The 57,671-nt window shown below is 58.7% G+C and carries 36 protein-coding genes and 1 pseudogene (2 of these 37 running past the window's edge); 23 read left to right on the top strand and 14 right to left on the bottom strand.

The features are described 5' to 3' along the window. Nucleotides 1-158: the end of a DUF3616 domain-containing protein gene (locus I6F09_RS25570; RefSeq protein WP_225130002.1), read on the top strand. It extends 688 nt beyond the left edge of the window; 158 of the gene's 846 nt are visible here — the last part of the coding sequence; its start codon lies beyond the left edge, outside the window; it ends in the stop codon at nucleotides 156-158. Between the two features lie 340 nt (nucleotides 159-498). Here I6F09_RS25570 and I6F09_RS25565 read toward each other — a convergent pair whose 3' ends face one another. The 7 genes from I6F09_RS25565 to I6F09_RS25535 form a co-directional block, all read right to left on the bottom strand. After that, on the bottom strand, nucleotides 499-981 hold the full coding sequence (locus I6F09_RS25565) for a hypothetical protein (RefSeq protein ID WP_225130004.1): 483 nt from the start codon (nucleotides 979-981) through the stop codon (nucleotides 499-501). 31 nt (nucleotides 982-1,012) lie between these two features. Then, nucleotides 1,013-1,726, bottom strand: a complete 714-nt coding sequence (locus I6F09_RS25560) for a hypothetical protein (RefSeq protein WP_225130006.1) — start codon at nucleotides 1,724-1,726, stop codon at nucleotides 1,013-1,015. Nucleotides 1,727-1,807: 81 nt separating this feature from the next. Then, nucleotides 1,808-3,091: a hypothetical protein gene (locus I6F09_RS25555; RefSeq protein ID WP_225130008.1), complete on the bottom strand. Its 1,284-nt coding sequence runs from the start codon at nucleotides 3,089-3,091 to the stop codon at nucleotides 1,808-1,810. An 804-nt stretch (nucleotides 3,092-3,895) separates the two neighbouring features. Further along, nucleotides 3,896-4,708, bottom strand: a complete 813-nt coding sequence (locus tag I6F09_RS25550) for a S1/P1 nuclease (RefSeq protein WP_225130010.1) — start codon at nucleotides 4,706-4,708, stop codon at nucleotides 3,896-3,898. Nucleotides 4,709-4,710: 2 nt separating this feature from the next. Next, nucleotides 4,711-5,718 carry a DUF3616 domain-containing protein gene (locus I6F09_RS25545; protein WP_225141986.1) on the bottom strand — a complete coding sequence of 336 codons (1,008 nt, stop codon included), beginning with the start codon at nucleotides 5,716-5,718 and terminating at the stop codon, nucleotides 4,711-4,713. 43 nt (nucleotides 5,719-5,761) lie between these two features. Next, the gene (locus tag I6F09_RS25540; protein ID WP_225130013.1) at nucleotides 5,762-5,950 is read right to left on the bottom strand and encodes a hypothetical protein; all 189 of its coding nucleotides are present in this window, start codon (nucleotides 5,948-5,950) and stop codon (nucleotides 5,762-5,764) included. Nucleotides 5,951-6,021: 71 nt separating this feature from the next. After that, nucleotides 6,022-7,839, bottom strand: coding sequence for a phospholipase D-like domain-containing protein (locus I6F09_RS25535; RefSeq protein ID WP_225141984.1), 1,818 nt, complete (start codon nucleotides 7,837-7,839; stop codon nucleotides 6,022-6,024). Nucleotides 7,840-8,362: 523 nt separating this feature from the next. Between I6F09_RS25535 and I6F09_RS25530 the strand changes: the two genes are divergently transcribed. The 4 genes from I6F09_RS25530 (at nucleotide 8,363) to I6F09_RS25510 (ending at nucleotide 13,186) form a co-directional block, all read left to right on the top strand. Continuing rightward, the gene (locus I6F09_RS25530) at nucleotides 8,363-9,685 is read left to right on the top strand and encodes a hypothetical protein (protein ID WP_225130017.1); all 1,323 of its coding nucleotides are present in this window, start codon (nucleotides 8,363-8,365) and stop codon (nucleotides 9,683-9,685) included. Nucleotides 9,686-9,698: 13 nt separating this feature from the next. Further along, complete coding sequence (locus I6F09_RS25525) at nucleotides 9,699-11,084, top strand: caspase family protein (RefSeq protein WP_225130019.1); 1,386 nt, start codon at nucleotides 9,699-9,701, stop codon at nucleotides 11,082-11,084. Beyond that, nucleotides 11,081-12,457, top strand: a complete 1,377-nt coding sequence (locus I6F09_RS25520) for a hypothetical protein (RefSeq protein WP_225141980.1) — start codon at nucleotides 11,081-11,083, stop codon at nucleotides 12,455-12,457. The genes I6F09_RS25525 and I6F09_RS25520 overlap by 4 nt, the downstream gene beginning before the upstream one ends. Nucleotides 12,458-12,823: 366 nt before the next feature. Then, on the top strand, nucleotides 12,824-13,186 hold the full coding sequence (locus I6F09_RS25510) for a hypothetical protein (RefSeq protein ID WP_225142084.1): 363 nt from the start codon (nucleotides 12,824-12,826) through the stop codon (nucleotides 13,184-13,186). A 365-nt stretch (nucleotides 13,187-13,551) separates the two neighbouring features. Here I6F09_RS25510 and I6F09_RS25505 read toward each other — a convergent pair whose 3' ends face one another. The 4 genes from I6F09_RS25505 to I6F09_RS25485 form a co-directional block, all read right to left on the bottom strand. Continuing rightward, a complete protein-coding gene (locus I6F09_RS25505; protein ID WP_225130023.1) occupies nucleotides 13,552-15,792 on the bottom strand; it encodes a DEAD/DEAH box helicase in 2,241 nt (746 codons plus the stop codon). Next, nucleotides 15,761-17,083, bottom strand: a complete 1,323-nt coding sequence (locus tag I6F09_RS25500; RefSeq protein ID WP_225130025.1) for an ATP-binding protein — start codon at nucleotides 17,081-17,083, stop codon at nucleotides 15,761-15,763. Before I6F09_RS25500 ends, I6F09_RS25505 begins: the two co-directional genes overlap by 32 nt. Continuing rightward, nucleotides 17,080-19,428 carry a TerB N-terminal domain-containing protein gene (locus I6F09_RS25495; RefSeq protein WP_276573870.1) on the bottom strand — a complete coding sequence of 783 codons (2,349 nt, stop codon included), beginning with the start codon at nucleotides 19,426-19,428 and terminating at the stop codon, nucleotides 17,080-17,082. The genes I6F09_RS25500 and I6F09_RS25495 overlap by 4 nt, the downstream gene beginning before the upstream one ends. 776 nt (nucleotides 19,429-20,204) lie before the next feature. Then, the gene (locus I6F09_RS25485; protein ID WP_225130029.1) at nucleotides 20,205-20,495 is read right to left on the bottom strand and encodes a hypothetical protein; all 291 of its coding nucleotides are present in this window, start codon (nucleotides 20,493-20,495) and stop codon (nucleotides 20,205-20,207) included. 749 nt (nucleotides 20,496-21,244) lie between these two features. Between I6F09_RS25485 and I6F09_RS25480 the strand changes: the two genes are divergently transcribed. From I6F09_RS25480 to I6F09_RS25455, 6 genes are all read left to right on the top strand, one after another. Then, on the top strand, nucleotides 21,245-23,206 hold the full coding sequence (locus I6F09_RS25480) for a hypothetical protein (RefSeq protein WP_225189330.1): 1,962 nt from the start codon (nucleotides 21,245-21,247) through the stop codon (nucleotides 23,204-23,206). Continuing rightward, nucleotides 23,196-24,203 carry a M12 family metallopeptidase gene (locus I6F09_RS25475; protein WP_225145521.1) on the top strand — a complete coding sequence of 336 codons (1,008 nt, stop codon included), beginning with the start codon at nucleotides 23,196-23,198 and terminating at the stop codon, nucleotides 24,201-24,203. The genes I6F09_RS25480 and I6F09_RS25475 overlap by 11 nt, the downstream gene beginning before the upstream one ends. 79 nt (nucleotides 24,204-24,282) lie before the next feature. Further along, a complete protein-coding gene (locus I6F09_RS25470) occupies nucleotides 24,283-24,516 on the top strand; it encodes a hypothetical protein (RefSeq protein WP_225189329.1) in 234 nt (77 codons plus the stop codon). 228 nt (nucleotides 24,517-24,744) lie between these two features. Beyond that, entirely contained in the window at nucleotides 24,745-25,743 is a 999-nt protein-coding gene (locus I6F09_RS25465) for a hypothetical protein (protein ID WP_225189328.1), read from the top strand. 631 nt (nucleotides 25,744-26,374) lie between these two features. Then, complete coding sequence (locus I6F09_RS25460; RefSeq protein ID WP_225189327.1) at nucleotides 26,375-27,463, top strand: ABC transporter substrate-binding protein; 1,089 nt, start codon at nucleotides 26,375-26,377, stop codon at nucleotides 27,461-27,463. Nucleotides 27,464-27,468: 5 nt separating this feature from the next. Then, nucleotides 27,469-28,260: a hypothetical protein gene (locus I6F09_RS25455; protein ID WP_225189326.1), complete on the top strand. Its 792-nt coding sequence runs from the start codon at nucleotides 27,469-27,471 to the stop codon at nucleotides 28,258-28,260. 1,449 nt (nucleotides 28,261-29,709) lie between these two features. Here the strand turns inward: I6F09_RS25455 and I6F09_RS25450 are convergent. Then, nucleotides 29,710-30,186, bottom strand: a complete 477-nt coding sequence (locus tag I6F09_RS25450) for a DUF3833 family protein (protein WP_225189325.1) — start codon at nucleotides 30,184-30,186, stop codon at nucleotides 29,710-29,712. 496 nt (nucleotides 30,187-30,682) lie between these two features. Here I6F09_RS25450 and I6F09_RS25445 point away from each other — a divergent pair, with 496 nt between their 5' ends. The 8 genes and pseudogenes from I6F09_RS25445 to I6F09_RS25410 form a co-directional block, all read left to right on the top strand. After that, nucleotides 30,683-30,928 (top strand): hypothetical protein, encoded by a 246-nt coding sequence (locus I6F09_RS25445; protein WP_225189324.1) that lies wholly within the window; start codon nucleotides 30,683-30,685, stop codon nucleotides 30,926-30,928. A 63-nt stretch (nucleotides 30,929-30,991) separates the two neighbouring features. Then, complete coding sequence (locus I6F09_RS25440; RefSeq protein WP_225189323.1) at nucleotides 30,992-31,213, top strand: hypothetical protein; 222 nt, start codon at nucleotides 30,992-30,994, stop codon at nucleotides 31,211-31,213. Nucleotides 31,214-31,250: 37 nt separating this feature from the next. Further along, a complete protein-coding gene (locus I6F09_RS25435; RefSeq protein ID WP_225189322.1) occupies nucleotides 31,251-31,649 on the top strand; it encodes a hypothetical protein in 399 nt (132 codons plus the stop codon). Between the two features lie 2,022 nt (nucleotides 31,650-33,671). After that, complete coding sequence (locus I6F09_RS25430) at nucleotides 33,672-33,872, top strand: hypothetical protein (RefSeq protein ID WP_225141958.1); 201 nt, start codon at nucleotides 33,672-33,674, stop codon at nucleotides 33,870-33,872. A 298-nt stretch (nucleotides 33,873-34,170) separates the two neighbouring features. Continuing rightward, a complete protein-coding gene (locus tag I6F09_RS25425) occupies nucleotides 34,171-34,566 on the top strand; it encodes a hypothetical protein (protein WP_225141956.1) in 396 nt (131 codons plus the stop codon). A 115-nt stretch (nucleotides 34,567-34,681) separates the two neighbouring features. After that, nucleotides 34,682-36,802: a hypothetical protein gene (locus I6F09_RS25420; RefSeq protein ID WP_225189321.1), complete on the top strand. Its 2,121-nt coding sequence runs from the start codon at nucleotides 34,682-34,684 to the stop codon at nucleotides 36,800-36,802. 855 nt (nucleotides 36,803-37,657) lie between these two features. Continuing rightward, a complete protein-coding gene (locus I6F09_RS25415; protein WP_225189320.1) occupies nucleotides 37,658-38,038 on the top strand; it encodes a hypothetical protein in 381 nt (126 codons plus the stop codon). A gap of 613 nt (nucleotides 38,039-38,651) precedes the next feature. Beyond that, nucleotides 38,652-38,942 (top strand): annotated as a pseudogene (locus tag I6F09_RS25410) (transposase); the annotation flags it as partial. 14 nt (nucleotides 38,943-38,956) lie between these two features. Here I6F09_RS25410 and I6F09_RS25405 read toward each other — a convergent pair. Next, nucleotides 38,957-39,538 carry a hypothetical protein gene (locus tag I6F09_RS25405; RefSeq protein WP_225189319.1) on the bottom strand — a complete coding sequence of 194 codons (582 nt, stop codon included), beginning with the start codon at nucleotides 39,536-39,538 and terminating at the stop codon, nucleotides 38,957-38,959. Nucleotides 39,539-40,791: 1,253 nt separating this feature from the next. Between I6F09_RS25405 and I6F09_RS25400 the strand changes: the two genes are divergently transcribed. Beyond that, on the top strand, nucleotides 40,792-41,022 hold the full coding sequence (locus I6F09_RS25400; RefSeq protein WP_225141947.1) for a DUF2235 domain-containing protein: 231 nt from the start codon (nucleotides 40,792-40,794) through the stop codon (nucleotides 41,020-41,022). 455 nt (nucleotides 41,023-41,477) lie between these two features. Here the strand turns inward: I6F09_RS25400 and I6F09_RS25395 are convergent, their stop codons facing one another. Beyond that, nucleotides 41,478-43,283, bottom strand: a complete 1,806-nt coding sequence (locus tag I6F09_RS25395) for a S8 family serine peptidase (RefSeq protein WP_225189318.1) — start codon at nucleotides 43,281-43,283, stop codon at nucleotides 41,478-41,480. Between the two features lie 156 nt (nucleotides 43,284-43,439). Between I6F09_RS25395 and I6F09_RS25390 the strand changes: the two genes are divergently transcribed. From I6F09_RS25390 to I6F09_RS25380, 3 genes are all read left to right on the top strand, one after another. Next, complete coding sequence (locus I6F09_RS25390) at nucleotides 43,440-50,552, top strand: methyl-accepting chemotaxis protein (protein ID WP_225189317.1); 7,113 nt, start codon at nucleotides 43,440-43,442, stop codon at nucleotides 50,550-50,552. 27 nt (nucleotides 50,553-50,579) lie between these two features. Further along, on the top strand, nucleotides 50,580-57,242 hold the full coding sequence (locus I6F09_RS25385; RefSeq protein WP_225189316.1) for a hypothetical protein: 6,663 nt from the start codon (nucleotides 50,580-50,582) through the stop codon (nucleotides 57,240-57,242). An 89-nt stretch (nucleotides 57,243-57,331) separates the two neighbouring features. Next, a protein-coding gene (locus tag I6F09_RS25380) for a hypothetical protein (RefSeq protein WP_225189315.1) crosses the window boundary here: on the top strand, nucleotides 57,332-57,671 show its 5' end (the start). The gene runs 1,496 nt beyond the window's last position; the window shows 340 of its 1,836 coding nt (coding positions 1-340); the start codon lies at nucleotides 57,332-57,334; the stop codon falls past the right edge of the window.

Genomic DNA, 57,671 nt, shown 5'->3' with positions numbered 1-57,671 from the left:
TCGATGATGTCAAGCTCCGCAAGTGCGACGATGAGCTCAAGCCGGAGGCGTTGGCGGTGTTGCGAGACGTCAGCGACGAATATGAGCTGGTAATCTTGGCGGATGGTATGTGCGACGGCGGACCTTTGAAATTCGTGATCCCACGAAAGCCGCACTAAACTCCGTTCTCGACTGTAAGGGAAATGCCAAGAGCTGGGATCGACGCCAAGATTCCGACGCTTTGATCACGTTGTCCTATCGAGAGGACGCCGCGGGGTCGCGGCATCAGATTTGGCAATCCGTCCAAGGCCGACGCGACGAAAATGCCAGTTAGCATCACCTGGAGGACGCGGCTGTGACTGGCGTGGCACAATTTATTCCAGTCACCCGCGTTTCAGTGCAGAAAGTGCCTATCGCATGTTTGCCGAACGGCAAGCTGAAATAGTTAGCCATTCAGGCGCTGTCGCGAGCCGTTAAGCTTGGCATGTTCAAGAGCCCTCAACCCATTATAGGCTCATCCTAACCGACCGACTCTATGCGGTCCGAAATCTTTTCCAGATACTGAAATGCGCGGCCAGCGTGTTCACGGGCCCGCTTCATCCATTCTGCGGATTGTTCAATGCGCCGGGCCTCGGGCGGCACTCCTCCGTTCGAGACAGTCAAAAGCTGTTGGCAGACCACCTCAAAGTCCTGCGCGAGATCGTAGATCAGATAGGCGACGTTATCCAGGGTAAGCACATTGGCGAAATACGGCTCTTGCTCGCCCTCCAGCTTCATCTCGACGAACGGCACGAGTACTGTCCGACCCGGCGCAGTTTCCTCACCGGAAGCGACTTTGCTCTCGTCTCCTGCGGCCTCGATATCACCGACCGAAAGGAGCAAGGACATAAGCGAATTTTTCACGACGCTCACATTGTCGAGGAAATCCCCGTACATGCGGATTGCGTCAGGAGTCCGCTCTTCGCTTTCCGAAGCGGCGTCTACGGCCCGGCTACTCGCCATCTGAAATTCTCCGATCCGAACTTACATCCCCTCAAACAGCCACGGCCTTGCTGAATGCAGCGGGTTCGTATTGGTTTGCGCTTCTGGTTGGATGAAGCAGCTCCTTGGCGTTTTGGACCTGCTTCGCTCCCCCGTGTTTGATTGGATGCGAGGTCACTGTCGTCGGCACTCCGACTCGCTTGTGATTGTGTGCTGGTGTTTCTCTTTCGGCGATTAGCTTGGCGGCTCGCAAGCCGACCGAGGTTAGACTGAAAGCCGCGTGCTTACCGAAACTGGTACGCCGGATAAGACCGGCAACCGTCATCATATTCAGCACTCGTGAGAGATTTGCCTGTCCAAGACCAAAATGGCGCAGCAGTGCTGCCCTGTAGATTCGACGATGCGGCTCACGGAAAATCTCCATGAGGATGTCGCGGACATGCTCACGCTGTAACACATCCGCGGATGACAGACGCTCGCCCGCAGTAATGGATTCAGAGACCAACTCCTTCAGCACACTGATCTTGTCTGCAAAGGTCTTGTGATCGACCTCCAGATAAGCCCCAGTTCGCGCCATAATCTCGTGCCAGCGCCGCAATTCTTCGTCTCGCCGGCCGTCGGACAAGCACTTCCAAGTCCAGGCGCGGAGGGCTCGGTAGATGCTTTCAGCCGCACGGGCGCCGCCGTCGGTTAGGGCAGCACGAATGATGTGCCGCGCTTCCTCGGGAGAGGCATCGCCTAAAGCGATATCGTCGAAAGCCAACATGGAACCGTTATCCCATCTAAGGTTTAAGAGATCGTTTTACAACGTTTTACACCCGATTTGGTCCCGAAGTAACCCCATGTTTCATTCTGAAACAAACTGCCATTTCGTAAGTGATTTCAAGGAATTGACGGAAATGGAGGCGGGAGACGGCGGCAGGGGCAGGACGTAGCCAAGCTCCTTCTGTGACGCCAAGCGGGCGTCCGTTTGCTGCACCACGAGAGCGCGGGCACCCGTTTTTGCCTGCACCTCCGCCGCGACGTTGAGGTGAGCGACCATAGTGGACTCCTCCCCCATAGATGGCACAGCGAAAAAATCTACGGGCAAGGTAAGGTAAGGCGATGTCATCGAGGCCCGATCGCAGAAATCTCGGCAGATGGCCAAGCCGATCAGTTGGCTGTCGGTAATAAGGACGGGGATACATTCCCCCGATCTGATATCCTCCAGACGGCCCTTTTCATCCCGAGCCGGAACAATTTTATCGAATGAGCGGATCACACGTCCGTATCCGTCCAAGACCGTCGCTCGGTTGAAATAGCCTACATCAGTCTCTTCATGCCAGCTTCCGGCGAGCAGCCAGTGAAGAGGGAATTCATCATCACTGGCAATGGTGCGCTTCCGTAAGAGGTCGCAGATCTTAAGTCGCGTGGATTGATCGATTGTCAATTCCGGCCAGACGATGCCTGCACACCCATTCGACATCGATTGGTCGATCTGATTGTCCAGGGTTTCATCGATATCGTCGAACGTGACGTTTTCGGCGATGAAGTTGCCTTCGCGAGTTTCGCGAGTGAAAAGCTGAAGGTTGGAGAACAGCGAGGCCGCAACTCCCGACTTCTCGCCAGCTTCCCGTAGGTCTATGCGGATGGGGACGACTTCGAGACCACCTACCTCGGAGGGAAGTAGGCGATGCCTCAGTATTCCGCGTTTGAGATAAGGTCGCCCAGCGAGCCGAGAGTCCTGCAAGTTTCGCGGGCGAGGCACGACGAGCATGTTGGTCGAAGGACAACGCCACTCATCTAGCTCCGAATCAGGGTCCCCAAAATCCGTCCCGGAGGTCGTGTACAGGTATTCATCGACTGCTCTAATCTGGCTCCCCAGAGAAAGCATCCAGTCCTCTGGGGATAGCGAGCGCGGCGTCCAGCGATGAGTGCCGCGCGTCATCGTCTCGATCCGCCGGCCAGTCAAATGTTTTAGGGTCGCTTCTGAAAGTCGCTCGTAGGCCGCGAGAACAGGGATTGGCGCCTCACACGCAAGCAAATGCAGTCGGCACAATACCGTGGTAAGCGGCTTCTTTTCTATCGAAGGTGCAGCAGCAATTTCCGCCTCGAGATTGCGTGCCTTATCAATCCATTCCTGAAAATTCATGCGCCGACTGGTCACCCCCCCTTGCGACAATGCTAGGGCTTTTCGCTTCGCGCAAGCTCCGCCGCCCTAGTAATTTCCCTAGGCGGTGGACAACCTGAACGTGACGGGGGCTCGCTTCGGAGGCTAAGTTCGAGTCGAGCGTTAGGCCGAAGACGGTCAACGCTGCCCCGATATGACTGCAAGCCGTTATCGGAGCCAGAGCTTAGCCAATCGCGACCGCGCCCAATCGGTCGTCGACTTCGCGAATCCGCACTCCTAGCCTCCCTGCCAGGGGCTCAAGCACACCCAAAACCACCTCCCTGAGGTCCCGATGCGCGGCATTTTCATAGATGAGCAGTAGCGAATCTAGGGCCGGTTGAGACCCGTGAGCCGCGATCATGCGCAACCGAACCGGACGCCCCATTATAGGAGCAGCGAGAGACGACCAATTGCAGGAACGAAAGGTCGAGCAAATGTTGCCGGTCCTGCAAGGTGTAGCGCTTAATTCCTGGACCTCCATTTCATCGGCCGTGTCGATCAAGCTGGACATTGCATCACGATCGCCGTATCGCGCAGCAAATATCAATAAGCGCCTGCGGAGAAGCTCCTCTACATCTCGATCGTCAGACAGCGAGCGGAGAATCTCCACCTTTCGCGCGCCTGGAAGCGTTTGGGGATCGTTGACCGCGACTTGGAGTTCTTCGGCATGAAAAGGGTACCCGATTCATTGCAGGCTGTGCAGCACTTGGAAGCCCGATCACCCGCCCGAGCGAGGCCTGGGCCACGTCGGCCCTAGGGAAATCCCGAGGTACGGGGACGGGTGCCCTACCGGTCAGCAAAAACGCTGTCGAGGAGCCGACTAAGTCTGAATCCCGCCTTCTGAAGCTGTTGCTTTACAATAGGAACATTGACGGCAAGGTAATCCTCACTGACGGCGACCGTACCCTCCGGAAGGTCGCAAGACGAGCTATGCATAACGCAATAACCAGTCTTGACTGACTCAGAGATGGCAAATGACTCGTTCGCCCAGTCGCGAGGTTCGGACGAGCTCCACTTCAGTTTCATCTCCGGGGTGATTTCGTCGATGAGCTCCGATGCAGCGTCGAACACATCGGATCCAACTGCCTGCACGACTAGACAATTATCCCACGCGCTGTGCAAATTACCCGAACATTCTCCTCGCACACGAATGTTGTTTCCGCCGCGATCGTCCTCGAATGACACATGCAATGGCTGATGAATGTCTCCCACCCAGTGACCGAGTGACTTCAGCGCAATGAGCCTATCCACCGTTTTCTCGTGTCTCGAGTTGACTAATTTCGAATCGTTCAGGATGGCTTTCAGTACGCAGCTTGGCGCCAACGGGCAGTCATCCGACGTGAGCCCACGCGAGTCTCGTGGAAGGTTGACGAAGTGGTCTTGAGTACGAATGCGCGGATGGTCGGGAAATACACAAGACTCGGAAAAGGTGTCGAACTCCGTGTCTGCTCGGATGAGCTTGCGAACCGCGGCACGCGTATCGGGCAGCGCCAGTCGATAGGCGATCTCGCAGACGATTTTGTGTCCCTCGTCGCCCCACGCCGAAGCGCTGGTGCAAAACGCAAGAAGAGCGATAATTGCTAAAGGTATGCGGCGCATCACTAAATCTCCCAACGCTCACGGTAAGGAACTTCAACAGGAGTTGGCGAGCCTTCCTTCTCGCTGTCGAAGAGGACGAGGGCTCTCAATTTGGACTTCGTTACATCTAGGGGAAGCACGGCTTCCGGTTTGCGCTTACCTTTGAACGGCAATTCGGCGAGGAGGCGAACCTTTTCGCTTCTTCCGTTCCAGAGATAGAGCGCATAAGACCCAGGCTCGTCCGCGGCCGGGCCTGCCAAGATCAGCAAGCTGCCAGCGAAGCTCGTCAGGTCGCGAACACCGCGGCCGGGCCCCAATCGAAGCCGAAACGTTTCATGCCGATCGTCTCCCCCTTCAAATAAAGCTTTCGCCCCCACCGACAGCACGACCGCCCGATTCCCGCTTAGGACGGGCCCTCGAAAGCCGACGAACAACTTGCCACCTGGCCCAAACGCTAGGCCCTCGATGGTGAGGCCGTTCTTCTCCAGACGCTTATCCATGAATGGCCGAAGTGTCCGATCGGCCGCGATAATATCCCGCAACCTTGCGGACCTATCGACGCCCGCGCCATCCTCCCGAAATCTGACGATTTGGCTGCTCGCAGCGATCCTCGCTCGGATCTCCGCAGCATTTGCCTTGGATTTCAGCTTTCCCTTCTTATCGCGCGGATGGCCGTGCGAACCGATCACATAGTAGAAACCATCTGCGAATGCGACGGCCTCGCCGTCTAGCTCGAGCGCTTTCCCCTCAAAACTGTTAGCAATTAAGTCGACCGGTTTGCCAACAATGATCTCTCCATCGTGAACCTCCACGAACTGCGCATGCTGTACGTTGTCGTCGATGACGACGCATAAACGAGGAAAGCCCTGGTCAGTGGCGCAGGCCATCCCACTTACATCCTCGGCTTTCTCACCGTCCTTCCCGAGCAATCTGCCGTCAACGTGCCAAGCGTCGCGCTTCTCCGCCAGCGCAGGCCCGGTAGAAGCGGCAAGAAGTAGCGCGAGCAATCCCGCTCTTCCAATGAAACTCATTGGACTTCTCCGACGTACGGCGTTCATACCCTCCGAGAATCCCTCAATCTAACACGATCGAGTAGGACGTCCCAAATCCGTCAAAGAGCTTCCATGGCTCTCCGTCCTTGAAGATTAGGGTCTGGTGTCCAGTGGCATTGGCGATGGCTTCCGCCTCATCATGGATCACAACGCCGAAATGCTTGAAGGCGCTGTCCCTGTCATCCTGAACGTAGAGAACATAGCTCGCCACGACCCTAATCCTTGTCCGGGGCTTCTGTTTGCGTGTCTTAGCTCGCTTCGATTTCGACGCTTTGGTCTTCTTCACGCGCCCCGTCTTGCTGCTTTCTTCTTTTTACCCGCTTTTGCCTTAGCCGTTTTAGTGGGCTTCTTTTTTGCAGCCGCCGCAGACTTTTGTCCGGCAGCCGCTTTCGCTTCCCTTGCTTCTTTTGCCTTAGTTCGTTTGGCTTTGGCCCGCTCGACTTCGTCAGCAAATATGTCTTTCGTATCCTCCGCCGCTTCCGTCGACCAATTCGCCCGCGGGTCAGCGAAAAACATAATTCGACGACTGCACTTGTAGTCGCCATCCTCAAAATACGGCGTCATCCAAGTCGGCGTTGTATCCAGCAACACCGCCTTTTTGGCAGCTTCGTCCTCTTCTTCATCAGCCATGGCCGCACGGTTGGCGCTCATTCGAAAGAAGAAGTGACGGAAAATACGATCGAACTCTGTGAGGTAGATGTCAGCGACACGGGTGTTGCCCCGGATGAAAAGCATGTTCTCGTCATTGGCCGTAAGGGAATTACCCGAGAAGTTCGCTGAACCGGTGCAAACGAATGGGTCGTCCGAAAGCGGGTCAATTAAGAGAAATTTTGTGTGCACGAAAAAGACGAAGCCTTTTCCGTCCTTTCGAGCCAATTCTTCGTCAACGAACCACTTCTCGAGCGGGAAATTGGGGATTGGCACCAGCTTTGTACCGCCCTCCCCTTCCTGCTTTTCGAAGGACTGCTTCGTCACCTTTCCGAGCACTGAGCCATTCGACATGACCAAGCGGCCGCGGCTACTGCGTTCCGCCTTGCGGGCATCCGCAGTAGCGGGCTTCTCGAGGAGAACGAAGCGCATTGAGTTCTGTTGTTTGCCCAAGGACCTCAGCAGTATTGGGTCGACGGTGAAGGCGGCCGTAAACATGCAAGACGTTTGCGCGTTCTCGATCCTCTTTCCGTACCAGTCGAGCAGGTTATCCGCGATCCTGGGCGAAAAGAATGCTGTGATTGGTTGCTCCGGGATGAGATTCGGCGGGTTCGGCGAGAGTTCGATGGCCGCTTCGCGCGCCGGCTTTCCGGTAGGGTTCTTGGAAAGAACCTTCCAATATTCGTGGTACTTCCGTGGGATCGCGGTTGGTTTGTTGCTCGCGTCAGTCACCACATGACCAACATTGGTCTGCCCCAGGAAACCAGACGGAGTGAAGTTGACTGATCCGGTCCAAACTGCCTTCGGACTTGCTTGGTCATCGAGCCAAATGATGAATTTGTTGTGCGGCGTTTGCGGGCGGGTTCGCTCGATCAGCCTCCCCGCAGGAAGTTTCACCTCATCGATGGCATCTTCGTTCGCCTTCGTCTTGTGGTAGATGATCTTGACGTCGACACCCCGAGCGATCGCCGCCTTGAGGGCCTTCAGCAGCGGAAGGTACGTAAATTCGTAGGCACAAACACGGAGCTTGTCGCCTTCTGGGACTTCGTTGATGAAGGTCACACAGGCTTCTTCAAGCCCCCGCGAAAGCCAGACTGAGGTTTCCTCAGAGACGCGATTCTTATCATCAACGGCGTTGTACATCTCCTCCGTCAGCGTGCGGTTTTGGAAAGTCACAGAGTACGCCCGGCTAGCGACTACCCCTCGATTGAACCAAACGCCGTGTTCTCCGTCGTTCTCCTTCTCTGTCCTGATTCTGACGGCTGCGCTATACCTCCGCTCAAGCCCGTCGATTTCACCGTACATCGCAACGATCGTGTACTCATATTCTGTGTCAGGGCGAGCTTCGTAGTCTGACCAAAGGAAGCTCTGGATCGGGTGCTGCAAAGTCGAATACTTCGCACTCTTTTCTGGTTTGGGCACCAGCTTTTCGAAATATTTGGTTCCTTGCAACCACCGGGTCTCCTGACCGTGCCTAGCCTGGAATGCGAAGCCCCTGAGGCCCTCCAGTCGCTCGGGATCGATATCGATTGCCATCAGTACGACGTGTGTACCGGCTATAGCCCGTACCCGCAGCGGACCATCGGTAGCTCGCTCTCTGCTCATGCCGTCCTGCCCCGTTTGTCCAATGTGCAACCTTATCGCGACTGGCTGACTTGTCGAGAGTGGAGCGCTGTTGAATATCGAAGCATCGCAATGCGAACGTCGTTTGTTGTTCGGACGTTGGAAACTGCGCCGTTTACGCACACTACTCTTGTGCGTCGGCGGGATACTGGGCAGGCAGCGCCCCGGGCGGGACAAACGAACTGGCGCCTCCAATACCAGCGAACCAACCTCTAGTTGCCAGTGGCATCCTAGGGATTTCCCTAGGTCGCAGGCGAGGCATACGCCGCTGAGCAAATTTCCGGGCTACATTTCAGATTGTCTATTGCTACGCTAGCCATTTAAGATGGACCAGCTATACGAGGGCCCGACAATGCCGCTTGTTTTCGTGCATGGCGTGAATACGCGCAGAGGCAACACCCCACAAGAGCAGCGGGTCTTCGATGACCGAAGCACATTGCTCCAGCAACAGCTGGCGCATGTTGCTTTTATCGATCGGGTAAAGACCGCCGACGGACTGAAAACATTTGCGCCCTACTGGGGAGACCTCGGAGTCAAGTTTGCCCGCAACTTCGCCAGCTTGCCCACGTCCGGCGCACAAACATTAGCGGTTGGCCAGCCGGCGCGTGTGGACTTGGTGACCTCTACCGCAGCAAAGTTGGACGGCGAACTCGTCAACAAACCCACCTTGAACAGCGATCCACTGTTAACCGTTGCGAGGGCCCGATCGTTGCCCGCGGCGGTGGACTTGCTATTCGCTGGCTCCTCGAACGCTCCAAAGGCTGGTCCATTAGCACAGGCACTGACAAATGCGTTGCCGGACGTGGCGCGGTTCTCTCTGGTAGCCGAGGCATACGCGGCTGCCAACCGCAATCCGTCCTGGCTGCAGACCGTCAAGAACGACAGCGAGTTTGTGGAAGAGCTATTTCGTTCGGTAACGGCACTTTCTGCAACTTCGAGCGAAGCGGCCACAGGAGCCAATGGAACAATCCAAACGTTGGCGATTGGAAACTCTGTTCTGAATTGGCTTAAGACCGGCGCCACCGCGATCAAGGATGCAGTGAGTGAAGTGACTAAGAACGTAAAAGACGCCGTGGGAGGTGCTGCAGTCGATGCAACTCGTGCAGCGTTCCTCGGCCTCTCCGAATACGTCCGTCCTTCCGCTTCCACATTCGCCGGACGTTTCGTGGGCGACGTGTTCACCTACATGGACAACCGACAACCAATTGTCGAACGAGTCATTGCCGCGATCAAGGAAGCAAACGCGGCCCGTCGCCCTGGCGACGAAGAACTCTATCTTGTCGGCCATAGCTTCGGTGGCATCATTCTCTACGACATTCTAACCCACTTTGCGAAGGACCTGCGGTGCGACCTTTTTGTGACCGTAGGTTCTCAGGTCGCACTGTTCGCGGAGATGGGGCGCCTAGCAGCGGCTAGCGAGTTGGCGGAGCCTTTCGCAAAGGGCGAGCCTGCTGATCTTCCTGCCGCAGTATCGCGCTGGATTAACGTCTATGATTTGACCGACTACGTTGGTTTCGCGACCAAGGGCGTCTTCAAAGACGTACTCGATTTTGAGTTCGAGACGGATGCTTTGCCAATCATTTCCCATGCCGCATATTTTGACACTCCCCGCTTCTTTGCCCGCCTGCGTGAAAGAGTAAAGGAGTTGTTTGAAGAAAAGGGAGCGCAAGTTTGATTTGGAGGCGCTTATGGCCCTGATCTGGGCCGAAGGGTTTACAGGCGAAAACGCCCTCGCTCCGGCTTGGCTGAAAATGAGCGAGGCCATAGTTAGACGCCGTAAACTAAAGGCCGCAGACGGCATTCCATTTCTCGACGCGAGCAAGGCCGAAGAGGATGCCGTCGAAAGATATACGACGCTTGTCAAACAAGCAGAAGAAGCTCTGAAGAAGGCTGCGAGTGACGGCAAGCCTAGAACTCACGTAATGATCGTTGGCGTCGGCGAATACGATTCAAAGGACATCATTCCGACGGTCACTACATCGGTGAACGGAGCCAGGAAATTCGCCGAGTGGGCACTGACGAAATTCTCCAAGGTTGACCGCCCGTTAGGCTCGGTCGAATTCCTATGTTCGGCAACACCAGAGCAGGGCGAGTGGAAACTGGAAGGTGACGCGGCCACGAAGCTCGGGTTTGCAACTACCTGTCCTGCGATGCCAGCCGAACCAGCTACATTCGAGAATATCCGCAAGCGGTTCGGTGAATGGTTGGACCGTTCCGGTACAATGCTGGAAAATGCCGCGATCTGGTACTTTGCCGGCCACGGCATATTCAAGTCCGAGCCGACGTTGTTCGCCCAAGACGCGCGGCTTCCTACCAACGACAAAGAGGGAGGCAACCTGATCGCGACGATCGCGAGCGCGACCTACCTACAAAACCGGAAGCCCAGCGTGCAATGCTTCTTCATCGACGCTTGCTCCGAGTATAACTTCGAGGCGATCGCAAACCAGCTCGAAGTGATAGGTCGCCCGCTCTGCACGCCTGTAAGCGGTGCCGCCATCTCGGAAAGAGATGCCTCAATCTACTTTGGCTCATACGCAGGCGGTAAGGCCTACGGAGACGCGAAAGACGCGCCCTTTTTCACGCAGGAACTCATACATTGCTTGACGCAGCGTGCTGGTGACCCAACGGTCGATGGATGCCCGGTGACTATGTCATCACTGGCAATTGCTCTAAAGTCGGCGGCGTTGCATCGCGCTGAGACGGAAGATAACAGCGGGATCATCTTCTCCGAAAGCAAGCCGGGTGTCGTCAACACGACAGGCGTTCTCTGCGATCTTGTCGGCCCCCCTGAAGTCCTGGTCAAGGTAAGGTGTAGCCTTGGCACAGCGATGTCAGCCGCAGATCTGTTCGTCGCCGAAGAGGCGCCAGGTGAAAGACGCCTAAGCCGAGCAAAACGGAGGGACGGGCCGTGGTGCACGCCCGTCCCCATCGGAAAGTGGACGGCGAATGCGGCTTTTGACACCGATAAATATGAAACCGGCCTTAAACCGTTCGAGCCGAAGCTTCCGGCTTCTGAAGTCATCATAGACATCAAGCGGCGCGACACAGGCAAACCGGATGGGGCGAAGCCGTGACCAGCTACATCGTCCGGATCACAGCTGAAAATGTGCCACCGGACCTGGCCGGCGCGCCCATAGCCGTGGAAGTGTTTTCCGAGGCCGGAAAGGCCGAGCGCGCGGCGTTGCGTCTTGCCGGCCGTCCTACAGACGTCGGCGTGCCGGGTCCAGGCTCCTACCTGGTGAGAACCGCTCTTCCTTCCGGGCGCATTATTTCGATCACCGTCGCAACCCCAGAAACAGGTACCAACGGACTAGCTATCGGCGAAGCTGTGCTGGACATGAAGGAAACTGACGCGATTGCAGACTTCTGGCGCGAAGCCGAGTCCTTGATGAAAATCGCAACCGCAATACAAGCGAGCCGTAAGCCCGGCGAGACCATGCCGCCTTGGCTGGGTGAGCGCCTCCGCGAGCTCGGAAACCGCGCACTTGAGAACATCGCAGAACTTGGCAGGAATGCGCTTACCCGCCTCTTGGACAGATTCCGCGGACAGGTCGTCATTACTGACGTCAGTTCGGCAGATCCGGGATCGCCGCGCATTCAAAACTCTGAACACCGCCGCACTGCACACGACGCGCATGCTGGCTCTCCGATTGAGTTGTCCTACCGCTGGGGAACGTTCGTTGAGTGGACCCCCGGCCGGACGCACTCAACATTGGTCTTGAGGAAAGGTGGAGACGGTAAAGTAGATGCTCAAGGAGAAATATCCGTTCCTTCTGGGATCGCGCCGACCAACTGCTTCTATGTTGAGATTTCCGAACCATCTAGCCACAACGCTGCTCTAGTCGTTTGGCTGCCCGGGCCCAAAGGAGAGGCGGTTAAGCTCGCGGCAAGTTCCGAGCTCGCCGCCTATCGGAGTGGATCCGTTTTATCCGCATATCCGGCCTCTCCTGAAGATGCCCTTGCAACGACGTTGTACGAATACGTACGTCAAGGCGCCATGGAGCGTGCCCGCCTGTTCCTTGATGATCTCATTGAGCGATTGCGAAATCCTCAAGACATGCCGAGTTCGAACACCAGCATTTTGGCGGCTTACGTTCTCTACAAGCTAAGGCACCCCTACGCTGATGAACTTATCCCGCGGCTGAGGGAAATGAATCCTGACCTGCCCGACGTGCATGTCCTGCAATGTGCGCAATGGATAGCTACCGGTAAGCAAGATAGTGTGCCAGACGAGCTCGTAACTGCAATCAAGTGCGGTATTCCGATCTACACTGAAGGGGTCAGGCTGCTTCGCGACAGCTCCAACTTATGCCGTGACCTCTTCCCTGATGATAAAAGGTTCGGCGATCATGTGCGGAAAGCTCATAGTGCGGCCTCGGCGGCCAATTTCGAATCCATGTTGACCTGCTTGCGGCTTGGCACGGACGTTATGGCGGAGTTTGTCTAGAAATGTGGTTTGGCCTGACAAGCTCGCGCAATGCCGCGAGAACCACGTTCGGTGACAAACCAAAGCCCAACCAGACAATGTGGAGAGAGGCGCCAGCGCCACCTTCAGCCGCGATAGCAATGCAGCCATGAACGGCAACACGCACCGGTCTATTCGGAGCTGGAATAGGCGAGTGCAGTCTGCCTCCCCCATCCCCCTCGCGGGCAGTGTCTCAGTTTGCCGACACTACCTCTCGCGGACCCACAGAGCAGCCCAACTGCCGTTGGGGGACGGAAGTTTTTAGAGCGAGATGAGCCCATACCGAAGGCCGATAACGACCGCGCTGATCCTGTTCGTCGCCCCAAGCTTTCTCTTTACGTTGCCGAGATGAAACTCGACGGTTTTCTCGGAGATCCGGAGAATCCCACCGATCTCCCAGTTCGTTTTCCCCTCTTTGCACCATTCGAGGCAGGCGACTTCCTGCGGCGTCAGGAGTGGATTGTCGGCGCCGGGCACTTCACAAGTGAACGACTGCGTCGGGACTGGGTCTGCACCGTCGTCGCAGGGCAGCGACTCTCCACCGAGCTGCGCGGCAAACGCATCGGCATGTATACGATGTTTCTCGAAGCTGGATTGGTGCGACGCAACGCAGCGCTGACCTTGGTACTCGATAGCGTCGGAGGTCGATATGTGAGATCGATTGGAGGGCATTCGGCAAGACACACGTTCTTTCGGCGATACCGCCGATAGGTCAAAAGAACTTCGGAATCCATGTAAACATCAAATATGCGCACAAGCTTAGATTGAGTTCGCCTTCAGACGCAATGAATTTCTGCTGCCGTGACTGAAAAGCACGCCTCGGTTCACGGCCGGTTCCCGCTTAAGGCGACCTCCAATCCTAACGATCACCCGCGCTGGTCGGTGGCCGATTGCGAAGCTGCCGCCCCGAATGGCGTGCGCCGGGGACCGAGGTCGAGGGAGTCAAGCTAACCGGATTGAGCTAGCTAAAGAAATTCGAATATCCCTCCCTAGGTCAGGACCCGGGGGCCGATCGCGGGAGCGCGCTAAATCAGCGAGCTTATACATTTTTCCCCTCCGCTACGCCTCGTTGTGGATCAGATACTCCGAGCTATGCCCGGTATCGCACCAATTTCGCAGGTATTCTGTCGGCCCCACAGCGTTCTTGCAAGTTCGACAGGGACCTGATCTTTGAACTTCCCAGCCGTGATATTCTGGACCGCCGAAGAAACCCGAACTACGTCTGCAGCAGTGAAGTCCGCCAGACTTGCGAGTTTAGATCTTGCCATCGCGACGGTCGTTTCGGATAGGGTCAATCCCAGATCATGCACGTGGCCGGGAAGACCCACCATAGCGGCGGCAGCTCCAAAAACCGCCGTCACCTGCGATCCACGCCACAGAAAGACGTGAACGTCCTTCTCCTCCTGAAGCACGTTCGTGGTGTCAAGACCTAAACCGCTGAAAGCCTCCCGGCCCTCCGCCAGCAAATCGCGCGCTCTTTGGTCCAGATAAGTGGGTTCGTCCGACGCGAGATAGACAGCCTTCATTTCTGCGGCTAAGCGATCGTGTAATCGCTCGCCATCCGCTCGCTCGAACCGTGGCACGACGCCGCCGGGGTGAGGCGCCACGAAAAGTGTGTTGGTCTTTTCGTCGAGATCTTGCACAATCCATCGTTGCCCGGCAAAAACGACAAGGCTATCCTTATGGACCGGGAACGATATCGGCAATGTCCCCAGTGTCCTCCCGGACACAGTAAGCCGCCACTCCTCCGCTGACTCGAATACGGCAAAGAAGTTGCGCGATTGAACGACTGCCTCTCCTTCGTTGGCCAGCATGATCGTGCCGTCGGGTGATTGCTCTATAAACCGGATCTCGTCAGATCCCAAGTGCTTCAACAGAAGCGCGAACTCTGCAGCAGAAATCATCGCGAAGGGACCAGAACCGCACAGCAACTCGTACAGTGGGCGGGCCCGTATTCCGCCGCGCTCGGCGATCACCGAAAGTATCTGGTGGACTAGCGTGGAGGCAACCTCGGGTACCTGCCCCGCCGGCTCGACGAATTTCTCGAGCAGGAGTCGGATGACGGCCACCGATCGTATTGTGTTCGAGCGTAGTCGGTCGATGACACCCGTATCCTGATCGGTGTTTGGTTCACGAATGTAGATTCTTAGGACCGACGGAGTACCCCTCCTGCGTCCCGTTCGCCCAAGGCGTTGACGTAGAGAGGAGAGTGATCTCGGCGCACCTATTTGGGCAACCGACTTCACCGATCCGATGTCGACCCCCAGTTCGAGGGTAGACGTACAGATACCGGTCGTCGGTAACTTTCCGTCTTTGAGGCGGTTCTCCAGCTCCTCGCGGATGGTTTTTGAAAGACTCCCGTGATGGGGGTAAAATTCGTTGGGCACTTTCGCCTTTTCAGAGCGCCTCCTGAGCCGATCCGCGGTCGATTCCACTGTCCGACGCGAACCGCCGAAAACAAGATTGTTGGTTCCTCTGAGTGTCGAATAGAGATGGTCCGCAATATCGTCCAGAGCTACGCGCCGGACTACCGCCTCTTCGGGAATGCCGCTCGCGCCTTCAGCGTGATCTGGGTCGTCCAGCTGCGGAGGCTCAACATAGCCGCGAACCTGAAGTCTGAGTTCGGGTGAATCCGACTTGGCTTCCAGGATTTCGACAAGCTGAGGCATCGTGGGTCGAAGCCAAGCGGCGGCCTGACCGAGGTCGCCTATCGTCGCGGAAAGCCCGATACGTCGCGCCGGCCGCGACGACACGGCATCGATGCGCCGCAACAGACTAGCGACATGGAGACCGCGAGGCCCCTGAAGAAAGGAATGCAGCTCGTCCACGACGATGAAGTCCGCCGAGCACAATAACCGCTTCGCGTCGCCCGGACGGCGGACGAACATCGCCTCGATGGATTCGGGAGTGATCAGCGAGATCCCTCGCGGGTCGGCCATTGCCCGTTTCTTCGCGGTCTGTGGGGCATCTCCATGCCACTTCACGACCGGAATGGCCATGTTTTCGCAGAGTTCATCCAGCCGCTTGAACTGATCGTTGATTAATGCCTTCAACGGGCTGATATAGAGGACCGAGAACCCAGCGAGCGCCCGATCGGCAACGCTCGTGAGAACTGGCAGAAACGCGGCTTCAGTCTTCCCTGCTGCCGTGGAGGCGGCGATCAAGATGTCGCGGTCGCCGTCCAGGACTGAGATGATGGTACGGGCCTGTATTTCCCTGAGCTCGTCCCATCCCTGATCCCAGATCCACCGGCGGATCGTCGGATGCAGCTTGTCGTAGGCCCCCTCAAGATTTGAGGCGGAGGCTGGTGAGCTCATCGTCGTCCCCGTTGTTAGGCGTCGCTTCCGCTACGTCGTCGGGTGCGTCTGGAGCGATCGGCACTCGTTCAAGAAGATCCTGCCACCGGCTGTCCGGGTTCTGCTCCAGTACCGACAGCATTTGAACGAACGATCTTATCGTCGAGCGCGGCGTACGGAAGTATGCGGCCCCGATCTTTCGGTCACAGTGCTCCATGAAGGCGGTAAGCGCATCGTCGGGAACCAGATACTTCGTAGGATCCCCGCCCGCAAAGACCATCCTGATGTTTCCGAGGAGCACAAGCAGATCCTCAGGCGTCAGGCTCTGCAGCCTGATCACGGGGCCCGACATGTCAACGAGACCGCCCGCAGCGAAGGAATTCTCGGCTAGCCGCGACTGAAGAGCTTCGTAACTGAACATGCCCCTGCGCGTGTCCAGAAGAAACTCTGGCGTACCACACATGACGAAACCGATGCCTGACGTATTTCCCTGAAGCGCATCGTTTACAATGTTGAGTACTTGCTCGTAGTTCTGCTTTCGCGCTTGAGCGCTCTGGAGCTTGTAGATGTTGGCCATCTCGTCGATCATAACGATCAGTCCCGCGTAGCCCGCGACTCTTACCAGGCATGCGAGCGATTTAAAGCTGTCGTAGAGGTTCTCGTCATCGATGATGGTCCGCACACCGAGATCTCTCTTCGCATCGGTACGGGTCGAATACTCACCACGAAGCCATCGGATAGCGTTTTGCTTGAGAAGCTCGTTCGATTCCTCGCTGCCCCGCCAGAATGCCTTCAGCACGGTCGCAAAATCGTACCCACCGGCTAATTGCGCAATCGCTCCGAGCTTTTCGTCGATCACCTTCTCGACAGATACGCTCTTCTCCGCCGCCTCCTTTGCGGCGTCAGTCACCAGGCGCTCGACGACACTTTGGAGAGCTCCCCCTTCAGGCTTGTTGCGCGTTGCCATATTGTTGACGGCCTCGGAATAGAGTGCCCGGGCCTGCCCCCCACTTGCCTGAATACGCCGATTGGGCGAGAGGTCGGCATGCATAGTCACGCATTTTCGCTCGAGCGCGATTAGCCTGACTACACTGGCAAAGAAGGTCTTCCCTGCCCCGTATTCGCCGATAACGAACCTGATCGCGGCGCCCGCGTCGGCAATGCGATCGATGTCCCGAAGCATCGCGGCGATCTCCTTGGCCCGCCCGACCTGGATGTGAGGCAATCCGATGCGTGGGACAACGCCGGCGGAAAGAGCCTGGATAATAGTATCGCGTTCGCGTGGACGGATCGTCTTGACTTGCTTGCTCATGCGGCCTTGGCCTTCATCTCGGCGATGCGTTCTCTCAAGTGCGCCGCTATCACGATTTCGTCTCCCTCTTCGATCAGCGGCTCGTCGAAGTGGTCGAACGACCAGTCATTGATGCGCTCAATTGCGCCGTCCGGCAACAGGCGGACCTCCTTGGCATGTCGCTCAAATTCCGTACGCGACATTGATCCACGAAGCTCAAGTAACTCGACCAATACGCCGTGAGGACCGTCCAATCCTTCCAAGGATTGATCGGCTGGGAGTGGAGAGGCTTGGACAGGAGGCGGGCCTTCGTCGGTAAAGATGTTGGCGAGCAAGGCGGACACAGCTTCCGTATCCTTTCGGGTCTTCTCCAAGCGGACCGCATCGATTCTGATGCCCGCCGAGGGAGGAGCCGGGGGCGCCTGCTTTGGAATGGGGATGCCTGCCGCCCGAGCCTCCTCCGTCAATGCTACCGGCTCGTCCTTCTCGGCGGCAGCGCGGTGCAGACCGGCATACACACGCTCCGTCGGCAGACCTAGCGACTTGTGCAGTCGCTCAAGGAACTTGACCTCTCCGGCATCGATATTCTGATTTGCGCCGATCACCGCGACCGCAGCCTCGGCTATTGCTTGCCGCTCGGTTTGACTGGTTTCTGCAAGTTTGCGCATGACCCTGTCGCGCTTGGGCGGATTGTTGAATGTGATGACGGCGAACGCGATCAGTCGGGCTTGTTCTACCCCCGATAGATCGCCTTCCGCCCTAATCCTTGCGATGGTGCGCTGTAATTCCTCGTACGATGCATCCCCGTCGGCCGCAGCGGCCAGGACAGCGACTTCGATCTGCGCTCGCATCGCTCGAAACGGCGCCCTGGCTGGATCCACCGGGCCGCCGTCAGCCGCCCGGAACACGAAAACTTGGTCGTCCGCCCGAGGCGCGCCGCTCCCGTATCGGCGATCGGGCTCTATTGCGATCCCAACGACATCCAAGGCGCCGCTCAGCGTATCCAGAGCGGCACTTGGTATTTTGCCTCCTTCCGGTATTTCGATCCCAGCCATCTCTAGGAGCACCTGTGCGGTCGTACTGCCGCGGCCTTGGCTTCCTACCAGGGAATCGATCTGGCGCCTGAAGTCTTCCACGGGACCGACTTTGGCCGCCCGTTGAAGATCGATAGGAAGAAGCGCCGCCGCGGCCATCGAATGCCTTGCTGCCGGTTTCCGACCGACCACACGGCTGAAGCTGTCGAGCTCGTTTGTGCAATCGTCTAGCAAAGTCCTCAAAATCTCTAAGTCTCGCACGAGGAGGCTCGCATCAGGCTGGCGCTGATGTTGTCCTGGAACGTCGATTTCGAACGCACCGCTCGCAGCACGATACCGCAGCCAGACGTTGCCCTTGGAATTCACGGCAAAGCCCTTGGGAAAGCGTGTGCCGAAACGCAGCTTCCACAATGCGACAAATTCTTCGAAGCACCTCACGGCCGGGGTTCTAAGATAGGTGTCCGGCATCGCCATAACCCAATAGAGCGCGTCGTCAGCCGAAACGCTCGGGGACGCTGCGAGCCGCTCGGCCAGATACAGACGCGTGGCGAGCTCCATCTCCGAACCGACGCTGCGTTCGGCAGAAAGGGGTGGCAACGCCAAGCGGATGCCGCGCGATATCCGAACAACGTTGAGGAATTTCGTGGCGTAGTTCTGGAAGGAATTGTTCGCACCGTAGATCGAAAGCAATCTTTCGACTTCTTGAATAACCGCGGGAACGTCTGACCCTTGATCTATGAACACGCGGTGCTCAAGGCCATAGAAGAAGAGAAACACATATCCAATGCCGTAGCTGGGATCTCGCCGTCCAGTACGCATCCAGTCCAAAAAAGAACGTCGGGCGGCCGGCGAGATTTGCTCGTACGATGGCCAATAAGGCATCGACTGACCATCGACATCGGGCTGCCGCGAGTACGCCGGCAGAGCGGGATTTATGGCATACTGCCTGGTCTCACCGTTCGGCCCAGCTATCAAGGCGCCGTAGTAGAACATGCCCCCAGAAATTTCTGCCTTGCCGAAGACTGCCCTTTCGCCCGCCGCCAACCACACTGCCGGCGACTCACTCGAACGAAGCTTGCTTATCGCTGGTGGCGGGCTTTGACCAGAACTCGGAAGCTCGGAATGCCCGTCGGAAGGAGAAACGCTCTGCGACCTGCCCCTCAGAGCGAGATAGAGGAGCCAAACGACCCCGGCCGCCAAAACAAACGCTCCTATTGCGGCTGCGTGTTGCACAACGAACCGGTAGATGGCCATAACGGCCGCCACCAATCCGCCGATCAGGATCAGGAAGATGGTTCCGGCGTCAGATGATTTACCCCGTCGTCGCCCCATGGAATTGTAGTCTCTAGCCCGCGCCCTGTAGCCTTCCTTCGCGCGACTCTTGCACGATGCACCACTCGCGGCAACAGCGTGGCGATAGTCAGTCACAAGGAGGGAAAGTGCCGTTCAACGAGGCTCTGTGCCACCCTTATTCGACCACAGAGCTGGTTCCGTGCCGTCATACGAAATCGGCGTAGCCGCATCAGCGCCCGTACACCCTAGGGATTTCCCTAGGTGCGAGCAGCACACTATGGGATCGCAAAAGCCCTGTCGGGCACCTAAGGCGATATCGCATAAACGCTTAGTCCCCGTTGAAACGGTGAATTGCGGTAGGCCTCACCTATGAGCTTAATCTCCAACGTACACTCGGCTGATCGCGCCGTCATGAGCGGATCCTCTCCTGGCACTGCCACCGCGCCGACCATCGAAACGATCCCGTATGCGTTGAGAAAACCGAGAGGAATGCGTACAAAGCTTCCTATCTGACCCGATAAACGCGGCCGTGAACAATGGGGCTCGTTGACGGCAGATCTGGCGAGAGCGTAGCGTAGACCGTCGCACCGACTACTCGTCTGAACGTGCGGCGCCGTATTCGCTATGCGAAAGGATCCTGTTGTGAGGGCCTTCAAAATTGCTGCGACGGTGTTCGATTTTCCTGCGCCGGTCGATCCAACGATTGCAGCATGTCGCGTAACAAGTTTATCCAGATCTAGCGTGGCTTCCAAGCTCTCTGAAGCGGAATGGCTACCGATGGCTACTGGAGCTGACCCGCTGGGAGCATAGATCTGCTAAGCGCGATCTCTTCGATGAAACGCGAAGGAAACGAATACTTGAAGAAATTGAATATTCTGACGGCTACCTTCACCAAGTGGTGCACGAATTTGAGACAAGGAAGGTGACTTGGTGTGATGCGTATTGTTGCATTTCATCGTCGTGCAAGACATTAATGGATTTTCGGCGAAAGTCAGAGATCTGAAGAGATTGAGGCTGATATTCAGATCATGCGTGACGCGAACGGCACCGTGGATCGCTTCGGTGCGTTCAAAACGATCCTCGGGAAAACTGGCAACCAACGGCACAAACGGGTTTCCGATATACGAGAGATGCGGGACATAGTTTTAGAGCTCCAGGGCCGATTATGCGCAGGTCGCGTGGTGCGCGAGTCCATCGACTGCCGCATCATCACCGAACGATGAAATGTCTAATAAGATCCAAGAAGATCGCGGTGTGCTTGAAGGGGTCGGCTAATGTTCGAACCACCGTCCGCGCGATGCGAATTCCCGAAAGCCAATGCCCGGTGCCAAACGGCCCTGCCGCGAGACAAGATGCCATCAGCATCGAACCTTCTAGATTCGAAGCCGCGAGAGTCTCATGAGTGCGCCGGCGGTTGCGCGACAAGTTGTCCCAGAGACAAAAACTACCTGACGGTTGAGATTTGGACTAAACTACGGAATCTGTCGTCGGGCAGTATACATGACCTTCGACCGGAGCAGGCAACGCGACAACTGTGGCCGCGGCAAGCGTCGACTGCGCGAATTACTTTACCTTTAGCAATACTCTTCGCGGGCACATTGGCGGACCCGCCATTCTTGGCAAGAATTGAACTAAGTTAGGCTGCTAAATGCCGGGTGGCTTTTTCAAGCTTGTAGAGTGAACCAGCTCACACACCGGCGGCCAAGGACGTTGCAATATCTGCGTGCCGCTTTTGACGTGGGATGTCGATAAACTTGGGTCGCCCATTCGTACAAAAAGTGTTTCGGTGACCCGGGTGAAATCTACGCCAAAAGGATCGCGCTCTGCTGGCTGAATTGTGCTGGGGAGTCGTTTTATGGATATTCAGGCGCACCCGCCCCTTCCTTACGTGAAGCCTGAAAGGGCATCGAGTGTACCTTTCCCGAAGATCGGCAAGGTACAGCGTGAGCTGACTGCATCGGCCAACTATTTTGTAGTGGACCCGGTCTTTCTAGCTACCGCCTCTTTGCAACCGTATCAACGAACGCATCAGGACCCGATCCATCGGCCGCTCAGGATCTACACGCTTGATCCAGCGGCGAGTCGGCAGGATGGCGCTGTGGCCGTGTTAAATGTCCCATTCGAGCGATTGCGCTCGGGGCCCGCGGGCAGCATCCTGGAGGTGGTCGATTGGGACGAGACGACGGGGCGGCTCAACAAGCCGGTCGAGTTGGATGATCCTCGCATCCTGATAGAAAATGGACGGCCCCCCTCGCCGTCCGACCCTATGTTCCGGCAGCAGATGGTCTACGCGGTCTGCGCGGCCACGTACGATGTCTTCAGACGCGCGCTCGGACGCGATCCGTGCTGGGGCTTTCACTCTCGTCCTGGTCAAGCTTATGCAAAGCTCAGAATTCGGCCACAGGCCTTCTGCGGCCGCAATGCCTATTACGATTCATCAGCAGGGGAACTCAAGTTTGGCTACTACACTGCCGATGGTAGCGTTCAGGGACGAAATCGACCCGGAGGTCGGGTGTTCACGAGTCTCTCACACGACATCATCGTGCATGAGATGACCCATGCGTTGCTGGACGGTCTTCGGCCGCGCTTTCGGCTGCCGACCCACCCGGATGTCGCGGCCTTTCACGAGGGTTTTGCCGACCTCGTGGCGATGCTCATGCACTTCTCGTATTCGGATGTCGTTCGTGCCGCAATTGAGAGGTCAGGCGGCAAACTCGAGACCGATGCGCTGCTTCTGTCACTCGCTAACCAATTCGGACATACCACGGGTTCGGGCGGGCCGTTGCGATCGGCCATCGATGCAGCGGGGCTTGGACAAGACGAGGAGCGCAGCGTCCGACGATATGATCAAGCTGGCGACGAACCGCACGAGCGTGGCTCGCTTCTAGTAACGGCCATTTTCGAAGCATTCGCGACGATACTTCGCCGGAAGACAAAGCGATTCATTCGCCTGGCACGTCTAACTCCCGGTGAGGCTCCAGGTTCGGAGCTTTGCGAAATCCTCGCCGACCAAGCAAGCACACTGGCATCACAGTTCCTTTCGGTTTGCATACGTGCCATCGACTACTGCCCGCCGTTCGACCTGTGTTTTGGCGAGTATCTGCGAGCAGTTATCACTGCGGATTTCGATCTCGTTCAGGACGACCCCTTCGGCTATCGCGAGGCCATCATCGATTCCTTCGCCCGTCGGCGTATCTACCCGGATGACGTGCCCGATCTCGCGGAGGACACTCTGCTATGGCGACCACCTGACAAGGAAATGGAGCCGATCGAAGACCTGCACTTCAAGAGGTTACGTTTCGCGGGCGACCCGGGACGAGCAGCCGACGAGACCGAACTGCGCCGGCAAGCCGAAGCACTCGGATCCTACGTCATGCGGCCAGGGTACGCACGCTCGTTCGGCTGCGCTTTACCGGGCGACGTGCAACTGAACGGAGATCACGTCGATCCTGCAGTTGTTGGTTCTATTCGCTCCGTTCGCCGCATCGGCCCGGACCGGCAGGTCACCTTCGATACGGTCGCCGAGATCACCCAGCGGCGTTGGTGCAAGCAGATATCGGGAACGTTCACTGAAGTCATCGGCGGCTCAACCGTCATCCTCGGCCCGGACGGCCGAGTTCGCTATGCAATCCGAAAGTCCGTGACGGATCAACGCCGAATACGAGCGCAAGCAGACCATCTTGACGGTAAAGGCGGTTCGAAGAGATGGACGAAGCGCGGCAGCCGCCACCAACTGTCGCGATCCGGTATATGCCATCTCTTTGGTGGAACAGTCGGTGTCCAGCAACCAGCAAGAGGAGAACGACATGAGCGATAGCGAACAGAAACTCCGCCAAGCATTAATGAGAATCGCAGAGGTGGCTCAGGCAGCGTCGGATACCGGACGGTATGTGGACGAGGACGATAAGCCGAATGGCGGCGAAGCTGCGCGGCGCCCCCATAACCACGCGGGTGGAAAAAACGCGCATTGTTCAATTAAGCAACTGCCCGGCCGTCTAGCCGAAAAAGCGGCAAAGACTGCAACGACCATCAATCCCATGAACCGAGTTAACTTCGGTGCCATTGGCTCCGTGGCACGCGGCCTGGTACTCTCGCCAGCAGCGATTGCAGTTTTGGTTGGCAAGTATTGGGGCCCGCAACAGCGCCGGCTCACGGTCAGCTTCCTGGATGGCGGGCCAAGTGATCTGCGCCGCCGGATCATTCAGCACATGAATGCCTGGAACCAAACCGCAGGGATCTCGTTCGTGGAGACCCGTGGTGTGGGTAAGGTGCGCATCTCGCGAAATCAAGCAGGATACTGGTCTTATCTCGGGACCGACATCCTGCACATTCCCAGTAATCGGCCGACGTTGAACCTCCAGGGTTTCACCATGAACACAGCGGACAGCGAATTCCATCGCGTCGTGCGTCATGAAGCTGGGCACACACTCGGCTTCCCGCATGAACACATGCGTGAGGAGCTGGTTGACCTCATAGACCCACAAAAGGCCTATGACTTCTTCCTGCGCACACAGGGGTGGTCTCGTGAGATGGTGGACCAACAGGTGCTGACACCGCTCAGCCAGGATTCGATAATGGCCACCCCACCGGACCAAGATTCGATCATGTGCTATCAACTTCCGGGATCGATTACCAAAGACGGTCAGCCGATCCGGGGAGGTTCGGACATCAACGCCACCGACTATGCCTTCGCGGGACAGATCTACCCGAAGGTTTCGTCAGAGGGTGCACCGTCGATCCAAGCTCAAATGGGCCTCGCCGACGAATGGTCGCCATCGGAAGATGTGGAGGTGGACGAGGAACTGGTACCGTAACGCTTTGCCGCGCCTCGTCGAGATTCAGGCCTCCCAGGACCTCCCACCCGTGCTGCACGTGCGGGTGGGAGACGTACTGATGTTTGGAGCAAGCGGCGGTCGTCTTCTGGAAGGCGAGACGATCGAGCTGTTAGGTGTCTTCTCGACCGGCGTACTCTCGGACGATGGCCGGGTGCTAAGCCCACTCGGACCGCCAACCAACATCTTGTTTCGTGCGCTTCGATCGGGGCAGGCCCGCATCGAGGTGATAAGGGGAGATCCATGGCAAGCTATCCCGCAACGGCACGAGATCGCGATTGTTGTCGTCGTCTGACGGCGCACCGAAGACCGCCCCCTAGAAAGTCTGAGCGGAACGTCTCGTCGACCGTTAGCACGCGGCCAGGCAATCGGCCGCTTGAAGAACTTAGAAAAGGACCGGGGGCGTCATTGTCACTCTTTGCTCCCCACACTCGCCCCGTCCCGTCGAGCCGCGCGCATTGCATGCTTCCAACGCCATCACAGAAGTGTGGCATGCTCAATTGAGCCTCGAGGAGAATTTCACATGCCAATCGGAGACAATCTGCCGCCCCAATCTGAGCGATCCTTTCTCAATCTGTTTGAGCCGCCGCCACAGTTAATTGAACCCGCCGTCCGCGCCTGCCGCCTATTCAACACGGCGCTGGATATCGTCTTTTACGATGTAGCGACGTTAGCCGCGCAGCTGGCCGAAAAAGACGCGTCCGTGCGAGCTCGGGAGGAGAAACCTCCCTCCCGGATCGTCCAGCTCGATGCACTCAGTGACCCTGAAGGCTCGCTTCTGCTCATCGACGCTAATACCGCACCCTATGTGCACAGATACACCAATGTGGAGGTCTTCTTGACTTCGCCTCACCCGGAAACGCGGGCTGTCGAGATCGTAACAATCACGGGGGTCGGTAGTTCGGCCCTTGGCAGCGCCGCGCTGGCGTGGGACATCTCGATAGCACTCGGAAAACCTGTGCTTGCCATCGTCCCGGGATACGGCATGGCTGACGTCATTCTGCAGGCGCTAGGGGGCTGGTTCGGCTTCGGCCTTTACGACTATCTGCATGCAAAGAGCTTGATCCAGAACGCTCTTGCCAATGCCGCGCCCAGGACAGCGAGCATAGGCCGCCAACTGCCCGCGTCTACGCCGGATGCGAAGACCCTGCACGGCGCGCCAGTCTTTCGCCACGGCTCCGGCTCCTCAGACGTTCTTCACGCGCTCCTCCTTCATCGTGACGCGGCATTCAAGCTTCTGGTGGGACACAGCAAGGGCGCCCTGCAGATCGGCAATGCAATCAGATCCCTTCCACCGGACCGAACACACGAACTCCGGATCGTAACGCTCGGCTGCCCGATTTCTACGGATGTCGCGGGCGTCAGCTACTATCAATACCTTGGGCTTTTCGACGCCCTGGGACAGCTCAACATGTGGGGACACAGGCCGAACCAATGGCCACCGACGTGGCACAGTACGAACCCCAAGTTGCCACCTGCGATGACGGCGGGGAAATACGCGGCGGATGCTTTTCCGGCCTAACGCCTGCTCCGCCCACGCCTGCTCGGTCGTTTCTACGTTTAGATCCGGGCACGTCGCTGATTTGTGAACAGCGATCGCGGCGTCTTTAAGAAAGGGAGCCAGACGTTATGTTCGGAAAGCTTATCCCCTCAATCTGCATCATCGCCCCATTTGTTGTTTCGCCGGCTCCGGCTCAAACACCACCAACCTCTTCTCAACCAACTAATTTCTCAGTTTGCGAAGGAGAGTATGAGCGGAGTTGTCCTGATCATGATGCCTTTACCTATTGTGGCACCATAAATGGCTGGGCAGAAGCATCGCTTGATCGAGCGCACGTAGACGAGCCTATTTGCTTCTATCGAAAATGGATCGCTATCGGCCAAGACATGCCGTGATGCCATTGGCACAGAGTTATCTCTGTTCACTGACTTCACCGATAAGATCAAGATCGCGGCAAGTGCTCCGCAGGGAAACGGCGATTACCGAGCGGGTTCGAGTCGGCCGATCATAAATCTACATGTCCCAGTTGGCGCGCTCTTGTTCCTCAAAGCTACCAAAGGTAAAGTTTGGAATTGAGTTATTTCGCGCGTTTTATTGCTCGTCCAGAACGATCTGGACAGTACTTGCCATACTGCATCCATAGGAGGCTCACATGGGTCGCTGGAAAACGATCTTTGCAGTAGTCCTAACTTTACTCGTCATGGATCTTCCGGCCGAGGCGCAAGTCCCAGTAATTCGTATCGGTGTAGTGGCGACCTTCACCGGTTTCGGGGCAAATGAAGGCCAGCAGTTTCGGGCGGGAGTATCCGCCGCTCAGAATGATCTGAGGCAAATAGCCAACCGGCCGGTGGAGGTCATTTTCCATGATCATCAGAACAAGCCGGACATCGCGGTCAACAAGGCCCGCCAGCTTATTGAAGCCGATCGCGTCAACTTCCTGATTGCAAAAGGCGGCGCATCTGTAATGCTGGCCGTCTCCGGGGTGAGCGAACAGCAACAGACGCCAACCGTCTTGGTCGGGCTATCTAAGGGGCCGTTTTCGGACCAGCGACTAAAGTACTCGTTCCATATCGGCGATAGCGCCGAGCAGCTTGCAAAGCTCGCCGTTCGGTATGCGAAAGACAATCAAAATCGTCGTACGAGCTACATTTTTGAAAGCCAGTTTTACGCCGAAGCGCTCAGCCGTGAAGCCCAAGTCAGCCAGCTTCCGTTGCAAAATTGGAATGGGACGGCTGGCGCGCCGGCGATTGTGTTCATGTTTGGCGGGGATACTCGTAACATTCGTTTGGACGAACTCCCATCAAAAAGCCTTCTCATCGGTGGCATCAGCCTCCTGGAGATCGGCCGCCTCGGAAACCAGATCAAAGTGGCGGCCATCGCGCCGCACGATCCCAGCCTTCGAGAGCCACGTAGCTTGCCCAACTCCTTGAGGGACATGAAGGGAGCGGATGCCTACTATGGCTACGCAGCCCTTCAAATCCTGGCACGCGCCGCGCGGAATGATCCTGCTCATGAACGAGTTGCTGCGAGCATGCGTGCCGACTCGTTCGATACCGTCCTTGGACAAATCAACTTTATGGCCGGCGGCGAATGTCGTCAGCCTAAGCTCGCCGTGTACGTCATGAACGACAATGGCTCATTCCAGCTGTGTCCCGATTGTGGCGGCGTTCACGATGGCTGTAATGGCTCCGCGTGCAAGTGCAAGGACGGCTCTTGCAACAACGACTGCTGTAACAAATAGTGGCAATGATTTCCGATGATCCCAAGAAGGCTATCAAGTTTGTAGCCGCGTTCCTGCCAGGCTTCATTGGTCTGGGCCTCGCAAGTTATTTGGTCGATCTGCGGTTCGGTGAACTTGCATACGCCTTTATTTCGATTGCAATCAGCGTCGCATCCTTTGGGATTGCCTCGCTCGCGATGCGGCAATGGCGCGCAAAGAAGCGGAAATCAGCGCAAGCAGTCGCAACGGCGGAGATAGTGCTAGCATATGTAGTCGCGCTGGTTCTCGGAATTTTCGTGTCGGTTGCCTACGATGATGATTGGGTGATCACGGCGGTGAACAAAATACCTTTCGTGTCGCTTACCAAAACAACTCAAGATCACCCGCTGTTATACGTACTAAAGAAGAGCTTCACCTGTGTGGCTGTGCGTCCTATCGATGCTCGTGAGAACAACACGCTGGTCTATACGAAGGCGATGGTACGAGCGATCGTAAAGGATTATGCGACCGTCGAGGGATTTATCCGCGTTTACCCGACCGAACTTGATCCCGCTCAGGTCTTTCTATCTCCTGCGTGCAAGATAGACGGAAAAAAGACGACAGCAATTCCTGGCCCTGGCGTTCTCGTGCAGACAGAAAATGTCATTGCTTGGGAGCTCATTGATGCGACCGCAAGCGAGTGTTGGAAGATCCACTACGGCAGCAAGCCGCCGTGTCTTTGTCCTTCGGAGGAGGTCAAAGACAAATACATGGCGCGAATGAACGTGGAAAGGCATGAACAACAAGACAAGTACCAGCTCTGCACGGCGGATAAATAGCCTGACTTCGGCAGCCGGCTGGCAGCATTTTTTTCGCACGAGCCGTCAAGAAGCTAGTCTCTCAAGACGACCAAGCGGCCTGTGGTCTTACGTATATTTGTACGGTTTCATCCTTATATGAAACTGAAACGTGCTCGACTGAGCATGGACGATGAAAATTGATTGCGTCGCCAGCGTGCACGACTAGGGCGTCGAGATCAATCCACGAGCCGTTGCAACTATCCAGCGGTCGCCCCAGCGCACGATAGAGTCGATTCGCCCGACGCCGGGGACCACATCACCCCGTGCTGCCATTCGAATCCCATCGGGCCCTTCGAGCACCGCTGTTCCGCCGCGAACGTCCAGCACTGCCCAACCTGCCATGGTCGTTGGTCTTGTCTCGGGAACCGACAGGAGCGGCGCCGCAGGCTGGAGCGAGCCCGTCACAGACATGTCCACTTCGAGAGCATCCGCCGATTGCGACGCATTTGGCCCTTTGGTCCCAGGCTTCGGAGCAACGCTCGCGATGAATGTGGAGGGCTGCCCCAAAGCAGGCGCTGTTCGCGAACCGGATGCAATCTTTCGGACGCCTTCGGCTTTACCGCGTGCCCTTGTGTCCGGCATGCGGCGCGAAGCCGTTTCTACCTGAGCAGTCGGGGCGAGAGCCGAGATAGCTGCAGGACCGTACCAAGCGCCAGCCCAACCCAACGCAAAGCCCACACCCAATGCGGCCGCCGCGACCAGACAAATAGTGAGTTTTGGAGGCCGGCCCGGCGACAATAGCGCCAAGATCTCAGCTCGATTGGAGGTCGAGAAATCCGATTGATCGCGAGTGGCAGGCCACGTGAGCTCGCCACTGCCGTGATCTGGGGCGATCGTGATCCTTTCCAAGGTATTCGCATGGTGCAATTGCATGCTTGGCTCCCTTGCGGTCGCCAATGATCGTGCCGGGAGCTAAACCAACCCTTAACTGCCGGTGCGCCCGGCATGACTAAAGAGAGGCCGTAGAGCGCGAAGGGGCTGCCTTCGCGGGAAGGAGCGCGCCCGTCTAGGCAGCCGTTGCGCGAGTAAAGGGCAGAATGGGACTACCAGCTCTCGAGAGAACCGGGCGCAGGTGAATGCCGGGATAGCAGGCCTAGCTTTGCCGAACTGGGCGAACTTTCAGAACCAAACTGACCCGAAAGACAAGCGAAAGGAGTGCGCTGCGACATCGGTATCGGGACCTTTGCAGGTCCCCTGTTGATACCGCCGCAGTTTAATCGGCTGTACCTTACTACCTTGGATTGCATATTTTAGTCGACCGCCTGTTGGTTTTAACAATTATGGTTTCCAGTAATGAGTAATCGAGCTCGTGGTTTAGGTGGCTTTGGCATGGAAGAGCTTGGCGCACCTTGTCGAAGAATCGGTTCCTGTGCCTACAATCTCATCTTGATGCTGCGCCAGAGCGCTCGACATCCGCGCGCATTGGGATCACAGCTTCCGATAGGTAATGTGTGCCGTCGCAAACGGGATGCCCGCACGTCCGGCGCTCCCACGCACGATGCAGGCGCGATCATCTATTGCGTAGAACCAATGATCGAAATTCAATTTGATCGATTTACCGCCTGGTTGCGGCGTGTCGCGAGTGTACTTCCAATGAAAGGCGCAGCCGGCTTGCTCTCCAAGAGCCTCACCTTCCAGCCGGTTTTCCAATCCGGTGTACTTGCCTTCGTTACCTTTTCGTATGGTCCAGTGCATCGTGTCGCAATGGCCATCATCGAATATGTACGTCTCGGTGAAGATCACGGTTTGGGTATCTGTCTCGAATTCGCCGTGCGCCGCAATCGTCGCGCGCTTCAGCAATCCGCCAACGAGGCTTTCCAGCACCGCCCAGCCTTCGATCTGCCCCACAAAGAATTGCTCCGGAAGAAAGATCGGCCTTGTTTCTCTGAAATCCTCGATCGCCATCGGTAGCACCCAATCAAGGGATTCTCCATACTAAGTCCCTTGTTATCCATTGGGTTCCGATTAGCCGCGCCTTGCAGCGCGGTACTTCAAGTTATTGCGGCCCGCGGATCGTACCGAGGAATAAGGAAAGGGCCGCTCGGAGATTCCGAGCGGCCACCGGGGCTAAAAACCAGGCCGGCTGACCTCAGCTCCGGCGGCATCTGCGATAATTTAAGCTCTGCGGGTGAACAGCCCGGTATGCAAAGTTCCGAGCCGAAGGTGGAGACCCGTTGCATCTCGGCGAAAGGATGCCCTGGAAGCTTTTGGTTAGTCGCATTCGGCAACTAGATTTCCGTTTATTTCAAATCTGAGATCGAATTTGTAGCCAACTGATCCGCTCAGGCGCTATCTTCTGCATCCAGACCTTTTGATCGCGAAATTGTTTGGCTCACGTGATGAGCCGCTTTGAGTGCCTTCTTACAGGCATGGCCGCATGCGCGTTGTGTAGGGGATAGACATGTTGGATCACGAATTCAATGAACAGCGCGCTAAGTTACTGCGTGAACTCGCAGAGCAGGCTGACCCATTTGTTAAAAGGCGCCTCCTGAAACTGGTAGAGCGGTATGAACCTAAGGGGCGAGCAGCGCCGGTTCACGAGCTCACTTTGAGCCTCGGCGATGCCGCCGATCGCAAGCAAGCGCCACCTCCCGATCCGGGCGTACCGCCGTCGAGTATCAGCAGAACACCGGAAAGTTCTGATTGAAGTTCGTCTTCTGAAGATCCGTGCGTTCACCCCGATAAAACCCGCAACTCGAGGAGAGCAATTATGGCAATCCAGATCGTCATGGACCGCACCGGCGACAGCCGTCACCTCTTCAATCTTCACGACGCACAGGAATTGGCCAGGGCCGAACAGCGCTTCAATGAGCTGACGAAGGTTGGCTTCACCGCTGCGGTCCGTACCGGAACGGACCAGCTATCACAAGTCAAATCATTCGACCCGAATGCGGAAGAGACCATCTTTCTTCCGAGGCTCGTTGGAGGTTAGTGGGAGCCCAGCCGTGTTGGCCTTCCGATCGTTGGCCATGGGCAGCCGTTCCCGCATGAGAGCGACACGAGCCCTTTTCATCAAGCACGGCGCCGAGAGCACGCCGGAAGGCCGCTCGCTCCGGCTCTTGCGGGAGTGGCTTTCGCAGGCGCAACGCGAGCAGCTAGCTCGCAAAGGTTACTTCGAGGTGATCGGAAACGAGAGTGGGAGCCAATACAGGGTCTACGCCGGAACTTCGGGTAACGTTTGCGTGGTGGACGAGCGCGATCATCAGCAAGAGGGATTGTGTTTCATGCCGGTCGGCTCTCTGCCGATAGGAGACGTGATGCTCGCCCAGAAGATTGCGTTGGAGACATGCGAAGCCCGCGTGCGCGCCGTGGCGAAGAGGTTCACTCCGAGTCGTTTTCATTTTAGGCAAGCCCGACTGCTCGGCTGACTCGCGATCGCATCATTGCGCTTGCGAGTGGCGGCGCAGCCGTCCTGCTAAGTTGGTTCGCCGCTGAAGCTGGCCGGCGGAGTTTAGTGCTGGGGTTCATCCAATGCTTTGAGTCGCGCGTGGAGAAACGCGCTCGAATGGTCATAATTTGCATCACCGTTCACGACCGCGCGAGCGAGCGGGTCGAGAACGCGACCGACCATTTCCGGAACCGACTGCGTCAACACGGTCTGACCATTGGCTCAGAAGTTCATCAAGGTTTTGGCTCGACGTAAATAATTTCAGCCACCGAGATGCGCCGTCATGCTTGTTGTGTTGTCGGGCAACAAATGCATAGAAGGCGAATAAGCTTTGGACATCCTCACGGGATACTGCTCGCTGGGCCATGAACATGCTCTTCTGAAAATAATCATCAGCGGATCGAACACGGATAATACATTTCTCCGGGTGCCGAATACCAAGACAATTAGATGCCGCTCGGAGGTGAGCTTCGGCTTCTGCAGCGCAGCGAACCTCCATTTACCTGCTTTAATGCAAGCCGCGCGCTTGGGCACACTGCCCGTCGCGCTTTAGCGGAACGCGGCCCCGGCTCTTAACCTGCTCCCTTCAAGTGCACCGCCGGGCCGGGGCCGCTGGGAGTTCGGAAGCATAGCCCGCTCACTCTGCGGGCGCCCCCTGGGCAGTCTGGATCAGCGATATTACGGCGCGTTCGTCTCGGTGCAGCTTGGCATCAGCTTCGGCCCACGAATGCAGGAAAGAGGCGAACGAGTACGAGTAGCCGAACAGAAACGACAGCTGATGGCTTCCACGGCCACATGAAGCCGTGCAGGTGTCTGCTAGCGCCACATGGACGGTCTCTTCATCGTAAATTCTGTCTGCGGAAATGGCTGTGTCTCTAGAGCTTCAGTGCTTACGAGAGCGCACTCGTTACACCTGAACAGCCGGCACCTGGCGTGCTCTCCCAAAAATTTCATCGAGTGTAGACAGAGTTCGCACGAACGAAATGGTATCGCCGCCGCAGAAGCTAACTTCATCCTAGTCTCCGATCCCCCATGCGAGACATCCGAAGCGACACTCATGCCGCGGATTTGGCTCTTCTCGAATTAGCTGCAGCAGGCGCCGCCTCGCGAGCGGATCAGCGGTTGCTGCAATACCCCGTGCGCAGTGTTGGTACCCGCATCGTCCTCGGTCACTGTGGTTGTTCCGTCTTGACAGAGCGTAGAACTTCCGGGAGCAAGAGCCTGTACCCGGTTGGACACGCTGCTAAGCTAATTATCCGTTTTCCCCAGAGAGGACTAAATTTCCACAGCGATCGCTTAGCGAATCCGGTACCCGGCTTCCAAGTTGCACCTCATACTGGCTGGCGATTGCCTACAGCCCACACGCTTGAAGCTGCCGATCAATCTCAAGGTCGCAAGAGCGCTTGGTCTCACCTCTACATTCAACATTGCTCGCCAGCGCCGACGAGGTTGTTGAATAAGGCTCACCTTCACACCGCGAGTCCGATGATTTCTGTCTGAGACCCTCCGAGAAGGTCCGCACTCGCCCGGAGACCGGCATTGACTGGACGTCGGTCGGTCAGGGGCTTAATGAGTGCATGCTTAGCTAGTCACCAGCTTTTTCAGATCAGCTTCAAGCTTCTGTAACGCTGCCCGCTTCTCAGGTAGGTAGTCGCACCTGTGGTAGTAATCAGTTGATGCTCCGCAACGGGGGCGAGCCGTAGAATTCGACAGGCGCCAGCCCAGCCTGCGCTGTCAATGTCGTTCGGGCGCTGTGCGTCATGTGGTGCCGTATATGCGTGAGCGTACGAACCGACGAGTGGGGCTCACTGTACTTCGCGGGGGCGTTAAACTGCATCGCCCCCCGAAATTTGTATGTAATATTCAACCCGCGGCTAAAACTCGCCAAAGTAGAAATGGCCGCTCCATCTTGGCTGACTATATAGCCAATTCGAGCATCTGGAACAGCAACCGATGGCTACTACCTCGTGCGGGCCAGCATCACCTGTGATACAATGAGTCCATGGCACCCAAGAAATCATCCCCCAACAAAGGCAAGGCCTCGGGCTTTGTAGTCGGCAGCGCCCGCTTCAGAAAGATCAGTTCCGTCGAGGGCATAGTCTACTCGCCGAAGATGAAGGGCAGCAGCGCGGTCGCGAAGAGTAAGGCGCGCACCCCCGAAGAGCGGCCGAAGGTGATCATTAAGGCCTACCGCAAGGCGTAATCCGGCATGTATGATGCAGTCGATGATGACTTTCGAGGCGGAAGCAAGCGACGTCAGAGCCGACCAGGAACTCCCCGCTGGCAATCTGGATTTCACGCACTTCAAAGCAGTGCACGGACACCTCTTCCAGGATGTTTTGCGACTGGGCCAGGAAGATTCGGACGGTCCGCATGTCGAAGGGTGGCAACATGTTCTGCTTTCCCGAAAACATCGAACCAGGGGAATAGTCCGTTCGCGCAGTTAAAGACGGACAAGTTTCTGACCGGCCTGGACGTCGAACTCGTGGCCCTACCCGCCAATGGGCTACAACATCTCGCTCAAGGCGGCCCTGCCGCTTAATGGGCGCCTGGTGGTGCGCAGCGCCAAGGCCGATGCCAAAGAACGAGGCGGCGCGATGAACGCCGCTACCTTCCGCCGGTTCGTCGTCAAGGAGTCTGACTACGAAGAATGGACGGTCATCGTCGAGGCCGACAGCTCCGCCAATGCGACCCGCAAGGCCGAGGCGATCTACCGGGTCGACAATTTCGGTGTAGCGAACGGCTTTGATCTCGGCTGGAAAGCCCAGCCGCTGGTTCAGGAGGTGCGCCAATGCGCGCCGCCGCAAGCTCCCTTCGCAACCGCGTTATCCAGAAAGGAGCTACAACGAAAGCCCATCGACCATTTCACGACTGGTCGCCGGTCGCCCGCGAGCTAGCCCAAAAGTCCCCATCTTGGGCATTGACGTTAGCATCGATACGACCCTAGGTTTTCTCCATTCATTTTACTGCTCGATCCGGTGGGTGCCTTCGAGGCCCATTAAGGAGACAAGCATGATTACTTATTCGATAGCCGCAAGCGGCGTGTTCGGGTTTCTCCTGACAAGGTACGTTGCCGCGAAGACCAGGGAAGGCTCACTCTGGCGCGCAGTATTGCGCAACCTAAATCGTTTCTTCCTGCCGTTCGCTATCGCCGGCATTATCTTTTCCGGCCTTCAGATATGGCTCTCCCTCACCGACGACCTCGAAGGAGCCAGCCGGACCATCCGGGAATTGGAGACGGAACTGGCCCGTTTGCGGACTGTGGCCACCTTTCTGAAACCCTCTCCGGCGCTGGAATTCTCTATTTATCTGGCCTTGATTTTTCTGTTTGTGGCGCCCTTCTGGGCCAGCCATCGGATCGTAATTCGAGTCTTCAGCGGCTATCTTCGGTCGGTAAGCTTCGCCTACGTCTGGCTGACGCTGCTGACCTCTCTTACCTTCTTCGGCGGCATAGTTGCAGGTCCTGATGGCTTGCTCGCCCAACGAATAGCGACAATCGAGCACCACATCGAACGGATTGATGAACGATATGCAAAGGCCCTTCTGGAAACGAAAGCCGTCCTTCTCGCCGAGCTGATGCCTCGTCTCGTGAAGACCTACGAGACGAAAAAGAAGGATGATGATGACCAGCAATGGCCACATATCGTTCTCCTGGCCGACAAGCTCCGAAAGGCGCTTGGCAATCTGCCAGGACAATATCCCTCTCTGCTGGACGGGCCCCACGGACCAACACCATCACCTGTACGTCCGCCAGGACCTCCGCCGGCGAGCGCTTCGGTCGCTTTGTCACCGTTGAATGTCGACGAACCGCCGATCGTCAGGCCTCTTCCGCCTCTGGAGAAGCTGCAAGAGAAACCGGCATCCCAGCCGCTGAGCGAGCGCCGTGTTGCGCCCGCGAAATCGGATGCTCCCACCGCTACACCGCTCGCTCTCCAGTCGGTCGCGTACGCTTATCGTGGGCGGATCCAGCCATTTGACCAGGCTCTTCCCCTCAAACCGACCTCGGTCGCCGTAACATTCCCGGATGTGCAGGCAACGCGTCCGCAATGGTCACTCGAAACGGCCGAAGCGATTGAAAAGGAGCTGAAGGCGTCCTCGGCAGAAAAGCGAACTGTTCCAGAAGAACTTCTCGCCTCCACGGGATCACGCGCAATTGGCGCCGCCTACGAGGGAAGCGTCGACGCCGTGATGGATGTTCTGAAGAACAACGAGGACCTCGGCCTGCCGCTAGGTTTCCTGGCCGGCTTTGTGGAAGCCTTCCTCAATGAATCAGTAAAGACCGCTATCGAACGAGCCATCGAGAAGCAGAGCGCACGGCTTGCGACCGGCGCGAGCAAGCTCGCAGCAGCGGTATCAGGATTCACGGACGACGTGGCCGCCGCTGTAGTCAAGGGGTTTGGGAGCAAGCTCCGCGCGCGCACTGAAGCGGTCGTCGCCAAGATCGATGCCATGGAGAAAAGCATGGCTGACGCTCAATCCAAGATTCCGAACGACATGCAGGCGTTATCGATCCAGCAGTTCGAGCCTCGGTGGGCCGGTCTCGCAGCCGTCTGGGGGCAGGCGACCGGTCGTCTTCCCGACGAGTTGCGCAAGCCAGCGGCAGAGGTGCTTGGCGAAATTCGTGAAGCAATCGAGAAGCTCGGACCTGTCGATCGAATGACCCTGCTTTACAATTGCGAGCAGGTCTGGCTCGACTCGGCGGAGAGAACCCGCCTCAGCTACATCTCGGCGATGCTCCGGTGCGAGGAGCTCGCCGGGCGCACCACCGCTTCCTTTCAGCAGTCTCTCCGCAAGGCGCTTCCCGGACTACTCGCTGGCGAGATTGCTGATAAAGGTCTTCGTGACATGGTTCCGTCAATGGTCGGCGATACCAAGATCAAGGGCAAAGATCTGAATGAGCTAGTGGCAGCCTTGCAAAACGCCCGGTCCGACGCGCTCGGCACTCCCGGTGCAGCCGCTCGCTTCATTGCTGAAAGTCGCAAGGCTTCTCCAGCGCGGGCTCGAAGCGGATTCATGGCGGCCATGGGAGCGACTTCTTGCAGCATTCGCGCAGAGCTTGTGACAGAGCATTACGTGAACAATGTGCTCGTCTCGGTCACGCGAACTCCGATAACGCTGCCCTGTTTCCGGTAGCTGTTTCAGCGTTCTTCTCACCTCAAGAGCGGCCTCGATCGGGCTCGCGAGTATTGAGGATAGACCGCGATCGCATTCGTCGAGTGGCGGCGCCCTGACAAGAATGTACGGCTCCCGGCGTATACTGAAGCACTTGCGCGCAACACTCCTGCCACTTTGTTGAACAGACGAGGGACGAAGCGCCCGCCCCTTCCGTAAGCTGCAGGCATGCGCGTTGTCGTGTCCGCCTCGCTGCTCCGGGTGCCAACGCCGTGGGCCGGGACTGGGGCAACATGGCCGCGATCTCATCGACGCTGGGCAACAATACCAATCGGCTTTACATCGGCGACCACGCGGAGCTCGTTATCGATGAGTGCCGTAACGGTTGCCAGTTCGCGAATTGAGATAAGTCCCGCCACGGTGTGATGAGCCGGATCCGCCCAAATAGCTGCCGCCATGACTGGTCGTGTGATGTCCGCCGCCGTAGCTGACGCGCCCCCCATGTCCTCCGCGTGCGTTTGCTTGTCCGATCACGCCGAGCAGCAACAGACCGGCAACTATTGCAATCAACTTCATATTTCGCCCGCCCCTTTCGAATGTGGAAGCGTATCCAAGCGTAGCTGATGCATGATAACAACCTTTGATACGCGCAAAATATGCAGCTTTACGCCGGGAACAACTGGAGCCGAGCCGCTTTTCGGCGCGAGTAAGGCGCGCGCTTGTCCCCGAAACGTCTCGATCTCCAAATGGAGCCGGTGACCTCGTCTGAATGCCGAATCCGATCGAGCAGAAATACCGCAGATGAAGGCCCCTCTACGCTGATTATCATCATGGCCGCAATGCTAACATAGGCCTGCTACTTGCTCGGGGCCAACATTGTCATCGCAAATTTCCACCCAGTCGGCTGCTGCAGCCGATCGGGATCTAACCTTCTTAGTGATTGAGCGTCATCGCGAGCTGTCGGCGCATTACGATGCGGCCTTGTCCGTATCGGCGAAGCTCGATGGGCCCGAGTTTCATGCCGCCGAAGAAATCAGCAGTCAAAGGAATCATGCTCTCGCGGAGCATGCGAATGTGCTCATCCGTTCAACGCCAACGACGATCGCGGGCGTTATTGCTCTGACACGTTACGTCGGCAGCCTACGAGAGTGGGAACTTCCCGATGATGATGCATGGTATCGGGTTTTCTTAGGAGGACTGGCAGACGCGATCGATGGAATCGCCATGGCACAGCGGCTTGCGCGAGACGGCGATTAACATGGCGCTCGCTTTCATCTTCCGCGGCATACTTTTCTGGGGGGCCATTGCTGCGCTTCTCTATTTCGTGTGGAATTTGCCCTTCTGAAGCCCGACGACTAGGGGCTCTCCCGAAGCTGATCCGTCCTGAAATCGTCGACCACGAATGCCTTGGCAGCGGCGCGGCAGGCGCGGCCTGATGGACTGCTGCAGAGGGAGGCATCGCTTGAGCTAGATCAAGAGAACGGCTCCCACCTGAGGCGGCCTTGAGCAACGCGGGCCCAGTGTGCCTAGGAGGCCGCGCCAGCTATCAGCCCCTTAAGTGCCAGAAAAATTCGTTTCCCTGGAGATTGGGATACTTCTGGACATTACAAAACAAACGGCCGCACGAGCCGCTTTGGACCAGCCCTTGCGGCCGGTGCCACGACGTTCCTGCACGATCGCGACGGCGCCTGCGGGTTAATACGTCCATCTGTCAGCGTGAACCGGCGCCCCCCGTTACGGCCTCAGCTGGAACTGCCCAAGCGATCCTCGATCACTCGGAGGTCCTCAAGTAGAGCATCTCGAGGATAATATCGCGGACTTCCTCAAGGCGGCCTACAAGTACATTGCCGAAGTCCGAGCCTTGCAGGACGACACCGTGAAGCACTCAAAGGACGAATACGTTCGCGGCGAGGGCGACAAGGCGATCTTCACCAATACGGTTGGGGGCTACCACAGCATCTTCAAACGCGACGTGAAGGGCGTCTATCAGCACTGCAGCGAGAAGCATCTGCATCGCTATCTCGCAGAATTCGATTTCGGGTATAGCAACCGCGCCGGGCTTGGCGTGAACGATCATGAGCGCGCCGAACTCATGGCGAAGGGCATCACTGGTAAGCGTCTAACGACGGCTAACCGCAAGGCAGACGCCGCGACGAATTAAGAAGATGCTCGCGGCTAATGCCAAATGGCGATCCAAACGAGAGAAGTGCAAGGACTAGCCGCCAACAACTGGATAGGTGGCCGCTGGTGCCGAAACCAGTTTTTAAATAGATTCCCGGTCATGGAGACTTGAAAGCGCAAAGCCTTCTCTCCATAGACGCTTTGTTGCGCAGAATTCCAGCACGTCAGGAACAAAATCCTGTAAGGCGGCTCCTCATCAGCTGAGAATTCATCCAAGCAAACACGCGCTTCGTCCGCTGTTTTGCGTCCCTCGCGCATACTGGCAAGCAGTTCATAGTACCGACGCTTCATCATCGCGTGGGAGCGCGCTCGATTAGACAGATCGAAGGTCAAGTCGAGCGCCGCCAAAATCGCGGCACCAGCGGCAAATACCTCTTTAAGGAGTGCCGCATCGATAGTTACGCTGGCAACGTGCAGCATCTTCGGCAACACATCAGTAAGGGCGGCCGTCCCGAGCGCTATAACAGCAAACATGAACCAGCGATGCACAGTATCAAGAAAAGCCTCACGGCAGGAGTGATACTGAGCATTCGTAAGACAGCTTATCGTAGCTTGCTCTAGCGGCGAGGCGGCCATGGGTCCGGATGCGGCTCCTGATGACGGGGGTCCTCCCGCTTCTCGATGTGTCTGTCGGGCTCCCACCTCGGAGCCGGTCTTGGCTGCTCCCGTTGCGGCTGAGGTTGCGGCGTCGGCTCCGGGCGTCTCGGCTCGTTCGCTGCTCTCCATGGGCTTCCCATTGTGCGCCGCCCCCTACCGCTTGGATTTCCGAGGCGGCCATGGGTCAGGATGCTTAACCGCAGACTTGTGTCTTGCTGCTTTTTTTGCAGCTTTCTTCGCTTTCTTCGCCTTTTTCGCTTTTTTTGCCATGCGCCCCCTCTCGCGCAGCATATACAACTAACGGCTGTCTCGGCTATGATCTTTTGGACGGCTTCGGTTTTTTCTTTTTACGACGCCTTTCCCGGACCGATGTTGCGGCGGGCTTTTCGCCACGTCAACGGCGCGCTCAAAGCGCTGCCAGGCGTCGGGCTCTATTAGTTCCGGCCTCTAGGTAGCTTTCTTGGAGTTGAAGTCGAGTTGGTGAGCGGCTTAAATGGCACTAGTAGCTTCCGCTTGCTCAACGCCGGGCTGATGCTGGGATCGCGCTAGCTCGCACCCGAGCCGCATCAGGTTACATTGCAGCCAGAGCCTCTGCTGTAAATCATGCTTGCTGCGCCGAAATAGGTTCCCGACATACGAGCCCATACGGAGACGGTACAAATGCTTAGCCATGTTCTGCTCCTGTGCAGCAATAGCCAAACTAGATGTGGCCAATACCGTTGCCTTCCAGACCGCCGAAATGGTGAGGCATCTCGTTCAGCGCCGACATTGTCGCCCTCAATGAAAATCGATTAATGCAACAAATCCAGGATCAGCGCCTAAATTCTGCAGTTTGTCGACTTCTTTCGTGGTTTTTGTTACACGGATTATCGGTTTGCGGCGGCAGAGCGCGATGCTCGACCACCACGCCTGCTGTGATCATGAAAAGCCCGCGACGTAGCGGATTGGGAAGAAAGGCGGCGACTGGGGCCTTAATAACAACTGAAAACCCCTGCCAGGGCCAAGAACTGGCCTTGGGCGAAGCCCGTCCTATGACCTCATTTTCTTGCTTTGCGTTACGACTAGGGTTTACCCGCTGAGCTTTGATGCCGGCTCTACCGCCGACGTAAGCAATAGCAGGACGAGGCGCGGCTTACCGGTCGGGGCCTACGTCATCAGAAGCGCAAAATTGCGGAGATCAGATTGCTGATGCTCGAAATGACGGCGCCGCAAAGCCCGAGCGATCTCATTGCTTGACCAAACTGCTCGTTAATTCCGTCCTGCTCGGCGATGCCGCATTCGGCTGGGTCTTCCTCACGTTCAGGGGCTTCGCCCTACACCGGGAAGGCGCTGTTCGTAAATCGGCCGCAAACTGCGAACGCGACGTCCACGCCAACCTGTATTTCGAGCAGGTATGCTTCCCGGGCGTGCACGCCGATATCGGCGGCGGCTATTTGGAAAAACGCGTGTCGGTGTGGCCCTGAACTGCATAGTTGCCGGCGCATCGCTTATCCCGGATTGGCTCAAACATGACAAAAGCGTCCTGCAGCTTTCGCCGGACCCGGCCGGCTCCCAGCCCAACAACCAGGCCGGTGGATTGCTCAAGGCCGGCATGCGTCGCCTCCCCGTGGATCCGAACACGGGCGAGTCCATCGCCAATGCACACCCGTCAATGCACGCTTGGCGGCAGGGCCGGTCCTGCTGTACGACTGGACGGGAAACTATCGCCCGACAACATGAGCGTACACGTCGACTTCAAGCATTACTTCGATCAGATCAGGCCGCACCGCCGAGACTTGGTCGCTGACGATATCGAGCTCAAATGGGAGAAGGCCAACTATGGCGGTCGTCTATAGCTTTTTGGAGCTGTGTTCAGCGCCGCAGCCTCGAGCGCGCCGCAAGGTTGAATTCGCTCCGTCGCGCCAAATTCGTGCTGCGATCAGCTTCCTACCGGTGCTTTCGCTGCGGTCACGGAATTCAGCGCATTGACGCGTCCGCGCCCCCAAATGTTCGGCAATGGCGCGGGCGGGGCGTCGGCGTGGTCACCGAGTAGCTTGGCGACCTGATCTTGCTTGAGCGTGGGCTTCACCTGCAGCATCGCCGCAACCACGCCGGCAACATGCGGAGCCGCCATACTGGTACCCTGCTTGGCCGTAAATGGCTTGCCAGCAACATCGAACTCCGGGTGCGGCTCGGCGTTGATGGCCTTCGCCGAAATGATCAACTGACCGGGCGCGCACAGGGTGGGAAATTGACGGTCGTCCAACGTCGGTCCCTGGCTCGAGAACGCCGCGGGCTTGTGCAGATCTGAGGACGGTCTCGTAACGTATGCTCCAACCGAGATGGCCTTGAGCGCGGTCGCCGGAATCGTACCGGTACTCGCGGCACTCGTTTGCGACGAGGTGAACGCGGTTGCGGGAATCCCCTTGCGTCCTTTCGGGGCACGCAGATAACCATGATAAACGCCAGCGTCGGCACCGGTCCCCACGGTGACACCCGACAAGGTAATCGACCATGTCCCAGGAGCAATCCGCAGACCGTCGCGACGAATGGCGATGCTGATCCGGTTCTTGTTGTGGGCAGGAACGGCAATGGCGGATGCGAGACTAACGGTCGAGCGGCCGAGCGTGCGCCGCACCGAGCCCCCGCTTGCCGCGAGCGACATTGAAACGCCCGAAGGATCGGTGACAACGACATCGAACCTTTCCGCAGTCGACTTCAGACCGTACCAGATTTCGATGTCCAGCTCCTTGGCCATCTGCCTGTCATCGATGCGGAAAGTGATCCGATCCGTGGCGCCGCGCGCGATCCTGCCCCGAACGTGCTTGTTCTTGTTTCCATCGTTGCCGGCCGAGACGACGATGGCGCGCCCCTCGGCCCCGAGCGCAGCATCAATCGCCCTTTCATCCAGGCTACGACCGTCGCGCGCCCCCAGCGGTTGGCCCAAACTGAGATTGATAACGCAGGGACAATTGCGCGCTCTCGCTCGTTCTTGGATGTATTCGATCCCCTGCCGTATCAGCGCAAAGTTGAACTTGGTGGCGACAACGATCAGATCCGCGGCCGGAGCCATTCCGACGAAAGCTGTCGCCGGGCTGCCGGGCGAAACGGCGCCGTTGCCAGCGGCAATTCCCATGACATGGCTTCCGTGTGGATCGTCGGGCACGTCCTTGGTGCGCAGCCGCCGTCCACCCGTTCTCAACGCGTCATTTATGGCGGTTTCGGTGAATTCCACGCCACTGCGAGCCGTACCGTCAACGTTGTTTCCGGGGGAACCTTCCGAGGGAAAGCGGGGCGGACGACCCGGTCGTGCCGGCACGGGTTCGAGGCGCTGGTCCCAGATCGAAAGGATTCGGGTCTTGCCATCGGGTTTGCGAAAGCTCGCATGCGTGTAATCGATGCCAGTGTCGACGATGCCGATGATCACCCCCTTCCCCACTTCGCTTCCGATCACGGGCTGCAGCACGTCGGCCTTGATGTCGGATCGGCTAACGTCGAATGGCGAGTATAGCGTGCGCGCGAGCTCTATGTATTCGATGCCCAGGCGGTGGACCTCGGGCAGGCTCGACAGGGGCATCTCGGCAGAGATGATGCCGCCGGCCGTCGCGTGCAGCCGCATTCCCAAGGCCACAAGTTCATCAAGATCGCCATGCCATTCGAACGTGACCGGCACCCGTGTCGTCGCCCGCTCGTGTGCGGGCGTGTCGTCGTACATCCATTGCAGATGCGGATCGATGATCGTCATGTCGTTTCTCGCAATCGGTGGAGGGTAAGACACGTTCGATATTGACCGATCAAGCGTTCTACGGCAAGTTGCAAGAGGGTCTCGGACCATTTCGTCCGACCGCATTTCTAGACTTCCTATTTTCGGGCACGACGTTTTTCCTTAGGGGATTGGACCATGGCGGGCGTCGCTGGGCCGGCTAGAATTTCCTTTATCGCCATTCGCGCGATGGAAGACAGGTCCGATGGCCCGCTTGAGGCCGTCGTCATCGGCACCAACGATCTGGACGGAACCGACTGGCGCTACGTTTGCTACGATCTTGCGGTCTTCAAAAACCTTCTCAGGGATCGTGACAACCCGTTCGCCCCGAAGAACCCGCTCTACGCGGCGAATGCCCGTTATCACGACGGCAGCGACGCGAACGACCCGCATCTGGGTCACGTCGCCGTCGATGACGATCAAGACCCAACCCCGCCAGCATCTGCCATCGAGCTTCGCGGCATCGCTCTGTTCACGGCATATCGCGCGCCGACCAACTATGCGGCGGAGAAGGATCCGGTCAAGCGGCAGCAGCAGGCCTGGGACGTCTTCGACGAAGGTCCGCTCGCCCGCTTCGACACGATCGCCCTGGCCCGCACGCTGGCCGACAAGCCGGCGCCGCGATGGCAGGTTTCGAAGCTCGTCATTACGCCGGCGACCGGAAAACCCGGCAACTTCAAAGCGCTCGCGATCAGGCTTCAAGTTCGCCTCGCATTGAACGGCCACTGGATCAGGCCGAAAGTCGCCACCTCAGGCGACCGCTATGACACCCGCTTTCACGTGGGACTCGATGTGGTCCAGGCGACAACGACACAATCCTTGTGGAAAATCGCTGCCGCGCCGAGAGGCGCGCTTTGCCGGCTTATCCAGATCGCGCTCACGATCGGTCCATGGGATCGTGGAGAACCCGCGCTCAGCATCGTTCCACTACGCTATGCAGATAGCGATTTCGTCGACGCGATCGTCAAACCCGATGACGGCAATCTCTCCACCGATCAGGTCGACGTAATACCCCTGTTCGTCGATCAGGGCATTCCCAGTCAACCGCCCAACCGTCCGCGCCGCGAATTCGGGCTTCGTGCGGTCGAGCACCAATTCAACAAGGACACGGGCTCCCACGACATCATCCGTGTCGCTCTGCGCTTCGAGCTAACCCTTTGGAACTATAGCGGCAAGATCGGCAGTATCCTCAAGCGGTTCTTTTCCAAACCCGAGCTCCTGCCGGTCAAAGGCCGGGTCCGCTTCTCCCAAGAGCAACGCGTCGGTGACATCGGCGCCCGCGGCCTCAAGCCGTTCTTACCGGTGCAATGGATCGTCGCCGCCCGCCTCGATCCGCTCAACGTCGACCCTAAAGCGGACCCAAAGCTTCGGCGACCCGATCAGATAACCGACTTCGTCATCGACGCGTTCGATGTCGTCATCGAGGATGAGCATGACAGTCTGCGCAAGGTCCGTGACGGGACGCCATTGAGCGTCATGCCCGCGCTGGCCAAACGAAAGTCGGAACGCGGAACGCCGTGGCACGCAATCGGGTTGCTGCGCGAGAACTCCGCCTGGCGCCGTGTCATCGTGCCGACCACCGGCACCGTCAAGGATGCGGCCGATAAGCGGCGTCAAACGGCTTTCCTGTCCTTCGAGCCGCGCTTCATCCCCGATATGTGGCAGGGGGTGACCGCATTCGAGCTCGTCGAGAAAGGCAAGTCGGACGAGGATCCGCGCTTCGCCTCGCCCTGTACGGCGACGTTCGCTCGTATGATCGCAACGGAGGGCACGGCGCCGGTCTGCAAGGCGCGCATCTCCGCGCCGTTCGTCGCCGCGAGCACCGATGTCCAACCCGGCGCGTGCACGGACGGACCGGCATGGCAGCCCGCTATCACGCAGACCGACGATCTCGGCACGGTGCCGACGATCAAGTTTGGCTTCTCGCTCGAAAGCACCGATGGCTCCGAGATAGCGCTCGGCGCGCTGGGCTTCTCGCTTCTGAAGGCCCCGGACCTCACGATGGTCACCAAGGCCGATCTGACCGGGCTTCTTGCCCGATCCGGTGGTGACGAGCTGCCAGATGCGCAATTGCAGGCGGTCGTTAAATTCCCGATCGAGCGCGTTAAGCCAATCGGCCAGGACGACCTGCCTCCTCAGATCCGCAGCCAGTTGCTCGGTCGCCCGACGCCCATTTCGGATGACCCTGACGAGCCGCTCCTGCTCGAACTGGACTACCGCAGCGGCTCCGAGCAACCCGATGACGAAAAGCTCATTCAGGCCTTGGTCGCCACGGAATCACTCGCGCCCGGTGAAAATCAGTCGGTCTCCCTTTCGCTGCGCGCGATCAGATCGATGACGACGACCAGCGCAGCTCCAAAGCGGCTCGCCTTGGTGATCGACCCGACCCCGTTCCGGGTCGCCGCCGTGGAGTATGTCGAGCCTGCTCGGGCCGCCACCGATCAGAGCAACGAAGTCGCGATATGGAGCGACGAAGGTGACGTGTCCTGGCGCGTGCTTGATCCTTCCGAGGCGGTACGGATGGTACTGCCGCCTCAGGTCATCGGCGAGGCGATGGAGAAGAACGCAACCGCAATCGCCGGCGCACCGAAAGATGTCGAACCAGGCCGCCCGGCGGCCGCGCGGTTTGGTGCGCACGCACGCCTCGAGGTCGACCCCACCTTTGCGGACACCAACTTCCGCGAGCCAGGCTGGAACCTCCGTCGTAACATGGGCTATCCGACCATGCGGACGCCGGGCTCCCGCTTGAAGGAGCTTCGGCTCGAGCTGCTCTACGGTTTGACGACCCGGATCAGCACCACCGACAAGAGCACCGACGCCTTCGTCACCGAGATCGGCGCAACGATCGGAGCGCCCGTATCTCCCGTGTCCGATACGGCGAGCGCGTCTCGCGCGACACTGAAGAGCCATCTTCAACTCGCGAGCCTCGTGTTGCGGGCCCAGCGCAGGCGACTTGCCGTCGACAAGCTATGGAGCGGTCGCCCCGATGCCGAGCTGAAGATCGAGGACGGCGTAAGTTTCAGGCTACGCACCGGAGGATCGGACCCGGCGCATGGACCCGCGACCCCTCTTCGCTGGCCTGTACAAGGCGACATCCCGGCAGATACCGGTGGTCTGATCGAATCCAAGAAGCTCGCGCAGACGTTTTCGACCAGCCAGGACGACCGGGAGAGTTTTCCCGGCGGGGTCGCCTGGGCTTTCGAGAGCGCCAATATCCTGATGAAGGTCTACAGCCGACCGGACGCGGACGGGGGTTCGACGAAAGGCGTCCACCTCTCTGCGCACGGCGGCTATGGCGGCCAGCGGGCGCTGTTCGACGAGAAGAAGTCCGTTGTCGAGACCGAGACCGGCCAGGGCCGCGTCCACCGTTACAAGCTCGAGCGCATCGGACGCATCGGCGGCCTCTGGAATCGAGCCAAACACGTCATCATCTATGAGCGGTCCGTCGTACCTTCCGCGCAATTCTTCAATTTCGACCCAATCGGCCTGTTGCAGGACGAACACGCCGGACGCCCGATCCTTCGCAAGGTCGAGGAGTACGTCGAGCTGCTGCAGCCGGTGCGCCGCTATCCCGAGGACGGCAAATCGATCGCGGCCGCCGGATTTCTCGTCGGCGTGGAGTTCAAGTCGGGCAAAATCCGTGTCGATAGCCGCTGGGGCGGCGATGTGCGCCGCGAAGGCTGGCAAGTGCCTCTGTGGAACAAGGCCTTCGCGAGCCTCCCGCCGGTGTTGGCCCCAACCAGGCTAGGCGATCCCCCGATCAATCCAGACGATCCCTCGCTGATCTATCCGAAGCCGCAGATTCGTTTCCTGCTGGCGGGAGAACGCGGCGGCGAAATTTCCGTCGAGGTCGACGAGCCGGAAAAGCTCGTCTTCTACACTTCCGTGGTCGACGGCGAAAGCGGCGACGACACCGATGCATGGCGATCGGTGCGCGATATCGATTTCATCGATCTACCGCCACCGGCCGCGGGCCGCATGAAGCCCAACAGCGCCAATCTCACCGACGCCATGATGCCGTCAGAGCCGGCGCACGCACCTGGTTTCGAGCGGATGACCATCGGCCTGGTCCGTGCGAAGGAGCCGGCTGTCCTCACCCACGGCCGGGCTCCGAGCGGCCCCGGCACGATACTCAAGAACATAACAATCGCCCGCGCCGCACCACGGGCCGCCGTCGGCGCCCCAAGCCCACTGACGACTTTCGGGCAGTCACTGACGCAACACAGTTCCGACCTGCGGGCGGCCATCGATGCCAAAGTCGGCCAAGCGCTCGGCGTCCTCGAGAAACTGGACCCCGAGAAGCCTCTCACCGCTGTCAAAAACGACGCCGTCGCAGCCATCGGCGCCGCACTCAGCCATCCGAGTTTCGTCGGCGATCTCAGGGCCGCGACTTCCGATGTCAAGAACTCGCTCAAGTCAATCGATCTGAGCAAGATCGACCCAAAATCGCCCTGCGCCTCGCTCGCAGACCGCCTGAACGATGCTGCCCAAGGACAGGTCGAACGTCTGCGTAAGATCGCCGGCGAGGCGATCGATTCCACACTTGATGGGGGCCTGAGGCCGATCCGCAACATCGCTGGCATCGTTCGCGACGTGAGCGTGTTCCTCGACAGCGAGGATGCATGGCTATCGCCGGATGAACGCGCCGACCTGATCGACAAGCTGTCAGGACTGCAGAACCGGATCGCCACCATCGCGGACGAAAGGAGAGCGGACATCGAGCTGCTGTCAAAGCGGGTGACGGCGGATCTCGAGGCCATTAAGGCAGTAGCCGGCGCCTCACTCGGTGAAGCGCAAGACGTGGCAATTCCGGCCGCACTCGGCAAGATCCACGATACGTTCAAGACGCTGAAGGACGACGTCGGCGCGGCAACGGTGGTCAACGATTTGATCGCGGCGTCCGCACGCGCGACGCTTGACGAGCTTCGCAAGCAAGCGCAGCAAATCGACACTGAACTTTCGCATATCGACGATACGGCAGCGCTCATGGCAGCGCGCCGCATCCTGCCGGCCATCCACGACACGTTGGGACAGGCAATCACGCTCGCCGATGGTCTTACTCACGTCGGTGCTGCGATCAGTGACGACGTGAGGACGGCTCTCGCCTCCTACGAGGCGTCGCTCAAGCAGTTTGAGGACGCATTGAAAGCCCGTCTCGGCACCGCCGGCGGATCACTCCAAGCGCTCGCCACCAAACTCGATCAAATCATCGCCGAGGCGCAGAATGCCGCGCGCGGCCTCGTCGTGTTTCTCGAAGACACGATCGACGCGGGCCTTGCCGAGGCAACCAGCATCTTCGATCGGATAGCCGATGCGATCATTGCCCTCTCGGCTCCCGAAGATCCCGACGACGATGCCGATTCCACCGGCGCTATCCATCGGGCGCTGACGGCGATAGCTGACACCAGCGGGTTGATCGAGAAGGCCGTGGTTGCGCAGGGCGAAATTGTCGCAACCGTTCTACGGAAGACACTCGACGCGCTCGCTGCCGGCATCACCGCCGCGATCGTTGACGTGGGGAAGGAACTCAAGGATGCCTGCGCGGTATTCGACAATTTTATAGGAGAGATACGGAAGGACGCGCAGAAGGTCGCCGATTGGCTGCAGAACGCCCTCGACGTCGACGGGTACAAGAAACGGTTGGACGATGCGGTAAAGCAAGCCATCAACGATGCCCAGGGGTCCATCGAAGACCTGAAGCGGCGTGCCGCGGAAGAAGCCGAACGCGTCACGCGCGAGGTCGAAAATCGTGCACGACAGATCTCCGGCGCGGTCCAGGAGACTTTGCGCGATGCGCTGGGAACGGATCCAGTAAAATTAGCCGATCAGGCCAATCGGCTCTATCAGGAAGGCAGCGATACCTTACGGCTCCTTCGTGCCGTCGGCGACCCTCCAAAAACGGATCGGCTCGGCTTCAATCGACCAGAAGTCGCCTACGTGCTCGCCGAGGCCAACAAGGTCGTCGACATGACCCCGGCGATTGCGCTGGTCAACCGGGTTTCGGATACGCTTGCGGCGGCCGATAAGGCCGGCAAGGCGGTCGGTGACATGCTTCAGTCGTTCGGCGTGCGGCTGCCCTCGAGCGGCGTTGCCGAGCAGTTCATTCCCGACAAACTGAAGCAATTGTCCGTCGCGGATCTCATACCGAATATGGGCGGTATCGATTTCCGCGGCCTGCTTCAAAGATTTGCCTTCCCGGATCTTGACGACTCCAAGGCCATCAAGGTTCAGCACGGTTTCGACAACGTCCAGATGCGCGCCTGGCTTCAGACCGACATCGACGTCCCCTTCACCGAGCCCGCGCCCCTCCTGTCGTTCGGCCCCGTTGAGATCGTCGTCGACGAAGCCAAGTTCAATGCCAAGGCGCGGATGTCTGTGGGCCGCGACGGGACCCAAAAGACATTCAATGGCCGCATCTTCGGCGACTGGAGAGTCGTGACCGGCGGACAGGACATCCTCACCTTCCGTCAGACTGGCTTGTATTTCGACGACTCCGGCAAGATCGATTTCAAGATCGACCCGGAACGGGTAGAACTCGCCGACGCGCTCGCGTTCCTGACTGATTTTCTCGCCGCTTCCGGCGAGGGGGACGGGCTGGTCATTGAACCGCTGATGCGCGGCGGAGTGCCCGCCGGCATCGCCGCCACGCTCGACATCGACCTGCCGGACCTGCAGCTCGGCGTGTTCGGAATCTCGAACCTTTCGTTGCACATTCTGTTCGGCATCGCCGCGGTTCCTCAGTTCGAGTTGATGTGCGAACTGTCGGTCGCCACCAAGACAATGCCATTCACGCTGAGCGTCTGGATCCTGAACGGCGGCGGATTCCTGACGCAGCGGCTATCGTTCCTCCCGGTCGCCAAACCTCACCCGATCCTGACCTATTCGCTCGAGGTAGGTATCGTCGCCGGCGTTGGACTAGGCTTCAACTTTGGCGTCGTCTCGGGTGGCGTCTGGCTTCAGGTCGGCTGCTCAATAACGATGACGTGGTCGACCGGCGCCGGTGGTAACACCACTGCAATTTCAGTCTTCATACTCGCGCGCGGCAACGTCGACGTCGCAGGCCTGATCACGGCGGCCATTTCGTTGTTGCTGGAGGTCACCTACGACGGCGCGCTGATGATCGGGTCCGGAACGCTCCGGCTCAGTTTCAAGATCAGCGTCTTCTACACGCTGCGTGTCTCCCAGCACGTCGAATATCAATTCGCCGGCGAGAAGAAGCAGTCTGAAGGCTATTCCGATTCTTACGCTTGATTTTGTCGTACCAAGGACCGTTCGTCGATGGCTTCCGATCCGCGCAATCTCAGAATAAAGGTCCAGGCGGATCGTCTGCCAGACGTGAGCAACAAGGCTCAGATCTCGCTACGGGTAAGCGCCGTCATCGATGGATCCGACGGAGCGCTTCTGACGGACGCGATCGGTGAGATCCTGCCCTGGAAGTGGCGCCTGGCGGATGGCAGCGGGACCTGGAATCCGCACGACGTCACCGCCTGGCGATTCTGGCGCATCGTCGACGTGACCGGAGTTCCTACCATCCAGGATCTGGATGCCGGAACCATCGTCACGGCGGCCGCCAACGCGCCGGCGGATTTCGATCTTCCCGGCGCCGACGGAAGCAGGCGCTTTCACCGCCGGCTCGAGGAGGAAATCACCTCGATCGTCAACACGAGTGGCCTCGAAGCTGCCCTGTGCATGCCGGCGGGTACGGCAGAGGTGACTGGGCGCACGGTGTTTGGGCTTGTCGAAAGCTTGACGGGATTGCCGAACCCGGTTCCGGTTGCCAACAAGGTGTTCACCGTATTCACGATCGACCCCGCGCCTGACAAGAGCACCACTTTCATCGCGGCACCGTTGTTCGGTCCGACCGGCGGCGGTACCTACACGCTCGATCCGGCCGGTCCCACCGTGATGTCGGATCAAAACGGCGACGTCTGTCGCGTCGACCTTGTACCTACGCCTGGTCCTGGTTCCGCGCCCATGTTCGCGGACGGGTCCGTCGACATGCGACCGAGCTTGTCATGGGATGATCTCAGTCCGTCCGGCGATCCCCAGCGGCTCATCGACATGGAGACCATGCTGATCAAGAGGCCAGCCGTCGGGCACGGCTTGACCGATGAGGACTGGGCCGCCTCCCTCTCACGACGGATCGCCGAAGTCGTTGATCCGTGGGCCCGTGTGTTCGGCGTGCTGGATGCCACCGTGACGAGCGAAATCACGAAGGTGGCGGGCGGCGACGAGCTGCGACGCGCGCTTGCCCGGGATCTCGCCTCACAACCGACGCCAAAGTTTCTCGTGGCGCTTGATTCGATTTCATGGTGGGTCGTGGGCAGGCGCAGCGCCGCTTCCGCGATTGCGCTGCCACCCGGCTTCTCGATACTGGAAGGCCTCTCCCTCCGCCAAGCCGACTTCTGGAATCTCACAGCGGCCCTGATCCTGGGCGCCGCCGAACGTGACCCCGGAAGCGTCAGCAACAATCCGCGCCGCGCCCGCTTTGCTTCCATCAATTCACGCAGGTTGAAGGGGCTGCTCGGCTTGCCGCTCGATCCGCCGGGCTCGGCCATCGCCCCCGAAATCGAGAGCATCGAGTCAGACGATGGCCTGCGGAAGTTCGTGGCACGCAATTGGCTCGGCGGACCGGATCTTTCGTCCGACGGTCCTCATCCGCTGCTGATCGCTGCGCCTCGCGTGATCGGCGCACGGACATTGACTTTTCCCCCCGACGCTCAAGCGTTCGGCCCTGGAGCCACCCAACCAGTTTCGGGCGCCGTGCTGGATCTCGGGCCAGCCGCTTCCGCGGCCCCCATCGCGCCGGCGGCACCGACGAAAGTGGCGTTCGATCTCGCTCTCACGCCACCTGCAGGCGATTTCAAGCTAGTCGTCGCGTTCGTGACGGCGCCAGGTCGCCCGATCCTACCCGAAATTCGTATCGCCGGGACGGCGGCGTCTGCCACGTTGGACGTTGCCATTTTTCAGGATGGCGCCTCCGTCATCGCAACGACGCTCGCGCGTGGAGCGACGATCCGCGTCGAGATCGCGATCATCCGACCTGACGCAAATGCGGCGGTCACCGTCACGCTATCGGCCGGCGGTTCCACGCCTGTGCCGGCCGACCGTCTGCTCGGGGCAGCCTTCTATCTGTCGATGAAGGCAGAGGTTTCAGACATTCCGGACGTTGCCATCGTCATGCCCGACGCGACTGCAACGCCGCTACGTACCGCGTTGGACCGCATCACGACCGGACCCGGCCTTCGCGCCGATCTCGCATTGGCCGTGATCGGGCCGTACATTCCTGGACTGACGGCCGGACGATTGACATGGGACGCGCCCCAGCCCCAGAACGAGCAAGATGCGGCTGCGCAGCTTCCACTCGACGAGCGGCTTATAGCCAGCGTTGCCGCCCTCGTCGGCGCCGAGCGTGCCGACGGCAGCCGTCCCGCCGCGTCATTGTATGATCTGATCATCGGTGCAGCGCTCACCGATGCGGGACTCGCGGCTGCCAATCCCGGGAGTGATGAGGAGAAACTTGCCAATTTGCTGAAAACCGTCGTCGAGGCCGCTCGCCGCGATGCCGTTCGTCTCGCCGGCCGCCTCGTGCCATCAGCCACAGACGAGTCAGGAGGCGGCGATGATTCCAGCGGCCGCCTCACCGTCGATTCGCCTCCACTGGTTTTCCGCTTCGACCAGCTCCAGAGCATTGCCGGTGCCGCCGACCTTTGGACCCGGCTGTCTGGTGTGGGAGCCCTGATGGCCCGTACCGACACTTTGAGCGATCCGATCCAAGCGTGGCGTAGTCTCAACGTTGCCACGCTGCATGCCCCCGACACTTCGTCGCAAGGTTCGGCGCGAGCTGCGCTCAGTGAAGCCAATGCGGTGATGGTCCGTAATCTTGCCTGGGCCGGCGGAGCTATCGTCGATCCGGTCCCGCTGCAGGTCGGAGAGATCGGCGGCATACGCGCTGCCTTGCTTTCATACGACAATCGCTCGCCGGTGGCCGAGATGGCCACCGATGCCGCGCTAGACAACGTTCCATCCTCGTTCGCGCGCCGCATCGAAGCCTATCGCTTTCCGCCGACCACGGGCGATGGCGCCACCGACTATCGCCTGTTCGCGCTATCATTCGGCTATGCCTTCCACGTCGTCCCATACGTCATCGGTCACGGCGGGACCCTACCTCCGATCTTGCGGAATGATCCCAATGATCCATTGACGATCCGGCCGATTGAACCGACCGGGCCGCTCAAGGGACAGGTCAAGATCGCAACAAACATGGATGCGGTGCGTCGGTCAGCGCTCTACCGACGAACACGTCCAATCGGCGCACCAAGGCTTGCGGGCGACCGATCCAAAGCGATTCCCGACGGCGTCGTGCCGCTCGCCGGTGAACTACCGATACGGCCAGCCCCCGTGACCATCGGAGGCGATGTGCAAGGACGTTTCTTCCTCGATCGGCAAGGACGTGCCGGCGTCCTCGAAGTCCGCGCCGGTCCCGACCCGGGTTTGCGGATCGACATCGGCCGCATGGAGTGGCCTGAAACAAACGAAGCGCGTAAGCTGTCCATCACGTTCCGGGGCCGCTCGGGGCCGAGCGAAGCCATCACCGACCTGCTGACATTGACGCACGACATTGGCAGAAGCGGAGCGATCCGGGTCGAAGCGTTCACGACCATAACGACGATCGCCGCGGGAGTTGACGAGCCCGAATGGGCCGAGGATGAGCTTGATTTTGCGGCGGCAACGCAAGACTTGCAGCTGCCCGCCAGCGACATCGCGCAATGGCGAGACGTCCTGATCATTATCGCGACGGACAAGGACGTCGACATCGAACCCCCGATCGTCACACCGATCGTCAGTCAGCTCGACAGTACGGGAAAGTTCGCAAGCGTCGCTGTCGGTAAGCCGCGAATTGCGCCGGAATCGGGCCATCAGATGCGCGCGACCCACGTGCTCGACGGCATCCAGGTCGGCGCCGCGACGGGCGCTCGCCAGATGACGATCCGATTGCAACGACCGACGGTGGAATTTGGTACTTACGGGCGATGGGTCAACCCTCCCCTGTTCGACGATCGAGTTGTGGCCAACCGACCGGTCGTTGCCAAGGCGCTCGACGCCGCGCTCGGCGTAGCAACGAGCCCAAACAAGACCAAGGACGATCGGTCCCTCGATGATCCGGCCGTGACACAGTTGTACGGTGAACTGGTATGCATCTTTCCAACTTTTCGGAAGTTCAAGATGGCAGCAGTCGGAGCTGCCTGGACCTCCCTCGAGGACGTGCTCGGCTTCGATGGCTCTGGCCGTCGCCATGTCGCGCCGATGCCGTCCATGACCATCAAGGTCGATCCAAACGGGCGGGAAGGTCTGACCGGCGATACTGCCACACTCTTGCCGGGTCGTATCTACGAGTTGCGCGTCTATGCAGGATTGCCGGACAAGCAAGACAAGCTTTGCCCTTTCACGCGCGACCAGCGGCTTTCGGCCGCCGTTAAGGCCACGCTCAGACACTGTCCGATCGACGCGAAGATGCGGCTGGCGGGCCCCCTGGTGCTGACGCTCGAAGTTGCGACCGAAGCCGTGCCCGAGATCTTGGGAACACAGCCGCTGAACATCGACCTGCGCCGCGCCCCCGAATATGCCGAGCAGGCATGGATTTCATTGACGGCGGCGTTCACAGGAAGAACGTCGACGTATCCGGCTTTGCGCTATTGCCATCTCGCTGCGCTCGAATCGCAACGCTGGAGCTGGCGCGGCAGGCCGCAGGACGACCAATGGTACCGGTTGGCCACGACCGGAGCTGAGGCAATCGACCAACCCCGGTATCGGGAGCTGTTCGACACATCGTTCTCGGACCGTCGCAACGATGACGTTGGCGAAATCTTCGAACGTCGCATCGAGCGTGCCCATGTCTATGGCGGATTGAGGCGGCGCAGCGATCCTGCCCCAAGCAACCCCATTCCGCGCCTGTTCGACAAGAGCCTCGACTGGCGTGGCGGCATGAATTTGTGGCGCTTCGGTCTTCGCATCGTAAGCCGCTACAAGGCTATGCGGCCTGGACGGCCGGAATTCATGCGCTCCAGTCATCGGGGGCCCAACGGCAGCGCGATCTGGCAGAACAAGGTGCTGGCCGATCGTTCCAACGACCGTCGTCCCAAACGTCCGGGTCTGGCGATCGTTCTGCCACTGACCGAACGCGCCATGGCGTGGGGAACCGTTCCTCCGCTCCTGGCCTTGTTTAACGAACCGCTCTATCCGAATTTCCATGTCGGAGATGGCATCGACGCCATGGTCGAAATGGCCCGGCATCCGATGACACGAGCCGAACGAAAAACGCGTGTCGCGACGATCGATAAGCTTTTGAATCCATCGGACGGCACCGCTCCGCCGACCGGAGAAGCGCTCGACAGATTGGTTGCGGAACGAGCCGCCCTCCAACGCAATATCGACGCCGGCACCGACGGGCCGACAGATGCCCTCAAATACTGGCAGGAGCACGGCCCGGACTCGATCCGGAGCGCAACCGGCTCCGGCGGCGCGATCATACCGCTGCGGATCGACGGCCCCATCGGCTACACTTTCGACGTCGCAACAGAGGCCGGGCGTTTCGATCACGCCGGTTTAATGATTACACCCGTCAAACCCGACATTGTTCCCTGGTCGTTCGTGAAACTGAAGTTTCGTCGTTTCGAGGCTCCGGAGAGCATCGACCCTGCGACCGCCCTCACCGGCCAGGGCCTGGCTCCAGCATCGTACAATAAATTCTATTGCGAACCGCGCCTTCTGGCGATGAACGATGCGTCCAACCGCTTCCGGCTGTCCAACAGCCGCAAGATTATGCGGGACTTTGCGCCGGAAGACTTCAAAGACCTCAAGGACGTCGTCGGCAAGGGCATCTTCCCCGCCGAGCACGAAGGGCTCGCGATCGACATTGCCAGCACGGAAGACCTGGACGGCTCGGCGATCCGGTTTCAATTCACTGACGACAGCGACAGCGAGTTCGTTCGTATCGCATTCAGCGTGAAGGACGACGGCGCAAAACGGAGCATTGCTTTCCAATTCTTCACGCAGTTAGGCGATGCCGGCACCTGGACGCTGGACGTCCCGGCCGGCGGTGACGTGCGGTTACGTCTGATCGTGTCGGCCCGGGACAAACCGGAGAAAGGCGAAACGTACAAGCCGGCCGGTGACATCGCGGTGCGCGCCCGAATCGCACGCGATACGACGGATGAGATTCTGTCACCGAGCGAAAATCGCTGGCTATCGGTGGCGTGCCTACCGCTGACCAGTGCAATCGAGGTTCCCATCAATCAGCCCCTCACGATGGTCACGAAGGCGACGGGAGCTCAGGCGGCCGTTTCGCCGGCAAGGCTTTCTACGTTTACACCATCCCTGTGGTGGCAGTTTGCCGAGCCCATGTCTCTGTTCGACGCCGTCATCGACGGAGTTGCGTCGACGGTGTCGACGGATGATCTCACCGCCTCGGTGACGGGGACCATAGTCTCAATCGAGCGCAAGCCCACGGCGCAAGGACCGTTGCAGAAACTGCAATCGCTCGCGCCAGCGGCCGATCAGCAGGCGGGACAGCTCGAGGAAGTCCTCGTGCTGGTGCTGACACGCAACATCCACGATGCGCTCGATCGCGTTCGGGAGCGCCCGGTCGCGGTCAAGCTCTGGGATGGGACGTCCACATCGCTGAACCTCGCCAAACCAGACTGGCCAACATTCGAGGATCCGAACGAGGGGCCAAAGCTCGGCGATGGCGGGCAGATCCGCTTCCTGCGCATTCTGCGTCCAAAGACGCGCGCGATGGGCGGCTATCTCGAGACCGCGCCGTCGTTTCCGTTGGATTTCTTTCAGTACGAAACGATCGAAGGAGACCTCGACATGAATCCTCCGGACGCCAAAGGAATGGTGCTCGGAATGTCGATGCCGATTCCCTGGAAGCTCGTGTGACGCGTCCAGGCATTCGTCAATCGTGACTTACGATCGCGAGACTAGTGGCAGAACGCTCATCATCGGGGGACCAAATGGTTGAGGGGGACGTGGAAAGGCTCGCCAAAATTATTTTGGGAGAAACGAGCGGATTGACCGCAAAGGGAACGGACTCAGCAAAATCGTTGGAACGCCTCTGGTCGGTCGTCGCCGGCATTGCAGTAACTGCGCGCTGGAACGGGCTTCAGGATCAAATGAAAATCGCCGGCAACATGCTGTCTGCCGACGAAGCGGCGAACTACACGATCATGAAGGCCGTTGCCGAAAAGATCTCGCAGAACCGCTACGACGGTGCCGTCGCATTGCCCAAGCAAGCAACGCTCTGGCAGATCGACCGAAATGGCGCGCCATCGAAGGACGTCGGCACGCCGCCCGACTGGATCTACAAGA

The organism is Bradyrhizobium sp. IC3195, assembly GCF_020193585.1.
GTDB classification, from domain to species: domain Bacteria; phylum Pseudomonadota; class Alphaproteobacteria; order Rhizobiales; family Xanthobacteraceae; genus Bradyrhizobium; species Bradyrhizobium yuanmingense.
The sequence above is the reverse complement of the archived record's forward strand: the minus strand, read 5'-3'. Positions and strand labels throughout refer to the sequence as shown.

Bases quoted from the DNA above. Each gene is read 5' to 3' on its own strand.
- I6F09_RS25565 (WP_225130004.1), bottom strand. From the start codon at position 981: ATGGCGAGTAGCCGGGCCGTAGACGCCGCTTCGGAAAGCGAAGAGCGG.
- I6F09_RS25560 (WP_225130006.1), bottom strand. From the start codon at position 1,726: ATGTTGGCTTTCGACGATATCGCTTTAGGCGATGCCTCTCCCGAGGAA.
- I6F09_RS25555 (WP_225130008.1), bottom strand. From the start codon at position 3,091: ATGAATTTTCAGGAATGGATTGATAAGGCACGCAATCTCGAGGCGGAA.
- I6F09_RS25550 (WP_225130010.1), bottom strand. From the start codon at position 4,708: ATGCGCCGCATACCTTTAGCAATTATCGCTCTTCTTGCGTTTTGCACC.
- I6F09_RS25545 (WP_225141986.1), bottom strand. From the start codon at position 5,718: ATGAGTTTCATTGGAAGAGCGGGATTGCTCGCGCTACTTCTTGCCGCT.
- I6F09_RS25530 (WP_225130017.1), top strand. From the start codon at position 8,363: ATGCCGCTTGTTTTCGTGCATGGCGTGAATACGCGCAGAGGCAACACC.
- I6F09_RS25525 (WP_225130019.1), top strand. From the start codon at position 9,699: ATGGCCCTGATCTGGGCCGAAGGGTTTACAGGCGAAAACGCCCTCGCT.
- I6F09_RS25510 (WP_225142084.1), top strand. From the start codon at position 12,824: ATGAAACTCGACGGTTTTCTCGGAGATCCGGAGAATCCCACCGATCTC.
- I6F09_RS25505 (WP_225130023.1), bottom strand. From the start codon at position 15,792: ATGAGCTCACCAGCCTCCGCCTCAAATCTTGAGGGGGCCTACGACAAG.
- I6F09_RS25500 (WP_225130025.1), bottom strand. From the start codon at position 17,083: ATGAGCAAGCAAGTCAAGACGATCCGTCCACGCGAACGCGATACTATT.
- I6F09_RS25495 (WP_276573870.1), bottom strand. From the start codon at position 19,428: ATGGGGCGACGACGGGGTAAATCATCTGACGCCGGAACCATCTTCCTG.
- I6F09_RS25480 (WP_225189330.1), top strand. From the start codon at position 21,245: ATGGATATTCAGGCGCACCCGCCCCTTCCTTACGTGAAGCCTGAAAGG.
- I6F09_RS25475 (WP_225145521.1), top strand. From the start codon at position 23,196: ATGAGCGATAGCGAACAGAAACTCCGCCAAGCATTAATGAGAATCGCA.
- I6F09_RS25470 (WP_225189329.1), top strand. From the start codon at position 24,283: ATGTTTGGAGCAAGCGGCGGTCGTCTTCTGGAAGGCGAGACGATCGAG.
- I6F09_RS25465 (WP_225189328.1), top strand. From the start codon at position 24,745: ATGCCAATCGGAGACAATCTGCCGCCCCAATCTGAGCGATCCTTTCTC.
- I6F09_RS25460 (WP_225189327.1), top strand. From the start codon at position 26,375: ATGGGTCGCTGGAAAACGATCTTTGCAGTAGTCCTAACTTTACTCGTC.
- I6F09_RS25455 (WP_225189326.1), top strand. From the start codon at position 27,469: ATGATTTCCGATGATCCCAAGAAGGCTATCAAGTTTGTAGCCGCGTTC.
- I6F09_RS25450 (WP_225189325.1), bottom strand. From the start codon at position 30,186: ATGGCGATCGAGGATTTCAGAGAAACAAGGCCGATCTTTCTTCCGGAG.
- I6F09_RS25445 (WP_225189324.1), top strand. From the start codon at position 30,683: ATGTTGGATCACGAATTCAATGAACAGCGCGCTAAGTTACTGCGTGAA.
- I6F09_RS25440 (WP_225189323.1), top strand. From the start codon at position 30,992: ATGGCAATCCAGATCGTCATGGACCGCACCGGCGACAGCCGTCACCTC.
- I6F09_RS25435 (WP_225189322.1), top strand. From the start codon at position 31,251: ATGGGCAGCCGTTCCCGCATGAGAGCGACACGAGCCCTTTTCATCAAG.
- I6F09_RS25430 (WP_225141958.1), top strand. From the start codon at position 33,672: ATGGCACCCAAGAAATCATCCCCCAACAAAGGCAAGGCCTCGGGCTTT.
- I6F09_RS25425 (WP_225141956.1), top strand. From the start codon at position 34,171: ATGGGCTACAACATCTCGCTCAAGGCGGCCCTGCCGCTTAATGGGCGC.
- I6F09_RS25420 (WP_225189321.1), top strand. From the start codon at position 34,682: ATGATTACTTATTCGATAGCCGCAAGCGGCGTGTTCGGGTTTCTCCTG.
- I6F09_RS25405 (WP_225189319.1), bottom strand. From the start codon at position 39,538: ATGGCCGCCTCGCCGCTAGAGCAAGCTACGATAAGCTGTCTTACGAAT.
- I6F09_RS25395 (WP_225189318.1), bottom strand. From the start codon at position 43,283: ATGACGATCATCGATCCGCATCTGCAATGGATGTACGACGACACGCCC.
- I6F09_RS25390 (WP_225189317.1), top strand. From the start codon at position 43,440: ATGGCGGGCGTCGCTGGGCCGGCTAGAATTTCCTTTATCGCCATTCGC.
- I6F09_RS25385 (WP_225189316.1), top strand. From the start codon at position 50,580: ATGGCTTCCGATCCGCGCAATCTCAGAATAAAGGTCCAGGCGGATCGT.